General features: G+C 40.4%; 57 protein-coding genes, 1 pseudogene and 2 riboswitches. Of the genes and pseudogenes, 16 read left to right on the forward strand and 42 right to left on the reverse strand.

Annotation, left to right across the window (positions count from 1 at the left end):
- Nucleotides 1-34: 34 nt before the first annotated feature.
- From L3V42_RS08800 to L3V42_RS08810, 3 genes are all read right to left on the reverse strand, one after another.
- Entirely contained in the window at nt 35-694 is a 660-nt protein-coding gene (locus L3V42_RS08800; RefSeq protein ID WP_235762883.1) for a GntR family transcriptional regulator, read from the reverse strand.
- Between the two features lie 132 nt (nt 695-826).
- Nucleotides 827-1,279 (reverse strand): DUF3887 domain-containing protein, encoded by a 453-nt coding sequence (locus tag L3V42_RS08805; protein WP_235762969.1) that lies wholly within the window; start codon nt 1,277-1,279, stop codon nt 827-829.
- 22 nt (nt 1,280-1,301) lie between these two features.
- Nucleotides 1,302-2,648: an alpha/beta hydrolase gene (locus L3V42_RS08810; RefSeq protein ID WP_238471794.1), complete on the reverse strand. Its 1,347-nt coding sequence runs from the start codon at nt 2,646-2,648 to the stop codon at nt 1,302-1,304.
- A 291-nt stretch (nt 2,649-2,939) separates the two neighbouring features.
- On the opposite strand from L3V42_RS08810, the gene L3V42_RS08815 reads away from it, so the two are divergent.
- Both L3V42_RS08815 and L3V42_RS08820 read left to right on the forward strand, forming a co-directional pair.
- Nucleotides 2,940-3,998, forward strand: coding sequence for an AEC family transporter (locus L3V42_RS08815; protein WP_238471795.1), 1,059 nt, complete (start codon nt 2,940-2,942; stop codon nt 3,996-3,998).
- 52 nt (nt 3,999-4,050) lie between these two features.
- On the forward strand, nt 4,051-5,079 hold the full coding sequence (locus tag L3V42_RS08820) for a 2-hydroxyacid dehydrogenase (protein WP_238471796.1): 1,029 nt from the start codon (nt 4,051-4,053) through the stop codon (nt 5,077-5,079).
- Nucleotides 5,080-5,129: 50 nt separating this feature from the next.
- On the opposite strand, the gene L3V42_RS08825 is transcribed toward L3V42_RS08820, so the two are convergent.
- The 6 genes from L3V42_RS08825 to L3V42_RS08850 form a co-directional block, all read right to left on the reverse strand.
- Entirely contained in the window at nt 5,130-5,858 is a 729-nt protein-coding gene (locus L3V42_RS08825; protein ID WP_238471797.1) for a response regulator, read from the reverse strand.
- Nucleotides 5,836-7,476, reverse strand: a complete 1,641-nt coding sequence (locus tag L3V42_RS08830) for an ATP-binding protein (protein WP_235762888.1) — start codon at nt 7,474-7,476, stop codon at nt 5,836-5,838. The genes L3V42_RS08825 and L3V42_RS08830 overlap by 23 nt, the downstream gene beginning before the upstream one ends.
- Before the next feature lie 169 nt (nt 7,477-7,645).
- Nucleotides 7,646-7,750: a YjcZ family sporulation protein gene (locus L3V42_RS08835; protein WP_235762889.1), complete on the reverse strand. Its 105-nt coding sequence runs from the start codon at nt 7,748-7,750 to the stop codon at nt 7,646-7,648.
- A 233-nt stretch (nt 7,751-7,983) separates the two neighbouring features.
- Complete coding sequence (locus L3V42_RS08840; RefSeq protein ID WP_235762890.1) at nt 7,984-9,876, reverse strand: PTS fructose transporter subunit IIABC; 1,893 nt, start codon at nt 9,874-9,876, stop codon at nt 7,984-7,986.
- Nucleotides 9,877-9,890: 14 nt separating this feature from the next.
- Nucleotides 9,891-10,793: a 1-phosphofructokinase gene (gene pfkB / locus L3V42_RS08845; protein ID WP_238471798.1), complete on the reverse strand. Its 903-nt coding sequence runs from the start codon at nt 10,791-10,793 to the stop codon at nt 9,891-9,893.
- Nucleotides 10,790-11,539 (reverse strand): DeoR/GlpR family DNA-binding transcription regulator, encoded by a 750-nt coding sequence (locus L3V42_RS08850; RefSeq protein WP_235762892.1) that lies wholly within the window; start codon nt 11,537-11,539, stop codon nt 10,790-10,792. Before L3V42_RS08850 ends, pfkB begins: the two co-directional genes overlap by 4 nt.
- Nucleotides 11,540-12,141: 602 nt before the next feature.
- On the opposite strand from L3V42_RS08850, the gene L3V42_RS08860 reads away from it, so the two are divergent.
- On the forward strand, nt 12,142-12,459 hold the full coding sequence (locus L3V42_RS08860; protein WP_238471799.1) for a hypothetical protein: 318 nt from the start codon (nt 12,142-12,144) through the stop codon (nt 12,457-12,459).
- Nucleotides 12,460-12,940: 481 nt separating this feature from the next.
- Here the strand turns inward: L3V42_RS08860 and nadX are convergent, their stop codons facing one another.
- The 4 genes from nadX to L3V42_RS08880 form a co-directional block, all read right to left on the reverse strand.
- Entirely contained in the window at nt 12,941-13,717 is a 777-nt protein-coding gene (gene nadX, locus L3V42_RS08865) for an aspartate dehydrogenase (RefSeq protein WP_235762894.1), read from the reverse strand.
- A 161-nt stretch (nt 13,718-13,878) separates the two neighbouring features.
- The gene (locus tag L3V42_RS08870) at nt 13,879-14,634 is read right to left on the reverse strand and encodes a DUF1129 family protein (RefSeq protein WP_238471800.1); all 756 of its coding nucleotides are present in this window, start codon (nt 14,632-14,634) and stop codon (nt 13,879-13,881) included.
- Nucleotides 14,618-14,947, reverse strand: coding sequence for a PadR family transcriptional regulator (locus L3V42_RS08875; RefSeq protein WP_235762970.1), 330 nt, complete (start codon nt 14,945-14,947; stop codon nt 14,618-14,620). The genes L3V42_RS08870 and L3V42_RS08875 overlap by 17 nt, the downstream gene beginning before the upstream one ends.
- Before the next feature lie 151 nt (nt 14,948-15,098).
- The gene (locus L3V42_RS08880) at nt 15,099-15,644 is read right to left on the reverse strand and encodes a DUF4256 domain-containing protein (protein ID WP_235762896.1); all 546 of its coding nucleotides are present in this window, start codon (nt 15,642-15,644) and stop codon (nt 15,099-15,101) included.
- Between the two features lie 131 nt (nt 15,645-15,775).
- Here L3V42_RS08880 and L3V42_RS08885 point away from each other — a divergent pair, with 131 nt between their 5' ends.
- The 3 genes from L3V42_RS08885 (at nt 15,776) to L3V42_RS08895 (ending at nt 16,772) form a co-directional block, all read left to right on the forward strand.
- Nucleotides 15,776-16,132, forward strand: a complete 357-nt coding sequence (locus tag L3V42_RS08885; RefSeq protein WP_235762897.1) for a DMT family transporter — start codon at nt 15,776-15,778, stop codon at nt 16,130-16,132.
- Nucleotide 16,133: 1 nt separating this feature from the next.
- A complete protein-coding gene (locus tag L3V42_RS08890; protein ID WP_238471801.1) occupies nt 16,134-16,448 on the forward strand; it encodes a DMT family transporter in 315 nt (104 codons plus the stop codon).
- Between the two features lie 75 nt (nt 16,449-16,523).
- Complete coding sequence (locus L3V42_RS08895) at nt 16,524-16,772, forward strand: hexameric tyrosine-coordinated heme protein (RefSeq protein WP_235762899.1); 249 nt, start codon at nt 16,524-16,526, stop codon at nt 16,770-16,772.
- A gap of 135 nt (nt 16,773-16,907) precedes the next feature.
- On the opposite strand, the gene L3V42_RS08900 is transcribed toward L3V42_RS08895, so the two are convergent.
- From L3V42_RS08900 to L3V42_RS08940, 9 genes are all read right to left on the reverse strand, one after another.
- Complete coding sequence (locus L3V42_RS08900) at nt 16,908-17,612, reverse strand: hypothetical protein (RefSeq protein WP_238471802.1); 705 nt, start codon at nt 17,610-17,612, stop codon at nt 16,908-16,910.
- A 35-nt stretch (nt 17,613-17,647) separates the two neighbouring features.
- Nucleotides 17,648-18,532, reverse strand: coding sequence for an ABC transporter ATP-binding protein (locus tag L3V42_RS08905; RefSeq protein ID WP_238471803.1), 885 nt, complete (start codon nt 18,530-18,532; stop codon nt 17,648-17,650).
- Nucleotides 18,516-19,070 (reverse strand): histidine phosphatase family protein, encoded by a 555-nt coding sequence (locus tag L3V42_RS08910; protein ID WP_235762902.1) that lies wholly within the window; start codon nt 19,068-19,070, stop codon nt 18,516-18,518. Before L3V42_RS08910 ends, L3V42_RS08905 begins: the two co-directional genes overlap by 17 nt.
- A 503-nt stretch (nt 19,071-19,573) precedes the next feature.
- A complete protein-coding gene (locus tag L3V42_RS08915) occupies nt 19,574-20,584 on the reverse strand; it encodes an ABC transporter ATP-binding protein (RefSeq protein ID WP_238471804.1) in 1,011 nt (336 codons plus the stop codon).
- Nucleotides 20,585-20,599: 15 nt separating this feature from the next.
- Complete coding sequence (locus tag L3V42_RS08920; RefSeq protein WP_238471805.1) at nt 20,600-21,523, reverse strand: S66 peptidase family protein; 924 nt, start codon at nt 21,521-21,523, stop codon at nt 20,600-20,602.
- A 362-nt stretch (nt 21,524-21,885) separates the two neighbouring features.
- A complete protein-coding gene (locus L3V42_RS08925) occupies nt 21,886-23,562 on the reverse strand; it encodes a peptide ABC transporter substrate-binding protein (protein ID WP_238471806.1) in 1,677 nt (558 codons plus the stop codon).
- A 19-nt stretch (nt 23,563-23,581) separates the two neighbouring features.
- A complete protein-coding gene (locus L3V42_RS08930; protein ID WP_238471807.1) occupies nt 23,582-24,586 on the reverse strand; it encodes an ABC transporter ATP-binding protein in 1,005 nt (334 codons plus the stop codon).
- Nucleotides 24,587-24,594: 8 nt separating this feature from the next.
- Nucleotides 24,595-25,545 (reverse strand): ABC transporter permease, encoded by a 951-nt coding sequence (locus tag L3V42_RS08935; protein WP_238471808.1) that lies wholly within the window; start codon nt 25,543-25,545, stop codon nt 24,595-24,597.
- Between the two features lies 1 nt (nt 25,546).
- On the reverse strand, nt 25,547-26,482 hold the full coding sequence (locus tag L3V42_RS08940; RefSeq protein WP_238471809.1) for an ABC transporter permease: 936 nt from the start codon (nt 26,480-26,482) through the stop codon (nt 25,547-25,549).
- A gap of 165 nt (nt 26,483-26,647) precedes the next feature.
- Here L3V42_RS08940 and L3V42_RS08945 point away from each other — a divergent pair, with 165 nt between their 5' ends.
- Both L3V42_RS08945 and L3V42_RS08950 read left to right on the forward strand, forming a co-directional pair.
- Entirely contained in the window at nt 26,648-26,974 is a 327-nt protein-coding gene (locus tag L3V42_RS08945; RefSeq protein ID WP_235762909.1) for a four-helix bundle copper-binding protein, read from the forward strand.
- 273 nt (nt 26,975-27,247) lie between these two features.
- Nucleotides 27,248-27,880, forward strand: a complete 633-nt coding sequence (locus L3V42_RS08950) for a GNAT family N-acetyltransferase (RefSeq protein WP_238471810.1) — start codon at nt 27,248-27,250, stop codon at nt 27,878-27,880.
- A 63-nt stretch (nt 27,881-27,943) separates the two neighbouring features.
- Here the strand turns inward: L3V42_RS08950 and L3V42_RS08955 are convergent, their stop codons facing one another.
- The 7 genes from L3V42_RS08955 to L3V42_RS08985 all read right to left on the reverse strand — a co-directional run bounded on the left by L3V42_RS08955 (nt 27,944) and on the right by L3V42_RS08985 (nt 34,834).
- Nucleotides 27,944-28,186: a hypothetical protein gene (locus tag L3V42_RS08955; protein WP_235762911.1), complete on the reverse strand. Its 243-nt coding sequence runs from the start codon at nt 28,184-28,186 to the stop codon at nt 27,944-27,946.
- Complete coding sequence (locus L3V42_RS08960) at nt 28,183-28,704, reverse strand: RNA polymerase sigma factor (protein WP_238471811.1); 522 nt, start codon at nt 28,702-28,704, stop codon at nt 28,183-28,185. Before L3V42_RS08960 ends, L3V42_RS08955 begins: the two co-directional genes overlap by 4 nt.
- The gene (locus L3V42_RS08965; RefSeq protein WP_235762913.1) at nt 28,691-29,062 is read right to left on the reverse strand and encodes a hypothetical protein; all 372 of its coding nucleotides are present in this window, start codon (nt 29,060-29,062) and stop codon (nt 28,691-28,693) included. The genes L3V42_RS08960 and L3V42_RS08965 overlap by 14 nt, the downstream gene beginning before the upstream one ends.
- 377 nt (nt 29,063-29,439) lie before the next feature.
- Nucleotides 29,440-30,903 (reverse strand): Msr family ABC-F type ribosomal protection protein, encoded by a 1,464-nt coding sequence (locus L3V42_RS08970; protein ID WP_238471812.1) that lies wholly within the window; start codon nt 30,901-30,903, stop codon nt 29,440-29,442.
- 386 nt (nt 30,904-31,289) lie between these two features.
- Nucleotides 31,290-32,396, reverse strand: coding sequence for a 5-methyltetrahydropteroyltriglutamate--homocysteine S-methyltransferase (locus L3V42_RS08975; RefSeq protein ID WP_238471813.1), 1,107 nt, complete (start codon nt 32,394-32,396; stop codon nt 31,290-31,292).
- A gap of 86 nt (nt 32,397-32,482) precedes the next feature.
- Nucleotides 32,483-32,586: riboswitch (SAM riboswitch) on the reverse strand.
- A 58-nt stretch (nt 32,587-32,644) separates the two neighbouring features.
- Nucleotides 32,645-34,114, reverse strand: coding sequence for an MDR family MFS transporter (locus tag L3V42_RS08980; RefSeq protein ID WP_238471814.1), 1,470 nt, complete (start codon nt 34,112-34,114; stop codon nt 32,645-32,647).
- Nucleotides 34,115-34,561: 447 nt separating this feature from the next.
- Nucleotides 34,562-34,834: a hypothetical protein gene (locus L3V42_RS08985; protein WP_238471815.1), complete on the reverse strand. Its 273-nt coding sequence runs from the start codon at nt 34,832-34,834 to the stop codon at nt 34,562-34,564.
- 466 nt (nt 34,835-35,300) lie between these two features.
- On the opposite strand from L3V42_RS08985, the gene L3V42_RS08990 reads away from it, so the two are divergent.
- Entirely contained in the window at nt 35,301-35,585 is a 285-nt protein-coding gene (locus tag L3V42_RS08990) for a DUF3784 domain-containing protein (protein ID WP_235762918.1), read from the forward strand.
- 86 nt (nt 35,586-35,671) lie between these two features.
- On the opposite strand, the gene panC is transcribed toward L3V42_RS08990, so the two are convergent.
- From panC to L3V42_RS09020, 6 genes are all read right to left on the reverse strand, one after another.
- Nucleotides 35,672-36,514, reverse strand: coding sequence for a pantoate--beta-alanine ligase (gene panC / locus L3V42_RS08995; protein ID WP_238471816.1), 843 nt, complete (start codon nt 36,512-36,514; stop codon nt 35,672-35,674).
- A 27-nt stretch (nt 36,515-36,541) separates the two neighbouring features.
- The gene (panB, locus tag L3V42_RS09000) at nt 36,542-37,369 is read right to left on the reverse strand and encodes a 3-methyl-2-oxobutanoate hydroxymethyltransferase (RefSeq protein WP_238471817.1); all 828 of its coding nucleotides are present in this window, start codon (nt 37,367-37,369) and stop codon (nt 36,542-36,544) included.
- Entirely contained in the window at nt 37,366-38,208 is an 843-nt protein-coding gene (locus L3V42_RS09005; RefSeq protein ID WP_238471818.1) for a Rossmann-like and DUF2520 domain-containing protein, read from the reverse strand. Before L3V42_RS09005 ends, panB begins: the two co-directional genes overlap by 4 nt.
- 306 nt (nt 38,209-38,514) lie before the next feature.
- Nucleotides 38,515-39,027 (reverse strand): DUF6141 family protein, encoded by a 513-nt coding sequence (locus L3V42_RS09010; protein ID WP_238471819.1) that lies wholly within the window; start codon nt 39,025-39,027, stop codon nt 38,515-38,517.
- A gap of 372 nt (nt 39,028-39,399) precedes the next feature.
- On the reverse strand, nt 39,400-39,555 hold the full coding sequence (locus tag L3V42_RS09015) for a hypothetical protein (RefSeq protein WP_238471820.1): 156 nt from the start codon (nt 39,553-39,555) through the stop codon (nt 39,400-39,402).
- Between the two features lie 216 nt (nt 39,556-39,771).
- Nucleotides 39,772-40,509, reverse strand: a complete 738-nt coding sequence (locus L3V42_RS09020; RefSeq protein WP_235762924.1) for a MurR/RpiR family transcriptional regulator — start codon at nt 40,507-40,509, stop codon at nt 39,772-39,774.
- 182 nt (nt 40,510-40,691) lie between these two features.
- Here L3V42_RS09020 and L3V42_RS09025 point away from each other — a divergent pair, with 182 nt between their 5' ends.
- Entirely contained in the window at nt 40,692-42,035 is a 1,344-nt protein-coding gene (locus L3V42_RS09025; protein ID WP_238471821.1) for a 6-phospho-beta-glucosidase, read from the forward strand.
- Between the two features lie 71 nt (nt 42,036-42,106).
- On the opposite strand, the gene L3V42_RS09030 is transcribed toward L3V42_RS09025, so the two are convergent.
- Both L3V42_RS09030 and L3V42_RS09035 read right to left on the reverse strand, forming a co-directional pair.
- Nucleotides 42,107-42,649 (reverse strand): NADPH-dependent FMN reductase, encoded by a 543-nt coding sequence (locus tag L3V42_RS09030; protein WP_238471822.1) that lies wholly within the window; start codon nt 42,647-42,649, stop codon nt 42,107-42,109.
- A 168-nt stretch (nt 42,650-42,817) separates the two neighbouring features.
- Nucleotides 42,818-43,561: a GTP pyrophosphokinase gene (locus tag L3V42_RS09035; protein WP_235762927.1), complete on the reverse strand. Its 744-nt coding sequence runs from the start codon at nt 43,559-43,561 to the stop codon at nt 42,818-42,820.
- 540 nt (nt 43,562-44,101) lie between these two features.
- On the opposite strand from L3V42_RS09035, the gene L3V42_RS09040 reads away from it, so the two are divergent.
- The gene (locus L3V42_RS09040) at nt 44,102-45,037 is read left to right on the forward strand and encodes an AEC family transporter (RefSeq protein WP_235762928.1); all 936 of its coding nucleotides are present in this window, start codon (nt 44,102-44,104) and stop codon (nt 45,035-45,037) included.
- Here the strand turns inward: L3V42_RS09040 and L3V42_RS09045 are convergent.
- The 3 genes and pseudogenes from L3V42_RS09045 to L3V42_RS09055 form a co-directional block, all read right to left on the reverse strand.
- Nucleotides 45,032-45,469 (reverse strand): annotated as a pseudogene (locus L3V42_RS09045) (YitT family protein); the annotation flags it as partial. The gene L3V42_RS09040 and the pseudogene L3V42_RS09045 overlap by 6 nt on opposite strands.
- Before the next feature lie 107 nt (nt 45,470-45,576).
- A complete protein-coding gene (locus L3V42_RS09050) occupies nt 45,577-46,002 on the reverse strand; it encodes a MaoC family dehydratase (RefSeq protein WP_235762929.1) in 426 nt (141 codons plus the stop codon).
- Nucleotides 46,003-46,030: 28 nt separating this feature from the next.
- Nucleotides 46,031-48,292 (reverse strand): ATP-binding cassette domain-containing protein, encoded by a 2,262-nt coding sequence (locus L3V42_RS09055; protein ID WP_238471823.1) that lies wholly within the window; start codon nt 48,290-48,292, stop codon nt 46,031-46,033.
- Between the two features lie 1,068 nt (nt 48,293-49,360).
- A riboswitch (cobalamin riboswitch) is annotated at nt 49,361-49,545 on the forward strand.
- A 147-nt stretch (nt 49,546-49,692) separates the two neighbouring features.
- On the opposite strand from L3V42_RS09055, the gene L3V42_RS09065 reads away from it, so the two are divergent.
- The 5 genes from L3V42_RS09065 to L3V42_RS09085 all read left to right on the forward strand — a co-directional run bounded on the left by L3V42_RS09065 (nt 49,693) and on the right by L3V42_RS09085 (nt 56,290).
- Complete coding sequence (locus L3V42_RS09065; RefSeq protein ID WP_238471824.1) at nt 49,693-52,182, forward strand: DUF4430 domain-containing protein; 2,490 nt, start codon at nt 49,693-49,695, stop codon at nt 52,180-52,182.
- A gap of 67 nt (nt 52,183-52,249) precedes the next feature.
- A complete protein-coding gene (locus L3V42_RS09070; protein WP_238471825.1) occupies nt 52,250-53,101 on the forward strand; it encodes a DUF4430 domain-containing protein in 852 nt (283 codons plus the stop codon).
- Between the two features lie 14 nt (nt 53,102-53,115).
- Nucleotides 53,116-54,003, forward strand: coding sequence for an energy-coupling factor transporter transmembrane component T (locus tag L3V42_RS09075; protein ID WP_238471826.1), 888 nt, complete (start codon nt 53,116-53,118; stop codon nt 54,001-54,003).
- The gene (locus L3V42_RS09080; RefSeq protein WP_238471827.1) at nt 53,976-55,628 is read left to right on the forward strand and encodes an ABC transporter ATP-binding protein; all 1,653 of its coding nucleotides are present in this window, start codon (nt 53,976-53,978) and stop codon (nt 55,626-55,628) included. Before L3V42_RS09075 ends, L3V42_RS09080 begins: the two co-directional genes overlap by 28 nt.
- On the forward strand, nt 55,592-56,290 hold the full coding sequence (locus tag L3V42_RS09085; protein WP_255783445.1) for an ECF transporter S component: 699 nt from the start codon (nt 55,592-55,594) through the stop codon (nt 56,288-56,290). Before L3V42_RS09080 ends, L3V42_RS09085 begins: the two co-directional genes overlap by 37 nt.
- Before the next feature lie 55 nt (nt 56,291-56,345).
- Here the strand turns inward: L3V42_RS09085 and L3V42_RS09090 are convergent, their stop codons facing one another.
- Together L3V42_RS09090 and L3V42_RS09095 are read right to left on the reverse strand one after the other, a co-directional pair.
- Nucleotides 56,346-56,879 (reverse strand): hypothetical protein, encoded by a 534-nt coding sequence (locus tag L3V42_RS09090; protein WP_238471828.1) that lies wholly within the window; start codon nt 56,877-56,879, stop codon nt 56,346-56,348.
- Nucleotides 56,880-57,080: 201 nt separating this feature from the next.
- Nucleotides 57,081-57,341, reverse strand: coding sequence for an RNA-guided endonuclease TnpB family protein (locus L3V42_RS09095; protein ID WP_369412873.1), 261 nt, complete (start codon nt 57,339-57,341; stop codon nt 57,081-57,083).
- Between the last annotated feature and the right edge of the window lie 330 nt (nt 57,342-57,671).

Genomic DNA, 57,671 nt, shown 5'->3' on the forward strand with positions numbered 1-57,671 from the left:
TAACTATCAGTTCACTTGCAAGTGGACTGATAGTCTACGCCTGTTTCTCATCCAAATATTTAACGAGTTCCATTCCTGTTCGGTGGATATGTTCTACAAGATATTCCGCAGCACCTTCAGTATCATTTTCTAAAATAGCCTGTACAATTTTTTCATGCTCTTTATTGGATTTCTCCATTTGGCCAGGGATAACTAATGGTGTATCTTGAGCAAGCCCTCGTGAGATGGTATTAATGAAGCCTAGCAATCGTGGACTCTCGCAGCTACTCGTTAACAAATTATGGAATTCCTTATTCAGCTCGATATATTCTTCGGTCGTCGCTCCTATCATGGAATCATGATACTGCTTAATGAGTTTCCGATCTTCTTCTGTAAAATACTGCATGCTCTTTTTTAATGCCATAGATTCCAGCACGGAGCGAAGTTCATAGATTTCTTCTACATCTTCTTTTTCCAATACCCGTACGACTGCTCCTTTATGTGGTTCCATCGTGACTAGTCCTTCTATTTCCAATGTGCGGAGCGCTTCTCTAATCGGCATCCTGCTTACACCAATCATTTCTGCGAGCTCTGTTTGCACAAGCCGCTCTCCTGGTTCAAAGTCACCTCTTAATATAGCACTCCTTAAAATACTACAAACCTGGTTATGTAACATTTCTCTATTACCAATTTGCAGATTCTTATGTTTAGACATTCTAACGTCCCCTTTACGCGAGCATCATTTATCTAAATTGTATCGCAGGACGGAAGGAAAATGAAGTAAAAAGTTGAAAGCAGGCGTTTTTACTGCGCCCGCTTCCGACTCTTGTCAACCTTACCTCTTTTTCTACACAATATAAAAACCGGCAATTTCCATATTCTCATTTATGGTCACTTGGAATGTCGCATCTGCATCATTAAAGACTCCTTTAATTAATATTACTTCGTAGCCATCGCCAGATTCGGTCTGGTCATACTCAGAAGCAATGAATTCTCCGAGTTGCTCTTCCAGGCTCCCCCATAATTCTTGGAGCTCTTCCGCTCCTATTTGTTCAGCCATTGTGTCATCAAAGTTTTCCGTTGCTTCTGCGTACTGCCCTTCACTCAACTGGACAATGAATTCCTCTGCTACGGCAACTGTCTCATCAGTTGTAGCATTTGCACTCTCATCCGTCACCTGTTCCTCTGGTTGCACCGTGTCTTCGTCTACCGGTCCCTCTGCTTCTTCCCCTCTGCTGCAACCTGCTAAGAACAAAATTGCTACGATAGATAAAAACATTACTGTCCGAAATCTTTTCATCAATTCTAGTCCACTCCTTAAATTAATGTGATTGCTTAAATATCCATTCGCCGATATCTTGGATCACTTCTTCATCCACTTGATTTGGGATCTCATATTCAGCAAGGGTTCCCTTTCCAGCTCCTTCGTATGCTATGAAAAAATGATTCAACCCTGGATAACTGATGAACGTCACACCCTCGTGTTTTTCCAAAATTTCTTGCCAACGTTTATAGTCCTTATCATAGAAAACTTGGAAATCGTCTTCACCTTGTAAAATGAGTAGCGGCTTCTCCTGATCTTCAACAAGTTCGGGAATATTATATTCAGCCATTTCTTTTAAATAATAGCCATCGATACCAAACAATGTTAGCTCTTTCGCTTCCTCATCCGTCATCGTTTGCAGACTTTTTGCCTTCTCATACTCTTCTTCCACGAAGATTCGTTGTTCTTCCTGTTCCTTTTCATCTGCTATAATGTCTTCTATCAAGTTGCGATTCTGATCATAAATAATCTCCCATAAAGGCCGAGGTGACCCAGCAAGAATGATGAAGCCAGAAAAATCCCCACCTTCTGCATCGATGCGAGGGGCAAGCATCCCACCTAGACTGTGGCCAGCCAAGAAAACATGCTGTTCATCAATACGTGAATCGGTTTTAATTAATTCAGCAGCTCGAATCGCATCCTCCACCGTCTCTTCATACACCGTTAGATTGTCTAACCCCTCTGCCATCTCGTTGCCATAAGTAAAGGTGCGCTTATCATACCGAATAACAGCGATTCCCTGCTCAGCAAGTCCCCAAGCAATGTCACGGAACGGTTTATAGGCAAAAGCTGATTCATCCCTGTCTGACGGTCCTGATCCATGAACAAGTACGACAGCCGGAAGTTCCTCTTTTCCATCTTTAGGTAAGGTGAGCAAGCCGCCAAGTTCATATTCCGTACCTTCACCAATAATAATTTCTTCTTCCATAATCGAACCCGGTAATTTTTCCGTTATAAATCCATCTGATAAACTCAATCCTACTAAACGCATCCCTTCATTAAAAATCAGGCGGATATCAAATGTGGCCGCTGTATACTCAAGACTCGCTTCCACAACATCCAGATTTTCCGTGCGCCGCTCAGCTTGTAGAGCGCTCACTTCAACAAAATCTCCATCTGTTACCTTTTCTTCCCAATCACTAGAAAGTTCAGCGACCGACAGGGATTCTTGTAATTCACTAGAAAACCATGCTTCATATAGTTTGTCATACTCCCTTCCTTGTAATAAACCTATCACTTCTTCCCCAGCTTCTTCAACTGTGAGGGTGGTCTGATTATCCTTTGTACAACCTGTTAATAAAACTAGGAAAACCAAGCAGCCCAACATCAGCCAATTTATACGCATGGACGTTACCTCCATTATGTATGTTTTTTCACTTGTATTACGGAGCAATTAGTAAAAAGTTTCACTTCTCATTCACTAACAACAACCTATTTGTTCAATAATTCACTTACTTAAGTTACATAAGTTCCGTTAGTTATATAATATTTTCATTCATCGACTTCTGTAATACACTTTAATTGCAAGGAGAACAAGTAATTTATTCGTGTAATCATATGTGAAATTAATCACAATTAATTTTATTTTTTACACTATATTGTGAATCATTGAGCATAAAATAAGGAGGAATTTTTTATGGAAGTACTAGAAATTATGAAAACAACATTAACGGATATGAACATCGTCAGTGCGATTACATCTACAATCTTCATTATATTACTCGGCTTCTTCTGCCGGAAGAAAGGTATATTCAATGATCAGGTCGGTAAGCTGCTTTCCAAAGTAGTATTAACCGTTGCGCTCCCTGCACTTGCATTCAATTCATTCATGCAGGATATAAACAGGGAATCCCTTGCAGAAGGAATGAACATCCTCATCTGGGGACTCGTCATTTACATCATTCTCATTTTTGCAACGAAGCCAATGTATATGAAGTTTAAGGAAGACAAAGAAACAACTTTACGTGTTCTCACCATTTTCGGCTCAACAACATTTTTCGGAATCCCGATTGTTGGGGCAATCTACGGAGCAGAGGGTGTATTGTACGCATCCATTTTCAATATCGGTTACCGGATCTTCCTTTACTTTTACGCCTACATCAAGATGAGCGGATTGAAAATGGAAATGAAAAATATTAACGAAATGTTCCTTAATCCCATTGTCATTGCAACATTTGCTGGTTTATTCATCTGGATTACGCAAGGCTCCCTCCCTCAAGTCGCTCATGCAGCAACAGAAGGAGCAGCGTCACAAGCAGCATTTTTACGACTGGATCAGACAGCAATCTGGCTCCATAAGCCAATTTCATTCCTGGCCGGCTTAGCTTCACCGCTTGCCTGGCTATCGATTGGCGCAACACTAGGTTCGGTTAAATTCAACACAGCTCTAACAGACCGGACATCTTGGATATACAGTATCAATAAAGTTATTCTCGTACCATTAATCAATATCGTGTTACTCGCGATTCTACAGATGACAGGCATTCTGTCTATGAGTGCAGTCTGTGTCGGAGTTGTTGTCATCATGATGGCAACACCAACAGCAACTGTCGCAACGGCTTATGCAATCAGCTTTGATAAAGACGCAGTGCTGGCATCCAATGCTTCCCTGCTGTCGACCATCACCGCCGTTGTTATGATTCCCGTATGGATCATCGTTCTTAACTTAATTAGTTCATTCAATTTGTTTGGTTGATGTAAGGAAAGCAGATTTATCTAAAAAAATCATGATAAAGGAGAAATGCAATATGGTTATTAAAGTGGTTTGCTACGGAGTTAGAGAAAACGAGGTTGCTTATTTCCATAAATTAAATAAATATAACTTTGAACTAACATTAATTGAAGATTTACTTACCCATGACAATATTGAAACGACGCGAGGAATGGATGCAGTTCTCCTGCGCGGAAATTGTATCGCCGATAGAAAAAATATTGCCATGATGAATGAATATGGTGTGAAATACTTGTTCACCCGAACAGTAGGCTTTAACCATATCGATCTACAAGCAGCAGCAGATTATGAACTTGATGTTGCAAGAGTCCCTTCGTATTCTCCAAATGCAATTGCCGAACTTGCACTGACCCTTGCGATGTCCCTGTTAAGACATACAGCATACACGACAAACCGGACAGCAGACGGTAACTTCATGGTAAACAGTGTCATGTTCAGTAAAGAAATCAGAAATTGTAAAGTTGGAATCATCGGTACAGGTAAAATCGGTCTCACAGAAGCAAAGTTATTCAAAGGGCTCGGAGCAGAAGTACTCGGCTATGACATCTATCAGAGCGAGGAAGCAAAGGAAGTCGTCACATTCAAAGAAATGGATGAATTGCTCCAAGAAAGTGATATCGTAAGTATCCATGTCCCTTATTTTCCTGGTAAAAATGATAAGATGATCAATGACGCATTTATTTCAAAAATGAAAGACGGTGCAATTCTCATTAATACAGCCCGCGGGGAACTCCAGGATAACGAGGCCATCCTCCGTGCAATTCAAAGCAATAAGCTCGAAGGATTCGGCACAGACGTCCTTCCAGGCGAGGAAAGGATTTTCTTCAAAAACTTTAACGGAGAAAAAGAAGCGCTTGATGCGACGGTTCAAGAACTGATAAATTTATATCCGCGAGTTCTCATTACACCACATATCGGTTCCAATACAGATGAAGCACTATCTAACATGATTGAAACAAGCTTTGAAAACTTCAACGACATGCTTACAACCGGAAGAACAGAAAATGCGATTCCTTTGCCAGAGAAAAACAGGCTTAGTTCTTAATAAGGTAAAAGGACTCAAAAATCCTATTATTCTAGAGACTTTGAGTCCTTTTATTGAAAATCCGCAATTAAATGCTCCTGATTTCCATGCACCTTATACACCGTAATCGGCCTGCCAATCGTCAAATACTTCAGTTCATCTTTCAAATATCCGATTTCATTTAAATGCTGCAAATACTTTCGAGTGGAAATCCTTGATAAACCAACTTCACTTGCGATATCTTCTGTTGAGAAGAAGTCATCGTGCTTGGCGATCTCCCGGAGGACTTTCCTTAGCGTAAGCTTCGATAAGCCTTTAGGCAAATCCGGTTCAACTGCTTTACCTTTTTTTTGTGCTCCTTCATTGGAATTTTCACTCATCAAGAGTTTATCAAGTGTCTCCTGATCCGTCGTTTCCGAACTTGTTGTAAACCCATGATAAGCTTTAAACTTTTCAATCGCCTGTTCAAACCGTTCGAAGGTAAATGGTTTGATTAAAAAGTCAATGACACCGTATTCTAACGCTTTTTTAATTGTCGGCATATCATTTGCCGCCGTAATCATAATAATCGGGATAGAGACTTCCTCCTTGCGCACCTCAAGCAGAAAATCAATCCCTGTCTCCCCCGGCAAATAGACATCCAGCAAGATTAGGTCAGGGATTTCCTCTTTAAGCTCCTCCCATAATTTATCAATGCTGTCAACGGATGCAATGATTTCGAATTCAGGAAACCGCTCGATATACTGCTGATTGATCATTGCAACCATTGGATCATCCTCAACGATAACCACGTTTACCATCTGTCTCCTCCGCTCTATAAGGCAATTCTACCCGGAAAATACTCCCGGATTCTGTGCTTGACTGTACATCCACTATTCCGTCATAGTGATTTGCTATCGTCTGCACCGCATCAAGTCCATAACCGCGTGTTTCTCCCTTCGTAGAGAAACCCCGTTCAAAGATTTTCTCCAGATATTCATTCTCTATCCCGCTTCCAGTATCTTCGACTTCAATCATGATGACAGCCTCATCTGTATCAAATTTCAAGAATAGAGTTACATGCTTCTGTTCCGATTTACTTACCGCTTCCTTGGCATTATCGAGTAAAATGCCAATAGAAAGCAACAAATCATGAAGAATTTCGTCCATTTTTATATTTGGAAAATGAGAATATTCATCAATCGTAAGCTCAACGCCTTGCTCCCTAAGTTCACTTCGCTTCCCAAGCAAGAAACCTGCAATAGCCGGACTTTTTATCTTATCTGTCACAAATCCGATTTCCTCATGGTAATCCATATTCAAGACACGGATGAATTTCTCCACATCATCATATTTTTCAAGTTCAATTAGTCCAAGAATCGTGTGGAGCTGATTCATGAATTTATGATTCTGCGCCCTTAAAGAATCGATATATTGTGTTGTACCACTAAGTTCGCGAGCCAATTGTCTAAACTCGGATTGGTCCCTTAATGTCGCCACCGCTCCGTACGTTTCGCCATCTAAGTGGACCAATTTGACATTCGCAATAAGTTCTAGCTGATTCAGAACAAGCTGCTCGTTCACAAGCGGTTTCTCTTTCTCAAATACTTCTTCAAAAAGAATAGAAAATATCTCCTCGCCAAGAAAACCACTTTCCGTACTACTTATTTGAAGTCCAGCCTTATTCATTAAATCAATGAAGTTATTATTTTGCAAAAGGACTTCCCGATTGGGAGATACTGCTATAATTCCTTCACTTACGGAATCAGTGATCTGATCTCTTTCTTTCATTTTTAAAACTATTTCTTTCGGTTCCATTCCCCATAACAGCTTCTTTAATTGCCGAGCGAGATAAAATGCACCGATGAGACCGACAGCAAGCCCGAACAGCAACCCGGCATAAAGACTTTTATAAGCATTCGAAAGAGCTTGATTCACATTTTCCTGCACGAAACCAACACAGACAACACCTATTTGCTCTCCTGCCGCGTTCCAGATAGGCGTGAAGAATCTTGTCCCTTCTCCGAGTACACCCTCTTCTTGGGAATAATGCTCCGTCCCGTTCAAGGATCTTGCCGCATCTTCCAAATTGGAAAAAGGTTCACCAATCACCTCAGGTTGTGGATGGGATTTCCGAATAAGATCATCATCCAGTACAACGACAAAACTAATATCTGTTGCTTCCTCAACTTCTTTTGCATACAGTTGAATGGCGTCATTTAAAGCTTCATCGGTTACCCCTTCGATTACCCGGGGATCCTTAGCCACCATTCTGCCGATGTTTTTCAGTTTGGTATTTACCGATTCATGCTCCCGATTTTCAATCGCCTGGTGTAGGAATATAGCCGCAGCAACAAGAGATGCTAAGACAGAGAGTAATACGAGCAACGTCGTCATCTTCTTTAAGCTTAATTTGAAAAGCCATTTGTTTTCAAACACGGCGATTCTCCTTTTTCGTAGTCAGTCTCTGGATTTCTCGATTTTTTCTATATTTATCATACCATAATGCAAAAAGGATTAACCAGATAACCTGATTAATCCAAATGCACATGAGTAATAAAGTATACACTTTTCCGATAGGGAGAGAATCAATGGATGTAGGCGAATCCTAATAGCCCCAGCCAACATAGGATGTACCTACAATAATTAAAAGGATGAATAACACAACAATCAGGGCGAAACCTCCGCCATATCCACCTTTCACTTCACTCATGCCTAACACCTCCCATTTCTTGATACTATAACTATATGAATGAAAGTGAAATCGGTTATAGGTAAAAACCCAGGATTTAAAATATGGCGGATGAATGATGCTATTTATCTGCTGTGCTCCTTTACTAAGGTATTAGACATTAAAAAAATACTCCCCATATCGTAGCAGAGATTTTCATTATTTCTCCGTCTACCATATGGGGAGCATATCAACATTTCAGAGCTCTTGTCTATTTATTTTTCTTCAACAGGCTTTTTCCATAAACCTAGTACGATTCCTGCAACAACCATCCCAATAATAAGGGACAGTAAAAAGAACCAAGGATTTTCTGCAAGTGGAGCAACGAATAATCCTCCATGCGGAGCAGGTATCGCACTATTCCAAACTTGAGTCAGTCCACCTGCAATTGCCGCACCTAAAACGGATGAACCAATTACACGCAATGGATCAGCAGCTGCGAAAGGAATTGCACCTTCTGTAATAAAGGAAATCCCCATTACATAGTTGGTCATTCCTGACTTCCGTTCCTGATCGGTAAATTTATTTTTAAAGAACGTTGAAGCGAGTGCAATCGCGAATGGTGGAACCATTCCGCCTGCCATAACAGCAGCCATCAAACTTCCGTCACCCGTATCGGTGAAGATCCCAATTGAAAAAGCATAGGCCGCTTTATTGAAAGGTCCACCCATATCAATGGCCATCATTCCACCGAGTAAAGCACCAAGCAGAACTGCATTTCCAGTACCAAGGTTTTGCAGAAAATCAAGCATTGCATTATTAACAATAGAGAAGATTGGCCCAATGATGAAATACATTAAAAGTCCTGTAATAAATAATCCGACAACAGGATAAAACAGAATTGTTTTTAACCCGTCGAGAGACTTAGGCAATCCTCGGAATGCCCTTTTCAGAAAGACAATTACGTAACCTGCGAGGAAACCGGCAACGAGTCCGCCAATAAATCCGGCATCACTTTGAACCGCCATTAATCCGCCGACAACCCCTGGCATTAAACCAGGCCGGTCTGCAATACTCATTGCGATAAATCCAGCAAAAATAGGGATGAGGAAGTCAAAGGCACTTCCACCAACTCCATTTAAGAATAGGAATATCTGACTCTCATCCCCAACAAAACGTTCAACTAAGAACGAGAGTGCCAATAAAATTCCACCACCAACAACAAATGGGAGCATGTGGGAAATGCCATTCATTAAATCCTTGTAGATTTTATTCCAGATAGATCCCGTTGCCGTTTTAGTAGTGTCATTTTCACTTTTTTCTCTTTCATTGGATGAGTGATAAATCGGGGCGTCCTTCTTAATTGCTTTTGTAATCAGTTCTTCTGCTTTACTAATTCCGTCACTGACAGGTCGGTCGAGAAGAGGTTTTCCGTGGAATCGATCCATTTCCACTTTTTTACTGGCAACGACGATAACCGCATCCGCTCGTTCGATTTCTTCATCCGTCAATTTATGCTTTGCACCGTCCGAACCGTTCGTCTCCACACGAATATTGACATTCATTTCAGCCGCTTTTTGTTTCAAAGCATCCTCTGCCATATACGTATGCGCGATTCCTGTCGGACAAGCCGTGACCGCTACCACGAAAGGTTTTTCTTCAGTTGCTTCTGTTTTTTCAGATTCCGTTGGTTCTTCTGGTGCTTTAGGTTCCTCCGCATCGGCTTCGGCAAAAAGGGCGTGAACTTCCTCTGGTGCAGTAACCTGCTTTAACTTTTCTACAAATTCCGGATCAATCAACTTCCGGGAAAGGGCCGCTAATGTTTGCAAATGTGTATCGTCCTCACCATCCGGTACTGCTATCATGAAAAATAGATAGGTTGGCTGACCATCCAACGCTTCAAATTCAACACCTGACTTGCTCTTCGCAAATAATACGGTCGGCTCTTTCACTGCCCCGTGCCGAGCATGAGGCATTGCAATCCCATCACCGAGACCAGTAGATGTTTGAGCTTCTCTTGCTAAAATAGCCTCTTTAAACGAAACAAAATCATTTACGACTCCATGCGCTTCTAGGCTTTTTATCATTTCGTCAATGACGGATTCTTTTTCCTGTGCCTGCAAATCCATAATCATAATATCTTTTCGCAGTAAATCGATAACTTGCATCTCTCTCACTCCTTTTAAAGTTTTGTTACTGTCGTTTGATTGATTAAAGCATTTATTTCATCCGCTTTCGCCAAATCATAAGAAAATGCTGTTGCACTTCCTGCAGCAAGTCCCATTTTAAAGGCTTGAACTATATCTTTCGTCTTTACGCATTCTCCAATGAAGCCTGCAACCATGGAATCCCCTGCTCCGACAGAATTTTTCAATTCACCCTTAGGACTGATTCCTTTGTAGACCGCATTTTCCGTAAACAAAAGTGCGCCATCCGCGCCCATCGAAACAATGGCATGACGAGCACCTGCCTCGATTAATCTTTTCCCTGTTTCAATTATGTCCTGTTCTTCCGTCAACTTAACGGAATATAATTGCTCCAACTCTTGCAAATTCGGTTTAACGAGCAGCGGCCTGTAGGATAAAGATTTTTCTAAATCATCGCCAGTTGTATCGATTACAAATTGGGCTTCGATTTCTTGAATGATCCTTTCATAAAAATCAGCCGGCAAAGAGGGTGACTTGCTTCCCGATAAAATAACGATGTCATCAGAAGAAATCGCTTTAAGCTTTGCCATTAATTTTTCAGCTTCTTCAGACTGGATGACAGGCCCTTTTCCATTAATCTCCGTTTCCGGATTCGTTTTTAATTTGATATTAATCCGTGTATCGCTGGCAATTTTTGTAAAATCAGTGGCAATCCCGTCACGCTTAAGCCATTCCGCAATAAAATCACCTGTAAAACCACCTAAAAATCCAAGCGCCTTTGTGTCCGTCTTTAATTCATGTAAAATACGCGACACATTAATTCCTTTCCCGCCAGGTAGCTTGAAGTCCCCATCCATATAATTCAATTCGCCAATATTCACTTGCTCCAATTGCACGATATAATCGATGGATGGATTCAACGTCACGGTATAGATCATTGTTCCGCCTCCAATATAGTTGTTTTTTCTTGATAAGTTTTTAATGAACGTTCTGTTTCGTTTGTAATAATCATTGCTTCTTCGATATCTCCGACCTTGGAAAATGTCACCTTCTCCCATTTTGAATCATCCGCTAACACATAAGCCATTGCAGATTGAGTGATAGCGTTTTTTTTGAGTGCAGCCTCATCCGGGTCTGGTGTCGTGTAGCCATATTCTGAATGTATTCCATTCGTGCCTAGAAAGGCTTTGTTGAATTGATAGCTTTTCAAGTCCCGTAAGCTGTCCGTTCCGATAATCGCCTTTGTAGAATATTTTACTCTGCCGCCAAGCAAGAATGTCTGTATTGCTTTATCCGCAAGCAGGGATGCATGAGCAACCCCATTCGTCACAACAGTAATATTTTTCGCTGTTAAAAAATCAATCATTGCTAGTGTAGTGGTACCCGCATCGATATAAATTACATCATTTTCCCTCACGAGGGAAGCAGCCAATTTGGCGATGTTTTGCTTTTCTTGAATGTTTTTGGATGATTTTTCGGAAACTGATAATTCTTCTTCCAACTGATATGTACTTCTTGCTCCTCCATGAATCCGTTTAAGAAGCCCTTTATTTTCCAACTCGCTTAAGTCTCTTCTAATCGTTGATTCTGAACATTGGAGTTTGTTCATTAACGTCTGAGACTTTACAATTTTGTTTTCTTTTAATTGATTCAGTATGAAAGCATGTCTCTCTTCCGTTAACATAACAACACCTCCATTAACCTTATAATACCACCAAAATCAGTCATAATCAATCACAAAAAGTCGTTCAACGTGTATGACAGAATGACTTTTTTACCGTTTATTATTCCAATTCTTTCATCTTAAGATGCACCATCTGCCAAAAATAATTCCGTATCCAAAACCATGCGGAGTGTTTTAAGATATGCCCATTGAAATTATCATCAAATTCAACAACTACATTAAATCCATTTGCTTTGTAAAACGTTTTTCCGATTCCATTATCTCTTTCTACATTAAGATAGATTAGATAGATTTCTTTTACTCCTTCAAATCGATTTATTTTCCGATGGAATAATTCCTTTATAGGTTGCGTTCCATGTCTTTCTTGCGATTGCTTGAACGCTTAGAATATCAGCTGTCGTCATTTTGCGGATGGTGAATGACAATGGACTTTCCCCCTTTTTATAATTAAATACTTCTCCTAAGTATATCCAACTGCATATGCATTTCACAAACAATAGATTATTCTGCGTTGTATGGGACGGTTTTGCAACATTCGAATTTGAACGCTTTCAAAATAACGAGATATCGCCTATAATAATCGTACAAGGGAGGTGAAAAGAATGGAACAAGAAACTGTTTTAAAAGAAATACTGCATGCATTTAAACTTCATGCACAACATATTGATGAAAAAATGGATGGTTTGAAAACAGAGCTGGAATCTAAAATGAATGACATGAAAACAAGCTTAGAAAGCTTAGAAACTAAGATGGACAAGGGCTTCTCCCGTGTTGACTATCAAATTACCGAGCTTGGAAAAAAAGTCGATGGAATCCGTACTGAATTGAATGAAACAAATGAAAATGTGGATTATCTATTAAGCAAAAATGCTCAACACGAAAAGAAACTACGCCAAATCTCCGAACAACAACAAATGTAACCACTCATGCTGCATAATCCCTATATAAATGAACCCCTTTCTATTTCCTCATGTTTACAACTAAAAAAGTGGAGATAGGAAGGGTTTGTAGTTTCCCAATAACAGTAACCTTTTGAATGAATTTTATTTATGGTGCTATAATCCTCATTTTCAATCCGCGCTCGTGCTTATTCTATATTTTTTGTTTCCTCATTTATTTCATTTTCTTGTTTAAATGTTTGCTAAAACAACCTTTTAATAGTAGTATTTTTTAATTCTTTTTTTTCATATGAATTGAAAATTTGTATTGGCTCAAAATAAAGAATAAAAGGAGTGATTCAAATGAGTAAAGGCAAAAAGAAAAAGAACAAGAGTAAAGAAGAGTTAAACGCAATGAAAGATGATAAAAAATATCCGCAGAACCGTCCGCCAAGATAAAGGAAACTTCATTCATTGAGGGTGCTTTTATCCCCTCAATGAATGGTTGATTAATCCGCTACACTTAGCCAATCCTTATATTCTTACCGAGCCTGTCCAAGGTCCCTAATATGCTCATCGCTGCCAAATAACTCGTTTTCGGATTGGATGGAAGCGGGTTATTTTTGATTGTAAAAGTTGTCTCTCCAAAATCCCCGGCCATTTCAATCTGATGGATATTTTTCTCAATATGCGGGTCAGCAATAATGCGCACCTTTGTCCGCTCTATTCCCAAGCCAGCAAGGGAGAGGACAATCGAGACATTGATATTTTTCGGAAATTGTTTAATCGCCTCTGCTGCGTTTCCTTCAAATAGAATCGTTTCCTCTGTTACCGCCTCGTCCATCAAAGTATGAGCTGGTTTTCTTGTTGTTAGCGAAACCTTCTTCACTACTTTCAATGCATGAGCATTTTGCAATAAATCAAGACCGCCGATTGCTCCGGATGGTAGGTGGATGACATGATGATGTCTACTCGCAAGCTCGGTAATCTCGGTCAATAGTGTTTCATCAACTAGTGCACCAATACTAATTAACACAGCGCTCTTCTTTTTGATTGTAGCTGGGAGCAAGTTTCGTACAGCGTCCACATTCGCCGCTTCCACAACTAGATCAATGTCCGATTCCAAGAATGTATCAAAGTCGGTATAAAGCTTTACGCCAAATTCAGCTTCCAATCCCTGATATTTTTCTCTGTTACGCACGTAAACACTCGTAATCCTGAGTTGCTCATGTCCAGCATCGTTAATTTCTTTTAATAAAAAGTTCGCAATAGCTCCAGCGCCAATTAAACCGATATTCATGGTAACCCTCCTATGATTTAGTGAGTTGAGATAAGTTCCGAGGCGGAAGATAGAGCATTGGAAGGGGCTATCCGTGGCCGTGGCTTTCAATAATTTTGAGATCCATTTTTGATCACTGAGCCACGCCGTATCTGGGACAGTTGCTCTGACCCCCTACCCGCTTATATCTCTTTTCTCTTGCTGCTGCGGTAAATGAAGTATATTACAGCTACGGTGATAGTGACGAATAAGAAAATAGTCAGCGTAATAAAAACGGGATCTTCGTTAATATGTGCCGGAATGAATCTGTCTGCGATCGGCCCCCACGACATAAAGAATGGCACAATAATGGTGATCCATGATTTGGCATAAATTGCCCAAATGATGAAGATGGTGATACAGCTGATTACGATTAAATTATTTTGCATTGGTGTTGCGATAAAAAATGGATTTTTATCAAGAATTTCTACGATGATAAAAATACCGAATACAAGCAGATAAGCGAGTCCGGCAATAAGGTAAAATCCTTTCGAATGAAAAAATCTCGGTAAAACCTTTACAAATAAAAAGCCATAAAGAGTAAATGAAAGAACTGTAGCAATACCCATTCCCCATAGTCCGACTTTAGACAATGTAAAGTCTCCCCATAAGGCTGGTGTTAACAAAAGAAAAGCGAGAATCAGTAAAGCTGACATTGGTGCTAATATGATAAATTGCCTGGCATCGAAACCTAATTCCTCACCAATACTTTTCATATATTCCCTTGGTGAATCCCCGGTAACGTCCTTGACACTTTTCCCTTCTGCCTCGGCTTGTATAAGATGATCTTCCAGTTCAACAATGATTTCATCCATTTCCTTTTCGTTTTTCCCTTTTGAGAGTAAATACATTCGCAGTTCGATAATAAATCGTTCGGCCTCTTTAGATAACCTCGTCATTCCCCTCATCCCTTTCTTCAAGTAATGAAAAGACCCCACTGGACAGTCTCTCCCAATGTTCTTTAAATCGTTCCAGTTCTTCCAACCCTTCGTCCGTTATCGAATAATACTTTCGCTTCGGGCCGTTCGGCGATTTTCTTAAAACAGAGGTTACAAAGTTATTTTTCTGCAGTCTCATAAGAACCGGATAAATACTGCCTTCACTTACTACGGCAAAGTTATGCTCCTGCAATTTTTCCGTCATTTCGTAGCCATAAGTCTCCCCTTTTGCGATTAAAGCAAGCAGACTCCCCTCCAGTAGTCCTTTCAGCATCTGTGTTGTTGTTGACAAGGTGGTCACCTCAATTGATTTGTTACCACTATCTTACAATACAATATAGTGTAATGCAAGGTAGCTTTTAAAGAAAAAACGGAAGACCCAAACAGCCCGCCACTCTTTTTCAATCTTACACTGATTTCTTCAATTAAACGCGGAGCAACCCTCTGAACCCGCGAGAACCATAATAAGAATCCGCCCCATTATGGTAAACAAAGACTTGACCATACCGGTAATCACAAAAGATCGCCCCGCCGCGCTCACGAATCGACGCTGGGGTCTTCACCCAACTTGATGTTTTCTGATCAACTACCTCAAGTTCCTGTAATTTACGATATTCCTCTTCAGATAATAACTCAATGCCCATCTCTTCTACCATGTCCATGACACTCGTTTTTGGTGGGTACTTTTTCCGGGATTCCAAAGCCGCACGGTCGTAGCAGACACTTCTACGCCCTTTAGGACTTTCTTTCGAGAAATCATAGAAAATATACTCTTTTGTACCTTCATCATATCCGGCGACATCTGGCTCTCCCTCTGTAGCTTCCATTTGTTCTAGGGACTTTAGCTTTTCAGGTAACTTCTGCAACTTGGCAGCTATTTCTTCCCAATTCAAATTCTCGTGACGGTGCATATTCGCTTTAAAGCGTTCTTCCAACGCATGGAGAAGCTGTTCATTATGATTGTTTGTCATGCTAATACTCCTTTTCGTTCATTCTTCTTTATGAATCATTATATCCGACCTGAAACTGATTTAATAGACTTTTTCCCAATTCTGTCGTTAAGATAGTAGTAATTAGTTTAGCTACAAGGAGGTTCCCTATCATGGGATGGACATATGTTTTATTCGCTGCAATTATTGAAGTAGTATGGGTGCTCGGTTTAAAGTACTCGGATAATTTCTGGATGTGGACTGGGACAGTGATCGCAATCATATTTAGCTTTTACTTTGTGATCAAAGCATGTGAAGTGCTTCCTTCAGGTTCAGTCTATGCCACATTTACAGGTTCCGGGGCTGCCGCAATTGCCATCATAGACTTCTCCTTTCTTGGTGAGGCTTTTACAATAGGTAAAGGTTTCTTTATTTTTCTCATCATCATTGGTGTGGTCGGCATTCAATTAACGACAGGGGAAAAGGATCAGTCCGATGATTCGCTTTCGACAAAAGAGGGGGATGTGTAAAATGGCTTGGTTTTATTTATTTCTTGCAAGCTTCGGTGAAATCTTCGGGGTTGCAAGTATTAATATGTATTTAAAAAGGAGATCATGGAGTTGGCTTTTCGTATTGGTTGTGTGTTTTTCCCTCGGCTTTTATTTCCTCGGACTTGCCATGCGTGACATACCACTCGGAACGGCCTATGCGATTTGGACAGGGCTTGGGGCTACAGGTGCAGTAATCATGGGAGTTACATTCTTTAAAGAAGCGATGAATTTAAAGCGGGTTCTTTTTCTCCTATGTATTATTAGTGGTGCGGTTGGTTTAAAGCTGGTTTCTTAAAAGCCAGGAACAAAGAGTCTCTCAACTTAATAAGCTATATTGGGTCATTATCACGAGAATAGGAGTTGGGAGCTCATGAAGAAGAAGTGGCTGAGAAGCTTAAAAACAAACACGCCCCAGGAAGGTTTCGAATTGGCCATCCTCCTGGCGCAAAAAGGGATTGAGTATACACAGCCATCAGAAACCATCCGGAAAAAGATACGTCCCAAGTATTCAAGAAATCCAGATAATCTTATCGCTGCCTCCGAGGTAATTGCAATTCATTATCAAACGGTTGCCGCTGCGAATGACTACTGGAAATCAAATACGAAGGTGCATTTTTAAAGCATTTTCAAGAAGGAAGTATCCCTTTTGTTTTGGGGAGCTTCCTTTTTTGTATCGGTTAGTTTTATTTTCCTTATTAAGGGTGGAATGTTTCTTATAGGAAAATAACGGATGTTTGTTTTCCCGACAGTAAGTCTAGCGCAACCGTTTTGCTAGCTGTAAAAATAAAAAAGTGATTATAAATGAATAAATAATAACCCAAATAAAAGGGAATAATGCAAGATTATCGATATACCGACCATTCCAATCTAATAATGGTATTTGTGTAATCGTTGCAGGTGGAAGAATCCATAGAATATTTTTTAAAAATGGAGGTAAGACACGTTCAATTCCAACGGCTGCCAGCGATAATACGATAGTTAGCGTAAGGCCACCAAAAGAATTAATTGTGCTATTCATAATTACTTTACTAAATAAGCTTGCAAGACTAATCCCTAAGATAGACAAAATAATGTGGTTTGCGAAAGTAACGAGTCCTGTTGTAAAGGTAACCGGCTCACTAAACATCTTAAAGACAATTGGATATAAAAAAGCAAAAGCAGAAAGGATGATGGAGATGACTAAAACAGAGACTAACTTTGATAAATAGTAACGATTCCAGCTTCCTACATGGATGGCCATTAATTGTCTTTGAACCGGTGGATCAAGTTGTAGCATGCTCAAACAAACCCATGCAGATATAATATATAGAACTACTGCAGTTACGGCATAACTGTCAATAATCGGATTAGGTGTGTATGTATAAAACACAAAAATTATAATGATGAATGTTGAAATAGGCGGGAAGTATTTATGAGAACGGATATAATCATGTAACGTATATTTTATTAAATTTTTCAATTGAACCGCTCCTTATATTGATGGAAGCCATGATATCATGTATTATCTTCTCCTGGTGTTTCTACTGTTACAACACGTTTAATACTTCCTTCTGATTGAAGTATTCGATACAATACTTTGTCACTGTCTTTCGCATGGACATACAGTAACAATTTATCTGTCTTCTTCTCTATGTTGATTATTTCATCCCACTTTTCCACATTCGATTCATCCAGGCGTTCCACTTCTAGTAGCTTAATAGGCTCTTTTACAATATCGATCGTCTTTGTAAGAACCCCATTTTTTACATAGTAAGCAGCATCAACCATCTTCTCAAATAGATTGGATTCATGATAAGTAAGTAGAATGGTAGTACCTTCCTTTTTAAGCTCTTTCATAATTCGCAGTAATTCTTGCTGAGCGAGGGAATCAAGACCTGACAACGGTTCATCCAGAATCAACAAATCCGGACGCTTTATAATGGCTTGGATAATTCCAACTTTTTGGATGTTCCCTTTCGATAAATTCATCACCCATTGATCATTGAATTGTTCCAGTTTAAAACGTTTAAGCAAATCTGGGATAGATTTATGCATAATAGACCTAGGCATTCCACTGATCTTCCCCGTATAATTTAAGTATTCTTCAGGGGTAAAACGAATATTTTTTGGAAATCTTTCTGGAGCATATCCAATTTTTATTTTTTTGTTTTGAAAAATCATCTTGCCTGAAGAAGGTCTTTCCATTCCTGCTACTATTCGCAATAATGTACTTTTCCCAACCCCATTTCCACCTAATATAGCAATGATTTGTTGTTTACCGATAGTTAGTGAAATATTTTTTAAAACACTTTTTCTATCATAGGCTTTACCGATGTTTTTAAGTTCAACAAGCATTGTTACCGCACTTCCCCCTCCATTTTCATCACGATCTCCAATCATCCCATATCCGTTTGTATTGGCTATTATCTTTCATTACATTTAATAAAAACACATCAGGGTTCGTGAGCTTTCTCCACTGTTCAAAACCGAATGTCTTATCATAATGACGCAGTAATAAAGAGATAATCCCACCATGCGCAACAAGTACGATATTTTCAAGATCACTGCTAATCATCTCTTCTACAATCTCTACAATCCGGTTCATCGCTTCAATTCCAGATTCTCCCCCTTCATATTTCAAATTCATGTCTTCGTACGAGGCTTCAAGTTTAACCTGCCAGTCAGGAAAGAACTGCGAGCTTAATATACGCTCCTTTAACCGGGGATCTGTCTCAATTTTTAATTGATGTTTTTCCGCCAGTGGCTCAATTGTCTGAACGGCACGCAAATAAGGACTTGATATTATCTTATCCACTTTCATGTCTGTAAACAAATCACACAGCTCTTCCGCTTGCCCGAAACCTTTTTCCGTTAAACTTGCATCAGGTTCCTGCCCGGTTGCTTCTGCATGCCTCACAATATAAATATTTTTATTCATGTTGATCATTCATCCTTCCGTTTACCATCCCATAGTATCCATCTTCAGCAAAGCCAATGATGTCCAAATATGCCAGCCAGAGAATGAAATCTTCTCAGAAAATATCCAGTACGTGAACAACGAAATTACCAGCTCTCCTCCGAAAACTATTATATATTTCTATTTTCCCACAACTCTACATGAATTTAAAAAGTGGGTCAAACTGGAAATATAAATTTTTATATGGAACACTTGTTCTTATTTACTGGATATGATATTCTAAAGCTAGACAGACATCCAGAAAAGCTCCAAAACAATAAAAGGATGTGTTAAAATTGCTATTAACAAGATGCAAAAAAGTCTACTCCCCGACGCATGATTCCCCAGTTACTGTTATGGAAAAACCGAGCGATTATAAGAACAAGCCAGAAAGAAAGCCAGACTCCTTATTAGAAAAAACTTGAAAGAGATTAAATAAAGCAAAACTTCACTCATTGGGGGGGCATCCCCCACTGAGTGAAGTTTCACTTTATATTCACAGTCGGCATCTTCGCCTTTTCATTTTTCACCTCATCATGAAACAAGTGACAAGCAACAAAATGGTTATCGCCCGCCTCCTTCCACTCCGGTTTTTCCTTTCCGCAAATTTCCATAGCAAAGGGACAACGCGTACGGAAAACACAGCCGCTTGGAGGGTTAACCGGACTCGGAAGTTCTCCTTGCAAAATAATTCGTTCTCTGGAAGCTTCTACATCTGGGTCAGGTATAGGTATTGCGGATAGCAAAGCTTGCGTATAAGGATGAAGTGGTTGTTCATAAAGTGTTTCACTACTTGTCAGTTCTACTAAACGTCCTAAGTACATGACTCCAATCCGGTCTGAAATTTGTTTCACCATGGAAAGATCGTGGGCGATAAATAGGAATGTAAGACCTTTCTCTTCCTGCAGCTCTTTTAATAGATTTACAACTTGCGCTTGTACGGAAACATCAAGTGCTGAAATTGGTTCATCAGCAATGATGAAATCCGGATCTAACGCAAGAGCTCGGGCAATACCAATCCGCTGGCGCTGTCCACCACTAAATTCATGGGGGTAGCGATTGGCATGCTCACGGTTTAAACCAACCTCCTCGAGTAATTGATACACCTTTTCATTTTGTTCCTTTTTTCTCTTATACAATTGATGGACTTCCATCGGCTCTGAAATTATCTCTCGGACTGTAGAACGCGGATTCAGTGATGCATATGGATCTTGAAAAATCATTTGCATCTGTCTCTGGAGTATAAATAATTCTTTATCCGTTAATTCATGTACATTGTTATTACTAAATAATACATTGCCCGCCGTCTCCTGATAAAGTCCCATGATTGTCCGGCCGATTGTTGATTTCCCACAGCCCGATTCGCCTACTAGTCCAAATGTTTCTCCTTTATTTATATGAAACGTTACATCATCAACTGCTTTTAACATACGGTTTTTACCGAGGCTGAAATACTTCTTTAAGTTGTTTATCTTTAATATTTTCTCCTCTGCCATCGTCACTCCTCCGTCTTAGTTTTCTTTGACTCCAGGCATCATCGATAATGTTTTTGTTTGAGTATTCATCGTCGCTGGAACACCGAGTGGAATACCAATATTAGGGGAACAATGTCCAATTTCAAATCCACTCATTACAGGTAGGGGCAAATCGCTTAAATAATGGTGAAAAATTTCATCTAAGGTGTAGGATGATGTGCTATTTGCCTTAATTTGGGTAAAGGAGCCAATAGCCACCCCAGCTGCTTGTGCGAGCTTACCGGAAAGTTTCAATTGATTCAGCATGGAGTCAATCCGGTAAGGCGATTCATTCACATCTTCTATAAATAAAATTTTTCCAGCTGTGTCGACTTCAAAAGGTGTTCCTAAAGTGCTTGTGAGTAATGTCAGATTTCCCCCGACCAATTTCCCGCTTGCTTCTCCTACTCTAAGCACTTCTAGTGATGAAAGATTTTCACTATACTGCAAGCTGGTCGGTCTCAATAGCTGTGAGAAGGATGCAAGAGTTCGCTCCTCGATATCAGGGGATGCTAAATCTGAAGCAGGCATTGGGCCATGAAATGTGACGAGTCCTGCTTTTTGTTGGATTGCTACATGTAAGTACGTAATATCACTATAGCCCCAAATGACTTTAGGATGGCTGGCTATTAAATCATAATTAAGAGATGAAGCAAGTCTAGGTGTGCCATAGCCACCGCGGGCAATGATAATTGCTTTCACTTCCTCATCCGCTATCATTTCATGAAAATCAGCTAATCGTTCCTCGTCTGTTCCAGCTAAATAGCCAGATACTTTTGCAATATTTTTCCCAACTTTTACCCGAAGACCGAAATTCGTGAAAAAAGGAATCGCTTTCCCTAAGCGCTTCATATTTGGCGGACTTGCCGGGGCAATGATTCCAATCGTATCACCTTTTTTTAATGCCTTTGGCAGTAGCATAAGAACACCTTCTTTCTAAAGGTTATAGACGTATTTTATTAGTTTAAAATATTTTCTATGTCCCATATGCTGCTCCTTCCAATCGTTCCAACTTGCTCTCATACTGTGAAAAGTTATAAATGATGCCGGTTCAGGTAATTAGGGTATCTCTTATAGACTGAAACGAGCAGAATGTTAACGTTTGAAGGAATTAAAGCACCTCTCATCGACCGAAGCAAGCAAAGCATCGGCGATTCAAGCAATTAGAGCACCCTTCATCGACCAAAGTACACTAATGCCGGATCCCCTACGACTTTAGAATTCCAATAATTTATTAAGGGAGGCTCACCCCATAGATGAGCCATCCCTCAATCAAACAAATCTTATTTCTTCTCCGCGTATTTCAAATCAAAGTACCCAACCGGGTGACGAAGAATTCCCTCTACTCCATCTGCTTCAAGCACAACAGTATTATAGTAGCGTAAAGGTGCAGCAATCATTTCATCAGCGAGCATTTTTTCTGCCTCATATAAATACTCCCAGCGCTTCTCTTCATCTACTTCAGATTTACCTTTCGCAATCAGCTCATCATACTCTGGGCTGGAAAACCCGGTACGGTTCATATACGAATCAGTTATGAAACTCTCAAGGAAGTTGACCGGATCATTGTAGTCGTTAATGAAAGAACTACGGGAAAGCTGCAGTTCGAGTGCCTGCTGTGCTTCTGCAAATACGTTCCATTCCTGATTTTCCAACGTAACTTCAACACCTAAGTGTTCGTTAAACATTCCGTGCAGTGCTTCTGCCACCGCTTTATTCGTATCACTCGTGTTATAGCTTAATGTGATCTCCGGCAATTCTTCATACCCTTCCTCAGCCATACCTTCTTCGAGCAACTGCCTCGCTTGATCCGGATCAAAAGTGACAAGTTCGCCATTTACATCACGGAAATCTTCGCCTGTCGGACTTGTGTAACCCGGATTAATGAATCCATAGGCAGGTTCTACCCCTGTTTTCACGACAAATTCAGCAATGTCAGCCCGATTGATTGCATGTGAGAATGCTTGGCGGATTTTCTTGTTTTGGAATGGTTCCATTTCTACATTAAATCGGAAAAACTCTAATCCACCATACGGTCCTATAAATACATTGTCCCCATCAATCAGCTGATCAGATAACTCTGGTGGAATGCTTGCGGTATCAAGCTCACCCGCTTCAAACATCTGATATTGTGTATTCGTATCATTTACCATCGCAAAGTGGATATTATTCAATTTCACGGCATCCGCGTCCCAATAATGCTCATTTTTTGCAAACAACATTTCTTCATCATGCTTCCACTCTTCCAATGTAAATGGACCATTTCCTACAAAGGTTTCGGCCTCAGCATGCCAATTCGGATCTGCCTCTGCTATCTTGTGATTAATTGGGAAAAATGCCGGGTTCGTCAGTAAGTCGAGGAAAAACCCTGTCGGTTGTTCAAGCACGACCTCGAGTGTCTTCTCATCAACTGCCGTTACATTCACATCATCCTCTGAACCCTCACCACTGTTATAGCTTTCAGCTCCTTCAATAAAATAGCCTAAGAACGCTGCCGGTGAGGCAGTCTCTGGATTCAGCATATATTTCCACGCATACTCAAAATCTGCAGCTACAACAGGATCACCATTCGACCAATTCGCATTTTCCCGTAAATGAAATGTGTATGTTAATCCATCATCCGAAACATCCCAACTCTCTGCTGCCCCAGGTCCTGCCAAATGTTCCTGATCTAAGCGAGTCAGCCCTTCCATTAAATTATTGAGCGGATCCCAAGATACTGCGTCAAAACCAATCGACGGATCTAATGAAGCCGGTTCTGTTCCATTGTTCAATCGCAACACATTCTCACCCAACGCAGTTTCCTCTTCCGTAGTCTCATTCTCTTCCTCTTCGGCAAACGTTTTTTCTGTTTCCTGTTCCTCTGGCTCAGCTTCCCCTTCTGGGTCATCTGTCGCTGTACATGCAGCCAGGAATAAAAACATAAATACCGCCGATAGATAGATAAGTAGCTTTTTCATTCGTATCCCCCTCGTATTTTTACTTGTCTTTGTCCGCTGTTGTCAGCAATTTCTTCGCCCGATCATCCTGCAGCCAGCAATCCACTTCATGGGAATCACTCTGGTTAACGGTTTTCGGGTATACTTTATCACACACTTCCATAGCAAACGGACACCTTGCTGTAAATGGACATCCTAATGGAGGTGAGAAAAGATCTGGCGGGGTCCCTTCGATTGGCTGTAATTTCTCTTTTCTATCTAAGCGAGGAACCGAATGAAGCAGACCTTTTGTGTAGGGATGCTGTGGATTATAAAAAATTTCCCGCTTCGTCCCAGTTTCAATGATTTTACCGGCATACATAACGGCAACTCGATCAGCAATTTTCGCAACAACACCAAGATCATGAGTAATAAGGATAATAGAAATGCCGGTTACTTTCTGGATTTTTTCAAATAGTTCTAATATCTGCGCTTGAATTGTAACATCAAGAGCGGTCGTCGGCTCGTCCGCAATGAGAAGCTCTGGTTCACAAATCAAGGCAATCGCGATGACAATTCGCTGCCGCATGCCGCCACTGAATTGATGCGGGTATTGTTTCAGCCTTTCTTCTGGATTCGGAATCCCCACAAGTTTCATCATTTCAAGCGCCCGCTTCTCTGCTTCCTTATCCGAAATGCTATGATGCTGTTTCACCCCCTCTTTCAGTTGAGTGCCAATCGTTAACGTCGGATTGAGTGCAGTCATTGGATCCTGAAAAATCATCGATATATCTACACCTCTGATTGCACGCATCCTTTTTTCTTTCAATTCCGTTAAATCTTGATCTTTAAATAAAATTTTTCCCTTCGTAATTTTTCCAGGAGGATTTGGGATAAGACGCATTACGGCATTTACAGTAACACTTTTACCACAGCCCGACTCTCCAACAATTGCAAGTGTTTCCCCTTTATTTAAATGAAAGTCCACGCCCCTTACTGCTTGAACGGTACCGCCATAAGTTGTGAAGGTGACGTGCAGATTATTGACTTCAAGTATTTTTTGCATCCCTCCACCTACTTTCTTAATTTCGGATCGAGTGCATCTTGTAATCCATCACCTAAAACATTAAAAGCAAACATCGTAACCGAGATGAAAAAGGCGGGAAAGAATAATGTCCACCAGTTTCCTGAAAGGATAGCACCAAGGGAATCACTCGCCATCACTCCCCAACTTGCATTCGGTGAGGATATCCCAAGGCCGATAAAACTTAAAAATGCTTCTGCAAAGATGGCAGATGGAACCGTCAACGTCATTTGCACGATGATTGGACCCATTGTATTCGGCAGAAGTCCCCGCCGGATAATCCGAGATTGCTTTGTACCGAATGATCGTGAAGCAAGAATGTACTCATAGTTCTTAATCTGCATGACCTGTCCCCGCACAATCCGTGCCATCCCGACCCAGCCAGTGACGGTGAGAGCTATAATAATCGTCATTAAGCTGGGTCCCATGACGACGAGTAATAAAATGACGACTAATAAATAAGGAATTCCGTAAAGAATCTCAATAATCCGCATCATAAAGTTATCAGTACGCCCACCTTTGTACCCTGAGATACCTCCCCAAATAATGCCAATGGTGACGTCAATTAATGCCGCCATAAACCCAACGAAAAGAGAAATTCTTGCCCCCTGCCACGTCCGTGTGAACACATCTCTGCCTGCATTGTCCGTCCCAAACCAATGTTTAGCAGATGGTGGCTGGTATTGCTCGGATAACACTCCCATATTTGCTTCGTAAGGGGAAAGGATCGGACCAAAGATTGCCATGGACACTAGTATAATAATGAATGCCATACCAGACATGGCTAAATAATTTTTCTTTAACCTCCGCCAGGCATCTTTCCAGTAGGAGAGGGATGGTCTTGCTAATTGTTCCTGTTCTTTTTTATTCTGCTTGCGCCAGGTAAACCACTCATCTGGCACATTGTTTCTTGTAACTTCCCGGGGATACTGGTCATGCATGTTATTCCTCCCCTTCCTTCTTGTTTACTTTGATTCTTGGATCGATTATTCCGTAAGCGATATCCACGAGAAAGAGCATGATGATGAGGAATGAGCTGTAAAATACGGTTGTTCCCATAATGACCGGGAAATCCCGATGATTGATGCTTTCCACGAAGTATTTCCCCATACCCGGGATGGCAAAAATTTGCTCAATGACGAAGGAGCCAGTCATAATCCCGACAAGTAATGTTCCCATAATGGTGACGACTGGCATGAGCGCATTCCTGAGAGCATGTTTCACAATGATTTTCCAAGGGGCTAGTCCTTTTGCTTTGGCCATCTTTATATAATCCTGCGTCAATACTTCAAGCATCGTTGATCTCGTAAGTCTGGCGATAATTGCCATCGGACCGGTCGCAAGCGCCAACACCGGAAGTACCATATAGAGCGGGCCTTGCCATGTCGCTACCGGGAAAATGCTCCAGTTAACGGCTAGTTGTTGAATTAATAATGTCGCAAGTATGAAGTTTGGAATCGAGATTCCGAGAACAGCAATCCCCATCGCAATATAATCGATTATCCGGTTATGCCGGAGTGCGGCGAGTATCCCAATCGCAATTCCAGAAATAAGCGCAACGATGATTGTTACAAGTCCGAGTTCTGCAGAGATAGGAAAACCTCTTCCTAATAAATCATTTACCGTCTGGTTCGGCTGTTTGATGGACGGACCGAATTCTAAGGTGATGATTGATTTTAAATAAAGGACATACTGGACGGCTATAGGTTGATCGAGATTATAATGCTTCTTCAGATTCTGCTGTACAATTTCATTCGAGCTGCTTTCACTGTTGAACGGTGAACCTGGAACCGACAACATTAATACAAAGGTCAACGTGATGATGATCCACAATGTGAACAGCATCATAAGCAATTTTTTTAAAATGTATTTGAACATGGGCTCCAACTCCCGCGCAAGAGCTAGGCTCTAGTTTTGTCTAATACACTATATGCTTGTACTTCTATATAAATGAATGCTTGTTTCGGGCCAGCGAGTAATTTCCGTTTACTTAAAACGTTTTTGGGAAAAATATAACTATAGACTATTTAGGAGGGTTAAGAAATGTCACATGTACAACATCAAGAATTGATCGAGACACTGCATGAATGCGTGATGGCATGTAACCATTGTTTTGATGCATGCTTGAAGGAAGATGACGTGAAAATGATGGCGGAGTGCATCCGCTTGGACAGGGAATGCGCGGAAATCTGCGCCTACTTTGAACAAGCTTTAGCTAGGGACACACCATTTATATCTGAAATTGCTGCTCTTTGTGCGAAAGTATGTGAGGCATGCGGAAATGAGTGTAAGAAACATGATCATGAACACTGCCAGAAATGTGCTGAAGCTTGTTTCAAATGTGCGGATGCTTGTAAAAAGATTGCATAATCAAAAAAGCTGGAGACATTAGGTTATCAAGCTATGAAAAAAGAATGGGAAGGGGTCGGAAAATGATTATCCAATGGAAGTAATATTTTTTCACAATGAATGATATATATGGTTCGTTTAAAGATGAGGAAAATATGCCGCAAGCGGATGTACATTGCTATTTTCAGCAATCGGATTATCTTGTTGAGGCAAACAAGCCATTAACGCTCCATAAAAAAAGTAAAAACCCTTTGCATCGACCTGCATAAATCAGAGAACCAATTGCGGAAGGAGATGAACAGAACAACTCGATATCAAATCAACAAGGCTGGAAGAGACGATTTACGTGTCCGTTATCTTACGGCTCCTTCAGAAAAAGACGTCGAAGAGTTTGCTTCTTTCTTTAACCCATTTGCGGCCGCCAAAGGAATTGAGCTCTGCCGCAATGATAAGGTTGCAGCACTTAAAAAGAATGGAAATCTTGTCATCAGCTATGTTCACCATCAAGATAATCGGATACTGGCCAGCCATCTTTATATCATCGACGGCAATCGTTCGACCATGCTGTACTCTTGTTCAGGGCGTTTCGTCGAAGAAGATATCCCGCCGCTGCATATCGGACGCGCAAACCGTTACTTACACTGGAATGATATATTATTTTTTAAACAAGCCGGTTATCAAGTGTATGACTTCCTGGGCCTGTCAATCAATGAAAAAAATGAAGAAGAGCAAAATATAAATAAGTTCAAAAAAGGATTCGGCGGAAGAGAGGAAACCAATTATCAGAGCTTCGTACCCCAGACAAGGAAAGGAATGCTCATTTTATTTCTCTTACGTTTCAAATGGCGTAATCAATTGGAGCTGGTGAGAAGAAGCGGGGCTTTAGTCGGGAAACAAGAGCATATCTTGCATAAAAAACACACGTAAAATAAAATGGGCACCCTCTAACTAGGTGCCCTATTCCATTATTCACCTTAATGCTTCCTACCTTCAAATCAATAGACTCGGTGCTAAACAAATAAGAAAGATGAGAACCGATGGATACAAGACGACTTTTATGATGGAATCTCCTTTGACACGAAGCACATCCAGCGGGTTCTTTGCCGGCGCATGAATCCAATTGGCAAGACGTTCCCACCTACTCCTTTTTAATGGAATATCTGGTGCTCTCACCTGAAACTCATCCAATTTATTTTTAAGCTCATCCGGAAATTCACTTTTACTCTTACTCATTCGCCCACCTCCAACATTTTCCTTAACTTCTTTAACGAAGCATGCAGACGCGATTTCACTGTACCTAAAGGGATGCCAAGAATCTCGGATATTTCCTTTTGAGTTAAATCATGATAGTAGGTTAATAAAATAACAGCCCGTTGTTCAGCTGGTAATTGTTGTATTGCTGCTTGAACGGTCAGTTTCTCTTCTGTCGAGACGTTATCCCTTTGATTTTGAATATATAAGAAGGGCAATAATTTCTTCATCCGATTCCGTTTATTCAACCGGTTGATCATAAGCTGGTAGGCCATCCGAAATAAATAAGTTTTCATACTCGACTTTTTCTCATCAAAGTGTTCTTGGTATTTAGAATAGCGGATAAATGTATCTTGCACAAGATCAAAGCTCATTTGCTCATCTTGACAATATCTATAGACGAATTGGTAGATGGCAGTTTTATAAGTTACAAAAAGTGTTTCTACCGGGTACGGATCTTGCTTCTCCATATGGGAATTGATTTCCTTATTCGAATTCATCGGACCACCGCTCTTTGATTCCTTTAAAGACATATGCAATTCTCGTGACGAACCAAATAAACGTGATTAGAGAAAACACAAAGGTTTGATGAATAAAAAATTGTATCCAAGGGCTATCGATATTATCACCCCGCAACAAAAATACGAACAGGCCTGTTATACATAAAAATGTATAACTAGCAGCGATAATGATGACATAATCCCATCTCGTCCACTGGAAATAAATATCGGATTTCTTAAAGTCAATATTCCCCAATCTGTTTCGGACGACCTTTTTATTCATTGTAGCTATGATTATAACGAAAATCGCCCCTAAAATTGCAGCCACAACACTGCTTATTAACCAGCCTAACGCCATCGATTATCAAACTCCTTTTTCATCCTTTACTTTCTTATACAATAATTAGGATGAAAAGGTTCGATTATTCTTTAATTTTATTAAATGTTTTCCTTGTAATTATGACTTGGACTTGGTGGGCGGCGAAACTATGAGACACATCCGGCTATAAAACCATGAAAGTGGCTCACAGATGAGTTTTATGAGACACGTCCGGCTATAAATCCATGAAAGTGGCTCACAGATGAGTTCTATGAGACACAAGCGGCTATAAATCCATGAAAATGCCTCATAAATGAGCTCTACGAGACACAAACGGTTATAACACCATGGAAAGTGGCTCATAGAAGAGATCTATCGGACAAAAGCGGGATTTGAGTAACATAACTTTAAAGCTCTTATATTGTTAAATTTAACTTCTTACCTTCCAAACGATACTCACAATCCGCCACATGTTGAACAAAGGTCCGGTCATGCGACACAAGAAGAACGGTTCCCTCGTAACCTTTTAAAAACCGCTCCAACGCTTCAATACAAAACACATCCAGAAAGTTCGTCGGCTCATCCAAAATCAATAGATTATACCTGCCTAAAAACAACTGACAGAGCACTAAACGAGTTGCTTCTCCCCCACTCAAATCTCTGATGTTTTTCTTCAAGTCATTACCTGTAAAATTCATAGCATGCAGAACGGAACGGATTTTACTATCTGCGTGATCGCTATGATCTTTCATATAATCGATGACGGTTGCATCTTTCGTAAATTTATAGTCCAGCTGCTCATAAACTCCGAATACAGCTTTCGGAGAGATGGTCAGCCCCTCGCCTTGGTTCATTATATGGCGGAGTAAGGTTGTTTTTCCAGAACCGTTCTTTCCCGTGATTGCAATCGTCTTACCAAGCGGGAATTGAAAGCTCGCTTCTTCAAGTAATGTCTTTCCCCCTGCCTGCAGCTTCAAGCGATCTGCCATGATTGGGAATTTATTATGAAGCTCAAGTGCTTTCGTTTGGTGGAAACGGATGATTTGTTCTTCTTTTGGCGCTTCGATTTCATCCAGTTGTTCGACCCTTTTTTCCAGTGCTTTTGCTGCTCGCTCGACGGATTTTTGGCTTGTGCCTTTTGATTTCGTCTCAAACATTCGATTCGCCTTTGCTTTTGTTTCCTTTTTAGACGTTCGGCTGCTGGCTTCGGTTATCTTCTCTGCCTTCTTCATCTTTTCCTCGGCCGCTTTCAAGAGGCGTGATTTCTCTTTTAGATACTTTTCACGTTCTTCCGCTTGCTGACTTCTTTCCTGTTCTTTTTGCGCGGTATAGTTCGAGTAATTTCCTGTATACTCTTTTACACGACCGTCCTCCACTTCCCAAATCTTGTTCACTAGCTTGTCAAGCACATAACGGTCATGACTTACAAGCACAAGGGCACCATAGTAGTACGTTAATTCATCAATAAAAAACTGAGTTCCGTCTGCATCAAGATGTGTCGTCGGCTCATCCAGCAGTAAGCCTTCGTGATAATCGGAAAAAATTTGTGCCAGCTTCAATCTTGTCTGCTCCCCGCCGCTGAAGTGATCAATTGAAGTCTCCGGAATCGCTAATTTCCCGATCAATTCATAATCAACTTCACTTTGCTCCGGTTCCGACAATTGGTCAAAATAGGCAAAGTCTGCATGACGATGCACCTTGCCACGTGCTGGCTGAATCATTCCAGCAAGCAACTTCAATAACGTACTCTTTCCTGCACCATTTTTCCCGACGATTCCAATCCGATCAAACTGGTGGATTGCTAAACGTTCAATTTCTACTATCGTTTGGTCAAAATAAGTTAACGCTATATTTTCTAATTCAAAACATATTTTTTCCATCTTTGCTACCTCCCGAAATTGTTCTATTTCGTATCGATAGCTAGGATCGATACGAGCTCAAGTTTAGTGCGAGCTCGTATTAAAAGAATAATAACATTTGCATATAATTTTCCTCCTGTACTCCATCTTTCAGTAAAAAACGCACAAAAAAAGAAGGCAGAATAAGCCGCCTTCCTCTTGATAACAAATAACATATAAAAATGAAGATTAATGAAAAGGACAGACTAATCCCATTTACTCTGCTTAAATAAGCAAAGTCTTTGAACGTATTTAGTTACCGGTTCAAAGTTTGGAATCGTAGTCTCATTTTCATTCATTCTCCTTGACATTTAAGATTTATAGTTCCTATAATACATATTTCTATTAGAAAAATCAAATTCCCTTTATTAATCTTCCCAGATTTCCTTGGATAACTCAACGATAAAACGTAATTTCTCCCACTGCTGCTCTTCCGTTAATTTATTCCCGTGGTGGGTTGATGAGAACCCGCATTGGGGACTTAAACAAATCTGCTCCTTTGGAATATATTGTGTTGCTTCCTTAATCCGTGCTTTCAGCTCTTCCTTATCTTCAAGTTCACCTGATTTCGAAGTAACCAAGCCAAGCACCACTTGCGGCCCACCTTTAGGGATATGAGCGAGTGCTTTGAAATCCCCGGAACGCTCGTCATCATATTCCAGGAAGAATCCGTCCACTTTTTCTTTTGCAAGCAAGGTTGGTGCGATTAAATCATAACTACCACCGAACATGTATGTAGACTGGTAATTCCCACGGCATAAGTGCGTTGTAACGGTTAAATCCGCCGGTTTTTCATCTAACACTCCATTAATTACGCGGAGAGCTAAGTCAATGTATTGTTCTCTCGAGTAGCCTTCTTCTGGGAATTCCTTTTCCGGAGAAGAAAGCCCCGCAATATATACGTCATCCAATTGCAAGTAGCGGACTCCCGCATCGTAAAACGCTTGAATCGCATCCCGGTACGCTTGAATAACATCTTTTGCATAATCTTCAATATCAGAGTAAACCGTCTCATCGATCATACCAGGGTGGAACAACTGATTCGGGCTCGGAATTGTTTGTTTTGCGACTGCACGCCCATCGACGATTTGATTAAACACTTTAAAGTCCTCGATAAACGGATGGTTCGGGTTGAATGACACTTTTCCATTATTCCGAATCGTGTACTTTTCCGTTTCTACCCCTTTAAATTTATAACCATGCTCAGGAACATAACCTTCCACGCCATTTAAATGCTCAAGGAAATCAGTGTGCCAGAATCTGCGACGGAATTCTCCATCCGTTACAACCTCTAAACCAACTTCAATCTGCTTATCAACAATTCCGGTAATTTCCTCCGTTTCAATCGCATATAATTCCTCTGCTGAAATCTTGTTATTTTGAAAATCTGCCCTTGCTTGTTTAATCCGTTCTGGTCTTAATAAACTTCCAACATGATCTGCTCTGAATGGCGCTTTCGTAAGTGTTGTCATCATACTGCCCCTTTTCGTTATATTTTTTAACTAAATAAGAAAATCCCCTTCTTTAAAATAAGAAGAGGATTCTAGTATCGTGTCTACTCTTCTTATCTTCAAGCTTATAATGCTACTGGAATTAGCACAGTACATATAAATGTCTGTTGCTGAAGCTTCACAGGGCCAGTCCCTCCACTTCTCTCGATAAGAAAATTTGCTTATTAAGTTATTAGCTATACTCTACATAGCTTTTAGATAATTGTCAACCTTTATTTAATATTCGTTTCCTCAATCGGACGTGCCCGGTAAACAATAAAGGACAAGACGACAGCAACAAGCGTAATGATAAAGATAATAAAGTAGACATGTTCTACCGCAACAACCATCGCTTGACTTAGCGATTGGGCTGACGTTGGGTCCGCAACTCCTGCCAGATAACTTGCCTGTCTGGAGTTCAGAATACTAATAAATACGGAGACTCCAATTGCACCGCTTAATGGCTGCAGCGTAGACATAACAGCCGTACCGTGTGGATATAACCGCTTCGGCAGCTGGTTTAATCCATTCGTTTCAGCTGGCATCATCGTTGCAGATACGCTAAGCATAATGAGCATAAATCCAACGATTATTACCCAAGGCGGCGTATCAGCTGTCATTCGGCTGAACATAAACATCGTCCCGGCAAGCACAATTGTCGCAGGTATCATCATCACCCGAGGACCAACTTTATCGAATAAAGCGCCCATAAATGGGCTCATAATCCCGTTTAAAATACTTCCCGGGAGCAGCAGCATTCCAGCCATTGCTGGTGCAAGAGCCATTGGTCCCTGCATGAACACCGGTAAGATAAGTTCTGAGGCAAACATCGTCATCACAATAATAATGAACATGATTACTGCATGCGTGAACATCGGCAATTTGAACACGCGCAAGTCCATCAACGGTTCTTCCAGCTTAAATTGTCTGATGGCAAAGAGAATGATTCCAATCACCCCAATGATAATTGCAGTTAAAACATCACGTGTTAAAAACCCTGCCTCACTCTCTCCAACCGAGCTGAATCCGTATATTGTTGCACCAAAACCTACCGTTGAAAAGACAATGGAGAGCCAATCGATCTTCGGTTTCGTCACTTCCGATACATTCACCAAATATTTCAAGGCAAAAAGAATCGAAAATACAGCAAATGGGAGGACAGAGATAAATAAAAATCTCCAACCCAAGTAATCAACGATAACTCCCGAAAGTGTTGGTCCGATTGCAGGTGCAAACATAATAACTAACCCAACAATTCCCATGATTTTCCCTCTTTTATGTGGAGGATACACAAGTAAAAAGACGTTGAATATAATCGGCATCAACATTCCAGTACCGACCGCCTGAATCAACCGGCCAGTAAGCAAGACGGAAAATGTCGGCGCGATTGCCGCTATCGTTGTACCAATTGTAAAGACCGTCATCGTCCCAATGAAAAGCTGCCTTGTCGTAAACCATTGCATAAATAATGGAGATACTGGTATAACAATCCCCATCATTAACATAAATCCTGTTGCGACCCACTGTACAGTCGGTAGCGTAATACCGAACTCTGCCATTAACGTCGTGAGCGCAATATTCAACAGTGTCTCATTCAATATCGCGAAAAATGCTCCGATGATCAACGCTGCCATAAGCGGCAATGTTTTGACATTCGGATCTTCTGATAGAAATTCATAATTTTTTTCTTTTGATTTGCTCATTATTTTTACCTCTAATTTTATTTTAATGTATCGTATATCTATGTTTTTCAGTTACTTTTTCACATCAAAAGAATAATAAAATCTGCAAAAAAATTCCTCCTTCAATCGTTTGTTCAAAATAAAAAATCACAAGCAGCTGCCTGTGGTTGAAAGTAAGGGATACATCTTAAATACATGGGGGCCACTAAAACTAAAAAGGAAAGACAGAACAAAGCCGCCTTTCCACCAATGCATCGAATTATCCGTAGGGTTCATTATAAAGTATATAACTATTCCATAACTTGATATAAAATTATGAATAAAGGACAGACGTATCCCAATTACTCCGCAGCACAAACAGAGTCTTTGACCATATTCAATTATTGGTTCAAAGTTAGGAATTGTTGTCTCATTTTTTCAGTAATGCTCCTTCTTCTTGTAAAAATCATTCTTATTATAATCGGTCATTCAGAATGTGTCAAGGTACATTTCCTGCACTTTCTCAAGGTCATCGACAAGTAGGTTCATTTCTTCCTGGCTCAATCGGATAGGCAGTTGATCATACAACGTAATGACGTGGTCTTCTGTATCTTTTTGGTGGTTTTTCAGATAATGATAAAGCCTTTCTAACTGTTTTTCATTTATCGTTGTTTGTGTCGTTAGATGTTTTATTTTTTGTATAGAAAACTCATTCGCATTGCCGTCAAATTCTCCTGATATAATCTTTCCTGACAGGAACATATCATCACCTCAGAGTCATTTGATCAAGCTAGTATTAATAATAGCTTAACCAAAGGTTTCGATTGTTATTAACTCAACCCCCAACACCTGATAATAAAAAAGAGAATTAGTAATTGCTTTCATTCAGCGTGAGTGTTTTGTTTTAGGATCCGCAGTCCAGACACCCCTCGCTTTCTAGAGCAGCTGATGAGTTTCCTCGGAAGAAGTTCGTCATTCAGGGATGGTGCGCAATTTTTAGTTAGCGTGCAAGGCTGTCCGGGGGCGGTGCGCAATTTTCGGTTAGCGTGCGAGGCTGTCCGGGGACGGTGCGCAATTTTCGGTTAGCGTGCGAAGCTGTCCAGGGGCGGTGCGCAATTTTCGGTTAGCGTGCGAGGCTGTCCAGGGGCGGTGCGCAATTTTCGGTTGGCGTGCGAAGAGGGATACTATTTGGTATTCTAACTAGTGCACTGTTCAAGCAGGCTGAAGGATGAACTACGGATTATTCATGATTCGTATAGCCCTTTTACTTATTTCTTACCTGGTGGCTGTAAAAAAACAAACATGGCTATTAGCTGGATTTAATGAAAAAAACATTAAGAATAAATTTTTATTAGGGAAAATCACAGGCGGACTATTCTTTCTGCTTTTAGGTTTTTCAGTAATGATTCATAGCTTTATTGATTATCCACACGAAGCAACTGTTCTTGTAGTTGCGATGCTGGTTCTATTATCCATTACCTATCTAGTTATTAATAGAAAGTTGCTCGACTAATTAACGACTAGGTTAGTTGAAAGGGAACATAACGATTAATCATCTATAATACGCTATGCCCCTTCTTTTCAATTTAGGTCTTTTACTTACCGAACACTGAAATTATCAATTAGTCTTGTCTTTCCAATATGTACCGCTACAGCAACTAAAGTTTGGGTTTGAATCGTTGAAGTTGGTTGCAAGGTTTCACCATCCACTACTTTCACATATTCAATCTCTGCTTTCGGTTCAGTTTTGAGATGCGCTTTCATTGCAGCAATCAATTTCTCTGCATCTGTTTCTCCCTCTTTTACCAAGTTTGCGCCAAAAGAAATAGTATTACTTACAATCAAAGCCGCCTCCCTATCTTCAGGAGAAAGATATGTATTACGGGAACTCTTTGCCAAGCCATCTTCCTCCCGGACCGTCGGACAACCGATGACCTCCACATTCATGCATAAGTCTTTAACCATTTGCTTGATAATCGCCAGTTGCTGCGCATCTTTCTCACCGAAATACGCACGGTCCGGCTGTGTAATATTAAACAATTTGTTCACGACTGTACAGACCCCACGGAAGTGACCCTCGCGGTTTAATCCGCAGAGTTCTTCCGTCAATACAGACATATCAACATACGTAAAAAAAGCTTCCGGATACATCTCTTCTGGTGTCGGATGGAAAATAAGATCCGCTCCTAGGTTCTCGCAAATCTTACTATCCCTGTCTAAGTCATGGGGATAACTATCAAAATCCTCATTTGGCCCAAACTGCATGGGATTGACAAAAATACTAACAATCACCTTTTCATTCGCTTCCCTTGCAGCAGTAATCAGACTTCCATGTCCCTCGTGCAAAAATCCCATTGTCGGTACGAAGCCAATGGTATAGCCTTCTTCTTTCCACTTTTTCACCACATCTTTAACATCCTTGATGGTTGATGCAATTTGCATGATACATAGCTCCTTTAATTTTCTTCCTTAATATAATTTATCAATGACCTCATCGGAAACAGTATAAATATGCTCTTCACCGGGAAAAGCTCCTTCTTTGACTTCGGTTATATAATCCTGGAATGCTTGTTGCATGATTTCCCCTACATTTGCAAACTGTTTGACAAACTTTGGGGTGAAGTCTGAAAATATTGCCAGCATATCTTGATATACGAGCACTTGTCCATCACAATCCGGGCCTGCGCCAATCCCGATTGTCGGAATATTTATTTCCTTGGAGACGATTTCCGCCAGTTTTGCAGGCACACCTTCCAACACGATCATAAATGCTCCCGCCATCTCGACCGCTTTCGCATCCTCCATCAACTGTCTAGCTGCAGCTTCGGTTTTCCCTTGTACCTTAAATCCGCCGAATTCATTAACAGATTGCGGAGTTAAACCGATATGGCCACACACTGGAATAGATGCTTCTACAATGGCTTTAATCTGTGGGCAAACCTTTGTGCCGCCTTCTAATTTCACCCCATGCGCTCTGCCCTCTTTTATTAATCTGCCAGCATTCTGTACGGCATCATGAACGGAAATCTGATACGACATAAATGGTAAATCCGCTAAAACAAAAGCTTTGCTTGCTCCTCTAGCGACAGCTTTTGTATGGTGGATCATATCATCCATCGTAACTGGCAGTGTATCTTCATATCCAAGCATGACTTGTCCAAGGGAATCTCCGACGAGTAACATATTAATTTCAGCTTGATCCATTAACTTTGCCATCGAGTAGTCGTAGCACGTCAGCATCGTAATTTTATCACCTGCATTTTTTTGTTGCTGGAGTGATGTCACCGTATTTTTCATTCTTTGATAACCCCTTTGATTTTTTTATAGTTCCTGTCTTTATGCTTCTCCTCGGCTACTTCTAGCACCAGCCTTGATAGAGCTTTATAAACTTCCTTTTCCTCTGGATGTAAAACTTCTAAGTGATTTAAAATAGTACCAAGATCATTTCTCTCAATTGGTCCGGTCAGTGCATCCGTTGTCCCGCAGGAAAGGATATTTTCCGTATTTCCTTGAATGAGCGGCGCCAGTGCCCGGTGCGCTTTGTCTGGTGTAAAACCACAGTCAACAAGCATTTTCTCACCCAAAGCAACGAGTCCGACATAAAGGTTACTGACCATTGCTGCAGCTGCATGGTAACGCGTTTTGTCTGCAGCTTGAATCACGGTTACCTCATTCCTGAAACGTTCAAATAAACCGGTCAGATCGTTCAGGTATTTCGCATGCCCTTCAATTGTAAAAACAGCTTTCGACAGCTCTTTGTAAGAATGATACTTATCATGAATCGCAAAAAGCGGATGAATCGAATAGCCGAACGCTTCATACCGGCTACTATCCGAAAAAACCTCCGAACTTAAAGAACCACTAAAATGACTAATGATCTTACCTTTGATTGGAAGCACTTTCAAGTTATCCCATACCTTGGTTATAGCTCCATCTGGTACAGTTATAAAAATGGCATCACTATCCTCAACGAGAAATCCAATTTCTTCATACGCTCTTGTATTGGTAAAGTTGGCTGCTTCTATTGATGATTCGAGCGTTCTGCTGTAATATCCTGTCACATTTACTTTGTGCTCGGTTAAATATTTTCCGAGGGACACTCCAACCTTCCCCGCTCCTATAAAGCCAATCTTCATAAGCACCCCCCCAGCAAAATTTAGTCTTACGTGGTATTTCTTTTATGATAGCGAATAGTAACCTAAATAAGCAACTATCAAGCGGCAGAAATATTGAAATACTTAGATTTTATAACAACCAATAATTAAAGAAGAGAAATTTTCAACGGACATCCTTTCTTTCTAATAGCCTTGAAAAAAAAAACGAGGCTCTGTCAAATCCCAATATTTTATTAGTCAGAAATATGGTACTTCCAATTTAACAGAACTCTATTTTTATTTTACTCAAGCCAGAGCCCCTTATAGGGATAGTTGTAGACCCTTGTTTTAACCTTTCCTTGTTAACAAATCAATCGCTTTAATAATTTCATTAGGCTTCTGTGTGCCTATCACTACAGTTTCATTCTTTAAAAATAACTTTATCCCTTGTTTTCCGTACATAGTATATGCTTTTTCTCCCTTTAAGTTTATACGAACTCCCCAGCCTCCAAAATTGGATAAATCATAATCAATCGACTCGTAATCTTCTATATCCTTGTATAAAAAATTTCTATAATGAAAATGGAATGGCATAAATAGGACATAAATTCCATCTTTGCGAACTTCAGTTATTAACTTTATAAATCCTATCATTACCGCCGGAAAAATCACCCCGAATAAGAACCAAGCAATAATTAGAATGACATCGGGAGCTGGTTTGCTCCCAATTGGAATTCCAAATAAAATTTGCTGTATAAAGATATACCAGAATAGCAAAGCAATAAGCATGACCAATACCCATGCCCAAATTTGACGAGGTTTTTGAATTTCACGATAGATAACATGGTTTTGTTTCCTCATTCTATCCCCTTCCTTCTACGTTTTTTTGAAAACAATATTATTAAGCAATTCCGTTAAATGAATAGAAAATATTGTCTATATTTTGAATTTAGATAACATTAATGTATCACAGTCTTCGGTGTTTTGTTTTGTATTAGGCTTGTTCCAAGAATGGTGATTTTTTTTGAATTTTGATTGCTAACGATTTCTTATATTGCACCGTCTCTTCAAATGTAAAATGTTCACTACGAATATTGCTAAATCCCCCTTAAGCCTGTTTTGTCCATTTTACTTTCACTATAATTCACCTTGCTCAATCATTTCTAAAACTTCGTCTGCAGAGTATACTTCGTTATATAATATATCTTTTCTTGTTTTTCGCAGTTTCAGTTCTCACCCAGAATCTATTTCAATATCTTCTTTAACCGTGGTAGTCGATTCCTCCAAAGAAATAACCTGATATCTTTTACCGTCTAATTCAAAAGCAGAACTTTCTTCTCGGATAATATCTTTTATGACTTCTGCTGCATAACCTTCCAGTCTTTTCAAGTAATGCCACCTCCAATTTTGATTATTGCTTCTATTTAATTATATAGTATTTATCACGCCAAACCAAAGCAATTTCAGCCTTTAAGCAACAGAAGCCATTTTTTTATACAACCTACAAGTCTTAAAAGAATATTCACTTTCTTGAATCTTTGTATTCCTTTTTTTAAACTATTTCAATACGCACCGTTTTGTTATTTTGATGAGTTGATAAAATCATCATATATGTTCATCTTTATTTCTCATCTCATAAACCTTCCTCGCGATTTCCTCCAAAATATAAATCGCCGGGATTTGTGTCGTGATATTCATATCGCCAACGGTTTCTTCTGTTATATAGTAAGAAATATTCCGATCGGATAATTTCGCAATGGTAGACTGTTCATTGTTCGTTATACTGAATATCTTACTTTTTTTCTCCTTTAATTTTTGAATATGGGAAATGGTGATTGCATTCTCTCCTGAAACAGAAAGAGCAATCGTAATACTCTTATTCAAATCAGCATTTATCGGCATAAACCAGTCTTTTAAATACATCGTGAATGTGCCTAAACTGGAAAAATACCTAGAGCCGTACTCTGCAAGCGTTCCCGAGCTTCCCATTCCAATAAAAATGACAATCTCTTTTTCCGCAATGATTCGTGCTGCGTCTTCCAGTTTAGCAAGGAATTTCTTATTTTGCGTACGCTCGAAGAACTCGGTAAGCACATACTGGCTACTTTTAATCGACTGATTCGGCTCTTCGTCGACCAACAGCTTCAACCTTACTTTAAACTCCGCAAAACCGGAGCAGCCTACTTTTCTACAGAATCGCATAATCGTTGAAGTGGACACATGCGTCTCATCCGCAAGATCCCGTATCCGCATATAAACGACCTTTTCTTTATTCTTCATGACATAGTTGTAGATGGACATTTCCAATTCATTGAACGATGAAATGATTTCATTTGTAAACAACCGGCTTTCTCCCTTCACAATTTGGTCCTCACGTTCATTATACCTTCTTATGAAACACAGCGTTACTTTTATGAAACAATTATCTTTCAGCGGTAAACAAGTCTAAAGCCTTTAACCCTCTATCTTTTTCGCTATTTCCCACCTAAACTAGAGTTGTACGTATTTTACGAGGAGGATAAATAATGAGTAAAGGACTAAAAATCGCTACAATTGGCGGAGGTTCAAGTTATACTCCAGAATTGATTGAAGGTTTTATTAAACGATATGATGAACTTCCTATTGAGGAATTATGGTTAGTAGATATTGAAGCAGGTAAAGAAAAGTTGGAGATTGTAGGAAATTTTGCAAAGCGAATGATTGAAAAAGCCGGTGTTCCGATCAAAGTTCATTTAACCTTTGATAGAAAAGCAGCATTAAAAGATGCTGACTTCGTTACAACCCAATTTCGCGTTGGATTGCTTGATGCACGTGCAAAGGACGAACGAATTCCTTTAAGTCACGGCGTACTTGGACAAGAAACGAATGGTCCTGGTGGGCTTTTCAAAGGACTACGCACCATTCCTGTTATTTTAGAAATTGTGGAAGAGATGAAAGAACTCTGCCCAGACGCTTGGTTGATCAACTTTACAAACCCGGCTGGGATGGTGACAGAAGCGGTTCTGCGTTATACTGATCACAAAAAAGTTGTTGGACTATGTAACGTTCCAATCGGAATTGAAATGGGAGTTGCCGAATTACTGGATGTTGACAAGTCCCGAATCCGCATCGACTTTGCGGGATTAAACCATATGGTATATGGGATGGAAGTTTATCTCGATGGTGTCAGTGTGAAGGAGAAAGTATTGGAGTTATTAGCAGATCCAGAAAACAGTGCCTTCGTTAAAAACGTGCAAAATCATGGCTGGGAGCCGGAGTTTTTACGTGCGCTGGGTGCAATCCCATGTCCGTACCACAACTATTATTATAAGACAGATGACATGCTGCAAGCGGAACTTGAAAACTTTAAACAAGGTACAACAAGAGCTGAAGTCGTCATGAAGCTTGAGGAAGAATTGTTTGAACTATACAAAGATCCTGAGCTGGACATTAAGCCGCCACAGCTGGAAGAACGTGGTGGGGCATACTATAGTGATGCCGCCGTTCGTCTTATTTCATCGATTTATAATGATAAACATGACATTCAGCCAGTCAACACGGTGAATCATGGTGCAATTGCCGACATTCCATATGACTCTGCAATTGAAGCAAGCTGTGTTATTACAAAAGAAGGACCGAAGCCGATTGTAAACGGGGAATTACCTGTTGCAGTGAAAGGACTTGTTCAACAAATCAAATCCTTTGAACGGGTAGCAGCTGAGGCGGCAGTAACAGGAAACTATGATACTGCTTTACTTGCGATGACGATTAATCCACTCGTTCCTTCTGATTCCGTTGGTAAAGAGATTTTAGATGAGATGCTTGAAGCGCATAAGGAGCATTTGCCGCAGTTTTTTAGTGAGGAGAAGACGGAAACTGTAAAAGCATAGAAAAAATAATAATTAAAAGCTGGTATGAAGATGGTGGTGAACCATTCATATCAGCTTTTTTCATGTGCTTTTTATCTATTCATAATCCCCCGCTGCAAATAAATCATCCCTTCCGCAAGCTGCCCAATTCGTTCGTAAATCCGATCATCAGTTAGTTCATCACTCTCGATATCATAAGCTTCATTATGAATAAACACATTCCCAGTCGGGACGAGTCCTTTGAAATAAGAAAGAATCGAACCTAAATGATATTCCAAAACAAGAAAATGCCGATTCGTCCAACCGGTCGCAACCATGCCGGTCACTTTATTGCGGAATGCATATTCAGGCAAGTGATCGAGCAAATTCTTTAAAGCACCCGAAAGAGATGCTTGATAAATTGGTGTGCCGAATACGAGAAAATCTGCAGCTTGAATCTTTTTCACCACATTCCACGTATCTTCATTGTATGCAGATAACGGAAGGCCAGCGGCGAATTCAATATCATACTCCCGTAAATCAATTAATTCCGTTTTGATCGTCGAATCATGCACCTTGGCAGCAGCTAATACAGCTTCAACCGCAACAGCTGTCTTCCCACCTGCGAGTGCACCGGAAACTCCTACTAGTTTCATTCTGTACACCTCTTTTCTCTATGATTTAGGAATCGTACTTGTGAGACTGTCTATAAATATGTCTCTAATAATTCAAAAAGATGGGGCTGTGTTGAGATTCTCATCCTCCGAACGAACTAAAAACATTCGCACTCAAGCAATTATCTGCCTCACGCAATCCAAGATCACTTATTTCTCCTCTTCATCATTCTTAATAAAATCCTTCAAAAAATTTATCGGTAAATACAAACGATCTTCATTTAAATTTAAAAAATTAAGATCCTGTTCTTCGCTGTGCTGATCTTTAATATGACTGACTTCGTTATGCAGTTGCTCCATCTTTTCATCTAAATCATTAGCTACCACCGCTGCCTCCGTCAATTCTTTCGTTAATCGCTCGGGTATGACACGATCATATTTATAGTATATCTTATGCTCCAGGCTTGCCCAGAAATCCATGGCGACGGTTCGGATTTGAATTTCTACATAAACATCTTCAATTCGATCCGACATGAATACAGGTACAGAGACGATTAAATGCAAACTTTTATAACCGTTTGGTTTCGCATTTTTAATATAATCCTTCTTCTCAATGACTGTAACGTCTTTTTGGTTTTCGATCATTTCACTGATCCGATAAATATCGGAAATAAAAGAGCAGACAACACGGATGCCGGCAATATCCATAATATTATTCTTAATCGATTCCGTTGATATAGGAATATTCTTCCGATACATCTTCTTCATGATGCTCTCTGGAGATTTAATACGTGTTTTAATATGTTCAATCGGATTGTAGTCATGGATATGTTGGAACTCCTCTTGAAGAATAGTCAGTTTTGTATTCATTTCGGACAGACCGAACTGGTACGTCATCATAAAGCGGGTTAATTCATTTCTCACCTTTTTTAAGGATTCCAGATTATTAATCATATAAAAGTTCCTTTCTTTCCTAGGATGCACTCGAAAATAGAGATGAATATATCTATATTATAGCAGGATTATATGATTTGACCCGATTTAAAGATATTAATAGCAGGAGCGCTAACATCACTCCTGCTTCTACACTTCGACTTTCTGTTTGAACCTCTCATGACTGAAATCACGAGTGTTCTTGGTTTATTTATAAAATGACACGGACAGCATAACAAATACTTAGGATAAATGAATTGGTATCCCCTTTAACTTTAGAACTGAATTGATTAGCTCTTGATCAATTTGTTACGTTTACTTGAAATTTTCTTTATCAACCGAATGAATTTCATAATTACCAAAGTCGGCTTTTCCATCACCATATGTAGTTGGGAACGAACCAACTCAACTACACATGGTGATGGTGAAGCACTAAATACGTATTATGAAATTCATTAAACCTAATAATAATTTTCGTTTTTTATTGACCTTGCAACGATATATCCCCTTCATGCACCTACTCAAGACTTTTTTCATATTTTACTTCCAGGGGTGATAGTGTTGGCGTTAACAGTGTTCTTTCAAGAAATGATTATCTTATATATAATCGGACTAATTGGATTTTTAATTAAGAGAAAAAGGATTATTAATGAACACTCAATTGATGTCGTAACGCAGCTTATTTTATCCCTGACGTTGCCTTGTTTGATTCTTTATTCTATGGACCAGCCTTATCAGATGGGAGAGGCGAGGCAATTATTTTGGTTAATTCCAATCTCTGCTTTTATATTAATCCTTTCCGCTGGGCTCGCTTCAGTCTTAAGGAGAGTCTTAGATTTGCCCAAAGATAAGCAAAGTGTGTTTGAAGGTCTTATTATATTCGGTAATCAAGGTTTTATCGGTTTCGCGTTAATATCCAATCTTTTTCCAGACAAAGGTGCATTGTATGTCACCCTCTTTAATTTGCCATATCTGATCTTAATTTGGACATACGGAATTTATCTCTTTGTAGGGAAAGAACAATCGATTCAATGGAAAAAGATTTTTCTCAATCCTGGGATCTTTTCCACGCTCATTGGGCTTTTGATCTTTATGCTCCCTGTACATTGGCCGGTTGTACTATCGAATGTTTTCAAAAGTGTTGGGAGTACGACCATTCCGCTTTCCATGCTTCTGATAGGAGCGTTGATTGCAAATATGAACCTCGATCATTTTTCTTTTTTAAAAGATAAAACGTTGTGGCTCGTTACTGGTGTGAAATTGCTGTTCATCCCATTATTGTTATTTCCCATTACCATCTTTACCCTACCCTTTCCAATGCTGGCAACCGCTGTCCTTGTTTCAGGTATGCCTGCAGCTCCAACGATTGCCTTGTATGCACAAAAATTCGGAGGCGATAGGAATTACGCGGCTATGGGCACGTTGCTGACGACTTTACTGTCCGTTGTGACCATACCAATTTTATACATCCTATTGTATTTTCTATATACCTACTAATGCTAACATATCAATTCCATCTAACGCTCCGCCATTTCGTAATGCCAATCCGATACCGAACCCGATGATAATACCACCGACAACGGTTATTAGTAATGTATCCCCTTGAACAATGATTGGAATATGATGCATAATACTTGTCCCGTAGGCGAGAGAGGCAATACCGATTACCGAATAGATAGCAAAGCTTTTTCCTATCTGCTTATATCCTAAATAAATGAATGGAATATTTAATACGGCGAGCAAAACGCCTAGAGGCAAACCAAATAATTGAGAACCAACGATACTCAAACCTGTCACCCCTCCATCAGACACGTTGTTAGGGATGAGAACCGACTCCAGTCCATATGCCGTGATAAAAGCTCCAATAACAACTGCCACTGCCCGAGATATCTTTTTCACAAGTATTTTGTGTTTTGCTATCGTACTCATTTCTTTTCCCCATTCCGCAGATAGATGTTTAATTCTATTTTGTTCGTTTGTCTATCCTTTATCCAAGGTAAGAAAGAGTAACTGAAATCATAAATAAGAACTGGTATTCATCTCTTTATTAATGCGGTTATGTCACCCTCAAAAACTTTTTCTTCTTTATCATTGAAAGTAGACAGCGATACCGTAAGGAGCCCTGTTTCCTTCTTTATTACTTTTTTATCAAGAACCTCAACAAGAAGATGTAATTCATCATCAGGATACACCGGCTTTAAAAATTTAATATGATTCATTCCTGTTCCGGCAATAACATCTGCACCATACTTCTCTTCTTCCACCCATAATTTAAATGAAATGGCCAATGTATGAATTCCAGAAGCAATGATGCCTTTAAATCTGCTCTGATTTGCCTTTTCCTCATCTAAGTGCATATATTGGGGGTCAAATTCACCTGCAAACCTCAAAATATCCTCTTTTGTTATTTTGTATGATTTCGTTTCGAACACATCTCCAATTGTAAATTCATCTAACTTCACAATAACACCTCTATATTAGTAGTTAACACTAGTTATCCCGCAGCCATTTCGCTGTCACCGTCTCGGCCGTCAACATTTCTTCCGGTGTTCCTTCGAAGATAACGTGGCCGCCTTCTTTTCCTCCGCCTGGCCCCAGTTCAATTACCCAATCACTTGCCGCGATAAAGTCTAGATTGTGTTCAATGATAATAACCGAATTTCCACGGTTTACAAGCCTCTGAAATACATCAAGAAGTTTATGGTTATCTCTCGTGTGCAGTCCTAAAGAGGGTTCATCCATTAAATAAATTTGTCCCTCTTTTTGTAAATGACTTGCCAGTTTCAATCGCTGGACTTCCCCTCCACTAAGTGAACTCGTCGTTTGTCCTAAGGTTAGATACCCTAACCCGACATCCTTTAATGTATTCACTCGCTTAATGATCTTTGCCATGCGAAAGTAGTCAAGTGCCTCCTCAATCGTTAACGCTAATATTTCCACAATAGTGGCACCTTGATAGCGGTAAGATAAAGCTTCATCTGAATATCTCGTCCCACCACATGCTTCACAAGTAATAGTTACTGGATCCGCGAATGCCACGTCAGGCATAACAACCCCTTTTCCCTTACAGACTGGGCAGGCACCTAACGAGTTAAAACTAAACAATCCTGCCGGCTGCCCCGTTTTCTTTGCAAATATGGCACGGATATCATCCATGATTCCCATATAAGTTGCTAAGGTTGAACGGCTGGAAATACCAATACTCCCTTGTCCAACCGTAATCGTTTCAGGGTACTGTTCTGTAAATGCTTCCGTCATCAAAGAACTTTTACCAGAGCCAGATACGCCACAGATGGACACTAGCGTATGCTTCGGAAGGCTTACACTTACGTTTTGCAAATTATTGTTCGTCGCTTTGTTTATGACGAAAAAATCATTTCGTTCTCTGGGATTTTGATTGATTTTTATTTTTTCATGGAGACTTGTTGCCGCTTCTGAACTTTCCAGCCCTTCCAGCTTACCTTGATAAACGATTTCTCCACCATGAACTCCAGCTCCCGGGCCCATCTCAATAATTTCATCTGCTGCCTTGATTACCGATAAATCATGTTCGATAACGATAACGGTATTATGCTGGGCTTTAATATGGTGTAGCATGTTAATCAACAGGTCCACTTCTTCCGGGTGAAGTCCTGCACTTGGTTCATCAAAAATATAGGTGATATTGTTGAGACTGCTTCCTAAATGCCTGGCAATTTTTACCCTTTGCGCTTCTCCGCCAGACAAGGTACCCATTTTCCTTGATAGACTCAAATAGCCTAGCCCCATTTCAACGAGCTGGGTTACATGAGGGATGGCCTGCTCGGCGATTGATTCTCCGAGCGGATCATTTATTTTCTGTAATTCTTTTAGAACGTCCGTCAGCTCCAATTGGTCATACTCTGCGATATTCAAACCATTAACCCGGCTTTCCAACACTTTTGGATTCAGTCCTGATCCTTGACAGGTTGGACAGAGGGAACGTGTCGACATCGCGAGAACATCATCTTGGGTGATTCCCTTCAATTTGGAAATATCCCTGTTGATGTAAAGCCGTGTAAACCGGGGCAGGATTCCGTCCCAGTCATGGGGTTGCGGTCCGTGTTTCGTATGGAAAGGAGCATTCACTTTCTCACCTGCTGGAGGGCCATATAATAACAGACAACGCTTGTCTTCCGGATAATCTTTGATTGGTTTATCCGGATCAAATAAGCCGCAAGTCATCATCCACCTGCCTTGCCAGCCAGAAGGAGATAACGGCTTAAATTTTACTGCATATTCCCTTAATGACTTTTCTTCATCCACAATTTTTCCCAAGTCTGGTGCAATAACCTCGCCAAAGCCGCTGCATTCCGGACAACTGCCGAACGCACTTTGACTAGAAAAATCTGTCGCGGAGCCAATTGCCGGCTTACCAATCCTAGAGAACAATAAGCGAATCAAGGGATGGATATCCATATACGTGCCGACCGTAGAACGGGAATTCCCCCCTGCCTGCCGCTGTTCTACGACAACAACCGGGCTTAAGTTTTGCATGAGGTCAGCCTGGGGACGCTCAAACTTCGGCATTTGATTTCGGATATAATGAGGATAGTTCAATGTCATCTGTCTTCTGCTTTCTGTTGCTAAAGTGTCAAAAACGACTGAGCTTTTCCCTGAACCGGAAAGGCCGGTAAAAACGATGATTTTTTCTTTTGGCAGATTCAAATCGATATGTTTCAAGTTATTTTCTTTTAATCCTTTTAGAATGATTTCATCTTTATTTGCTGACATGTTATCACCCTGCTCCTTTACCGTTAACCAATGCTACTATCCTTAGCTTATCACACTCTTCCCCGTATAAATAAAAAATAAATGTACAAAAAATCATAACTGATTTTAAAATAAGTAAGTAATGGTATATTCTCAATTTTTCAATAAAATTTAGGATTTTTATATACTTAATGCTCATATTAGATGAATGAATTTCATAATTACCAAAGTCGGCTTTTCCATCACCATATGTAGTTGGGAACGAACCAACTCAACTACATATGGTGATGGTGAAGCATTAAATACGTATTATGAAATTCATTAAGATGATAATAAATAGAGATGTTTATTAATAAATTGGGGATAATAAGAATGAAGTCTGCCATCAGCTTCAGGAAAGCAATCATAGATGACTTGAAGAGTATCGTCGATTTGCTAGCAGATGATGTACTTGGTGCTGCGCAAGAAAGGTAGAAAGCCCGCTCCCGAATAGTTATCGGGAAACATTTTATGCCATGGATTCAGATTCCAATAATGAATTAATTGTAGCTTGTATAGGAGATAAGATCATCGGCGTTTCTATGAACAGTTAGGATTCAGAGCAACACATGAGGGCATGAAATTGAAACTATCGTTCAAATCAAACATTTGATTGAAATAAAGTCTAGAACGGGTATGCGTGCGAATTTTCTTTGATGTCGTGCGTAAGTCCCCGTGGATCGTGCACATTTGATTTGGGATGGTGCGCAATACACGAGAATGGGTACGAAGGTGAAGGGCTCTAGTAGGCACTCTATAGAAGATAGACGGATTCGCACAGAACTAGCTTTAATTCACACCACACCTGAGATTTGCGCACCAACCTTGGGCGAAAACGCACCACAATCGAAAATTACGCACCAGCTTTGAACAAAGTTGCACCATAACCGGAAATCACGCACCATCTTACATATCACTAATTCTATTTAATTTATCTAGTAATTCAATATGAAGTGATACCCCTCCCATAGACAAACTCATTATATTTGCTATACTTAAGTCATAGTCAATACATAGTACCTGGGGAAGCTTTTTCTCCCCTACTACAACTAAATATGCGAAAAAATAGGTTGATTTTTATTTAAAAATCATGAAAAGGGAAGTCGGTGTAAATCCGGCGCGGTCCCGCCACTGTAAATGGGAGTTTTCCATTCGTAAGCCACTGTTTTCATACGGGAAGGTGATGGAAAGCGATGAACATGAGCCAGGAGACCTGCCTATTTTAGCGCCAATTTATAAACCTACGAGGATAGGAGGTGTGGCTGTTAGTAGTTATGTATCATAAGGGAAGACCCATGGTCGATAACGCTTGCTTTGTTATACATCTCTTAAGGTAGAGATGTTTTTTTATTGTAAAAAATATGTAAGCTGGGGGTATACAAATGGTTCGAAATAGTAGATTACAGCAACTGTTTATGATTGTGATAGCCGCTATTCTATTTTTCTCACAATCTGGATTGTTCGGCCTGCAAACCGTAAACGCAGCAAGCTTGGACAATGCTGTCACCGTCTCTGCTGTTGATGAAGACGGTTCTGCAGTATTAGACACGATAGCAGTGGAAATATCCGATGGGGATACGGCCTTTGATGCGATTAAAGAGGCGGATGAACAACTGGAATGGGACACGTATGACTTTGGTGAAATGATTACAGGTATAGGCGGAGTAGCTGCTGACCCTGACTCGAACTTCTGGTCCTTTTATGTGAATGGTTTATTCCAGGACATGGGTGCAAGCTCAACTGAAGTAACAAATGGGGATAATATCCAATTTATCCTTACCGACTTCACAGCAGAACCGCAAATGATTGATGTCACTGTTTCTGCAGTGGATGCAAATGGAGAAGCTGTTCTTACAGATACTGCGGTAGCCATGCCGCAATATACGACCGCCTATGACGCCCTGCTTAAGGTTGCGGCGAGTCAAGGTGTAAAAGTGGATGTGAGTGTCGACTCCGAATACTTAACATTTCTGAATTACTTAGGTGAACCTTTAGAAAGAGAATGTGAATACTGGTCGACCTATATGAATGGCGATATGATGCAGGTTGGATTACTCGGGCACACGGTTAAAGATGGCGATGTGCTAGAACTTGTCGTCGATGACTGGTGTGAACCAGAAGACCCAATTGACGAAGAAGACGAGAAATCAGAAGAGCCACCTGTAAATGAAGAAGATGAGGAAGAAGACGAAGAACAAGAAGTTGTGGATAAAGATTATGCAGAAGCCCTGCAAGCCGTAATCGCTTATCTCGAGTCCAATCCAGCTGAAATGGACTGGTACGGCTTCTCTGCCCTTCACTCTGCCGGTGCGAATGTTTCCAATGATATGGCGGAAGATGTAGCCTCATCGATCAATGATGAATACGCAGGAAATGCTACAGATATTGCAAAAAATATTATTATCTTAACTTCTGCGGGCTATGATGCAACAGATATAAACGGCATCAACTTGATTGAAATGTTACTGAATGAAGACATGCAGCTAAGTAACCAGCTCGTCTATAGTTTGCTTGCGATTGACAGTTTGAATTATCCAATCCCGGAAGATACCGCTTGGACACGGGACAGTATAATTGAAGCGTTTCTTGATATGGAGCTGGAAGTTGGCGGCTGGTCCTTCTTTGGTGAAAGGCCAAGTCCAGATATTACAGGTATGGGAATTCTTGCCTTAAGCGCTTATGCGGATGATGCAGACGTGAAGGCTTCACTTAACCGAGCGATCAACGTTATGAGTGAACAGCAAGGAGATAGAGGCGGATACGATGAAGAATTTAATGGCGGATATTCCGCGGAATCCGCTGCAATGGTCATTACCGGCCTGTCTGCTGCCGGAGTTGACGCAACAAGCGATGCCTTTACAAAATCTGGCGGAAACTTACTGGAACATCTCATCAGCTTCCAAATGGAAGATGGCAGCTTTAAACATTTGCCGGAAGATGATGTTTCAAGTGTATTCGCAATCAACCAAGGGGCATTAGCATTAGTTGCCTATGATCAACTCCAGAATGGTACCGGTCCAGTGTTTAAGTTTGATAAAAAAGAAGACCCAAAAAACCCGGAAGAGCCTGGTGAAAAGCCGGATGATGGAGACGAGGATAACGGGGATAAAGATAAGGACAAAGACAAGAATGATCCAACTGATGACCCAAATAAAGTTATTGTGACAAAAGAAAACCTGCACCAGTATGAAACGGACCATGCGGCCGTAGTAACACCAAATCATGCAGACAAATTAGCCAACTTTTCAGTTGCTGTAGAGCCTGAAGCTGCCGACTATCTCGTTCAGGAAAACAAGCCGCTCGTCATTGATAACGGTAATACGATCATTACGATTCCGGTTCCTGTCGTGAAGCAGTTACGCGAACTTGGAGAAATAATGGAAGTCAATCTCGCCGAACAAGATGTTGCTGAAGCAATCGGGGCTGTCTATGACTTTACTTTAACAGTTGACGGAACACTTGTTTCCGAGTTTGTTAGTGATATTATTATTGATTTGGCAGCCGACGCAGACGAAGTGCAAGAGCCGGATGCCAACCAAGTAAAAGCCTTCCATTTCAATGAAGAAACGGAAAAATGGGACGTTTTAGCAGACAGCACTTATGATCCGGCAGTAGGATTTGTCACCCTAACAACCAATCACTTCAGCACATTTGGTGTATTTAAACACTATCCTGAACAGAAAGATCCTGCTGACGATGATAAAGACGGAGCAACCCCGCCATCAGTGGATAAAGATAAAGACAAAGATAAAAAAGGTAAAAAGCTACCTAAAACAGCAACAAATATGTTTAATCTCTTAGCATTAGGATTCGTCTTAATCGCAGCCGGTGCACTCTTGTATATCAAGCGCAAAAATAAAGTTACAGCGTAATGCTAAATGGATAATCTGCTGACTCCAAGCGGATTATCCTACCCTTTTTTACGAAAGGATGTTTATTATGAAGCAGCTATTTCATTTAGCCGTTATCACCTTTTCCTTGATTCTACTTGTTGCATGTGGCGGCCAGCACGCCATCCAAGTGGAAAAGATATCGGTTATTCCGACATCGGCAAACTCAACGGAAACAAAAGAATTAATCAAAGTTAGTTCGAACGCCGAGATAGATGATGAAGATGCAGCGGAAAGTGAAGCATCAGAGGAAAATAACAAGGAAGAAGAGAAAGAAATTACAGTTGCCGATGCATCGGAGGATATAGACGACGAAACAACTAAACCTGAGCCGGACGCGAACCAATCAACAAATGAATCGACAAATTCAGATCAGTCAACGTCTAATACCAATCAGCAAAAGAATAATATCAACGATTCAGAAGGAAACTCCAATAATCAGACTGCAAATACGGATACATCTAAATCGAAAGACAGCAAAAACACAAATACACCTAGTCAGCCTAGGAATGAACAACCTAGTTCCAAACCGAAGCAGAAAGAAACAGCAAAGCCTGCTCCCGCTCCAAAAACAACAGCATTCGTATCAGTTGAAAGTCCGAGTGATCTAAACGGGCCAAATCTGGCACCGACCGAAGTTGAAATAACAGAAGGAGAAACAGCGCTTGCCGCTACATTACGAGCATTGAACAGCAAAGGGATCAGTATCGATTATACCGGTTCTGGGGCTACCGGCTACGTAAAGAGCATCGGCGGTCTCGGTGAATTTGATGCAGGTCCGCTTAGTGGTTGGAATGTTTTCGTTGAAGGAGTCATGATCCCGCGTAGTGCTGATGCCTATGAGATTTTTAACGGGTATAAAGTGCACTGGAGATACACAAAGAATTATTTGGAAGACTAAGGAATTGATGATATATGCTTAGAGGATTCCGCTCCTTTCACCCATTTGTCTTATTGCTCTACTACATCGCAGTTATTGCCGGTTTGATGCTGAATCAGCATCCGATTTTTTTGACCGCAGCTTTCCTTTCCATTATTTTTGTAAATCTTATTCTCGATAAAGGGATTGAGCTGAATAAATGGAAATATATGATTATCTTTTTAGGTCTGTTTGTATTTGTGTTCACACCTGTTTTTAACCAGCAAGGAAATATTGTTCTCTTTGAACTCTTTTCGCGGGCCTTTTACTTGGAAGCGGTCATTCAAGGTGCCATGATCGCTCTTACTTTGTCAGGGATCTTAGCTTTATTCACAACCTTTAATATTGTCATGACGCCCGATAAGTTTCTCTATCTATTTTCCAAATTCTTTCCGAAATGGGCGTTGATACTCATGCTTGCTCTCCGCTTTATGCCGCTATTTCGTAAACGATTGGCGGATATTCAAGACGTGCAGGAAATGAAGGGCGTTTCCATGAATGATGGGAAACTGCGAGATAAGGCCCAAAATGGCATGCTATTTCTCCAAATTCTCTTAACCTACTCACTGGAAGAGGCTATGCAAACCGCCGACTCCATGTCTGCGCGCGGTTATGGGTTACAGAAAAGAAGTCAATATAAAGCTTACCGCTGGAAGTCCCGGGATTGGTCAATGCTCATTCTTCTTTTTTTCCTCAGCCTGTCGACATTGATCGGCTGGCAGAGCAATAAAACGATACTCACGCTGACACCAGAATTAGAATCGATCCTATTACAAGGATACAGCTGGTTCTATCTTCTTGGTTGGGTTTTACTGATCAGTTTACCGATTTGGACGGAAGGCAAGGAGGTCATCAAATGGAACTTCTATCAACGAGAAATTTAAACTTTACATACCCTAATTCCTCCGAGCAAGCTTTAACAGATATTAATTTCACCGTTCATGAAGGTGATTTTGTTGTAATATGCGGGCCTTCCGGGAGCGGAAAATCCACACTCATCCGCCTTATGAAACAGGAGCTGAATCTTCATGGCACACGGAGCGGAGAGATTTATTATCAAGAGACTCCGCTCGAGGGACATAATCCAATCACACTTGCAAAAGATATCGGGATGGTCTTTCAGGACCCGGAGAATCAGATTGTCATGAGCAACGTAATGGACGAATTGCTGTTTGGCATGGAGAATCTAGGTTTTTCAACCAATGAAATGCGCAAGAAAACAGCAGAAATCGTCCATTACTTTGGCTTTAATCATTTACTGCAGCAAGACACGAGCGAGCTGTCCGGCGGAGAAAAACAACAAATCAACCTTGCTTCCGTTCTTTTGCTTGATCCGAAAATATTAATCCTGGATGAACCGACTGCACAACTCGACCCGATTGCAGCGAAAGACTTTATGTACTTATTAAAGCAGTTAAATGATGAATTGGGCATTACAATTATTATTGTCGAACATCGATTAAATGAATTATTTTCCCTTGCTAATCAAATTTTCATGCTGGAGCAAGGCCGAATTAAATTTTCCCAAAACCCGCGGAAAGCTCTTTCGTTATTAGCGGAAAATATGACCACCTATTTACCTGAAGCTTCTCAGTTGTATTTAACATTTACAAGCAGTCCGGAAATCTCAGACATCCCCTCTAATGTAAAGGAAGCAAAACATTGGTTGAACGGATTGGATATTACATCGAATCAAACGCAGCAGGAAGAACAGGTAAAGCCGCAGAAGCCTTTACTCGAGCTAAAAGAAATCGACTTCAGCTATTCAAAGCATACGAAGCCGGTATTAAATAATTTATCTCTAACCGTTCAAGACAGTGAATGGTTAGCCATCTTAGGCGGAAACGGTACCGGAAAGTCGACCCTGCTTAAAATTATCGCCGGCCTTCTTACGGCCCAACATGGAAAAATCCGGTATAAAGGTAAGAAAGTAAAACAAATGAACCGGAAATTCATTGGTTATTTACCACAGAATCCAAAACTTTATTTTTTACATGAGACATTGAAAGATGAATATGATGCTCTAGCAGAGAAACATGGAAAATCGGAAACAGAAGTCCAAACCCTAGTAAAGGAATTTCAGTTGGAGGCTTTAATCGACAGGCATCCATATGACCTAAGTGGTGGTGAATTGCAGCGGGCTGCACTTGTAGGCATATTAATTGGAAATCCTCAGGTTTTATTACTGGATGAGCCAACGAAAGGGATGGATCCTGCTTTCAAAGAGGAGTTTGCTTCGATAATTCAAACGGTCAAGCATACAGGTGTCACGATTATTATGGTCACCCATGATGTTGAATTCGCGGCGAAACATGTAACGAGGTGCAGTATGCTGTTTCAAGGTGAGGTAATCGTGACAGAGGATACGAACGCCTTTTTTAAAGATAATGATTATTACACGACTATGATCAATCGGATTACAAAAGATAGCCATGTTCCAGCGGTTGTTACAGTGGAGGAGGCAAAGATGAGTTGGCAAAAGAAAAAGGTATTACCGTCATCGGTGTAGCAATTTTCTTTTTACTATTAATCTTTTTCCCGAAATTTATTATTCAGCATTATTTACTAATTAGTATTCTCTTTATCATCGCAATCCTGCTTCCATCCATCATTCGATTCTCAAGGAAAAACATGACGAGCAGAGAAATGGTCATGCTCGCAGTCTTAGCGGCGATTGCGGGTGTATCGCGGATTCCTTTCGCCCCGCTGCCGAGTGTCCAGCCGACGACCTTTGTCATCATAGCCTCTGCGATTGCGCTTGGACCTCAAAGCGGCTTAGTCATCGGAGCTTCAGCAGCACTTATTTCCAATATGGTACTCGGCCAAGGTCCCTGGACCCCGTGGCAGATGGTCTGTTGGGGAATGGCCGGATTTATTGCCGGCTTACTGGCGAAAACATTCTTTATGAAACGCATGACTTGGCGCTTAATCTACGGCTTCATCATTGGATTCATATTTGGCTGGGTCATGAATATGTGGATTCTCTTTAGTGGATTAGGGGATTTGACACTAGAGACATTTATTTTATTGAACATCCAGAGCTTCTATTTCGATCTAGCCCACGCTTTATCGAATGTCTTTTTCCTTCTGTTGTTCAGTACGATTTGGATCAAGATTTTGAACCGGTTTAAAGAGAAGTATGGTGTGTTTCAGGAAGATCGGGAAGAATGAAGTAAAAAGTGAGAGGTTGTTACCAAAGCCAACGGTGACAACCTCGCTTCGTATTCTACTCTATTAATATCTCAACCTCATCTAGATTATCCTCATACAAATCATCCAGCAGCTGATTTCCTTGCTCCGTATATGCTTCCGGGTTATCCTCAAGTTCTCCAATCATTTCACTGATATATGCGATAACATAATGACTCATTTCCTGCGTCCGCTTTACGTATTCTTCAAAATATTCCTCTGGCTCCATGTTGAATTTCTTTGTCTGTGCTTCCGCAAAATCACGCGTTCCATTGGCAATTTCCGTATTACTATCTTCCGCCGGATATACATCCTGCACATGTACAGTAGACTCTTCTGCTATATCAAGCTGCATGGCTTTTGCTTCTTGCATCGCCAGCTTTCCTTTAATTGTTCCTTCCAAATTCTCATGGATTTGCTCATCCGGGTATAAAAAGCGCAACTCACCCACCGTTAGCTCCTCTCTCCTTATAATTGCCGCAACATCTTCATCATCATATTTAGCAATTCCCTGACATCCTGCTAAAAAAATAAAACAGCAAACTAGCATGATGCTGATAGTTCTCCTCATGGTTTAACTCCCTTTGGTTCATATTTCCTTCATTTTGACTGTTGCAAAGTTATACTGTGTATGTCAATATTGAACCTCTCATGACTGAAGTCACGAGATTCTTGGGAAGAGAGCATACTTGATTCAAAGTGGCATACACGATCATCAGCGGTTTCTCTTATTGACCAAGCTAGCCCCGAAGTACCTGCGGTTGTTTTTGCTTTAATTTAACTTTTGAGCGTGTAATCTTAACCCTTCGTTTAGGATGTTTTTACTCACGTTGATATCACGGTCATGCGTGGCAAGACAATTGGGGCAAGTCCATTCACGAATCTGGAGTGGCTTCTTGCCGTTCTGATGCCCACAGGCAGAAAAGAGTTGACTGGATGGATACCATCTATCTATTTTGATTAATTCACGATCATACCATTCCGCCTTATACTCTAATTTCGCTACAAACTTAGACCATGATACGTCCGATATACTTTTTGCAAACTGACTTAGGGATTACTGACTTTACCATTCTTTCGAAAGGTCGTAAAATAGACAACAATCGCTTCACTTCCAACATGGAAAAGAAACTGAAACGGGAAATTTTATATTAATTAATTCTGCATACCTACCTATTATGTAAAGAGGAAAATAAATCAAAAAGTATACCACTTGAAAGTAGCAAATAAGTATAGCATGATAATTGGTAGAAGTTATCAAAATAGTATGGACAAGCGTTTAATTTATTTATATAATTGGTAAAGTTCAAAGGAGGAAGCTATCATTAACAAACATAATTCTGCAATTCCATATATACTTATT

The organism is Oceanobacillus alkalisoli, assembly GCF_022213125.1.
GTDB lineage: Bacteria > Bacillota > Bacilli > Bacillales > Amphibacillaceae > Oceanobacillus > Oceanobacillus alkalisoli.

Excerpts from the sequence above, each read along its gene's own strand:
- L3V42_RS08920 (WP_238471805.1), bottom strand. The coding sequence starts at position 21,523 with ATGCTACTGCCAAAGGCATTAAAAAAAGGTGATACGATTGGAATCATT.
- L3V42_RS09005 (WP_238471818.1), bottom strand. The coding sequence starts at position 38,208 with ATGAAGATTGGCTTTATAGGAGCGGGGAAGGTTGGAGTGTCCCTCGGA.
- L3V42_RS08970 (WP_238471812.1), bottom strand. The coding sequence starts at position 30,903 with ATGGAAAAAATATGTTTTGAATTAGAAAATATAGCGTTAACTTATTTT.
- L3V42_RS08950 (WP_238471810.1), top strand. The coding sequence starts at position 27,248 with ATGAACAGAACAACTCGATATCAAATCAACAAGGCTGGAAGAGACGAT.
- L3V42_RS08965 (WP_235762913.1), bottom strand. The coding sequence starts at position 29,062 with ATGGCGTTAGGCTGGTTAATAAGCAGTGTTGTGGCTGCAATTTTAGGG.
- L3V42_RS08850 (WP_235762892.1), bottom strand. The coding sequence starts at position 11,539 with ATGTTAACGGAAGAGAGACATGCTTTCATACTGAATCAATTAAAAGAA.
- L3V42_RS08975 (WP_238471813.1), bottom strand. The coding sequence starts at position 32,396 with ATGATGACAACACTTACGAAAGCGCCATTCAGAGCAGATCATGTTGGA.
- L3V42_RS08935 (WP_238471808.1), bottom strand. The coding sequence starts at position 25,545 with ATGCATGACCAGTATCCCCGGGAAGTTACAAGAAACAATGTGCCAGAT.
- pfkB (WP_238471798.1), bottom strand. The coding sequence starts at position 10,793 with ATGATCTATACCGTGACGTTGAATCCATCCATCGATTATATCGTGCAA.
- L3V42_RS08835 (WP_235762889.1), bottom strand. The coding sequence starts at position 7,750 with ATGAGTGAAGTGAAAGGTGGATATGGCGGAGGTTTCGCCCTGATTGTT.
- L3V42_RS09025 (WP_238471821.1), top strand. The coding sequence starts at position 40,692 with ATGAGTAAAGGACTAAAAATCGCTACAATTGGCGGAGGTTCAAGTTAT.
- panB (WP_238471817.1), bottom strand. The coding sequence starts at position 37,369 with ATGAAAAATACGGTGACATCACTCCAGCAACAAAAAAATGCAGGTGAT.
- L3V42_RS08955 (WP_235762911.1), bottom strand. The coding sequence starts at position 28,186 with ATGAGTAAGAGTAAAAGTGAATTTCCGGATGAGCTTAAAAATAAATTG.
- L3V42_RS08840 (WP_235762890.1), bottom strand. The coding sequence starts at position 9,876 with ATGCAAGTTATCGATTTACTGCGAAAAGATATTATGATTATGGATTTG.
- L3V42_RS08980 (WP_238471814.1), bottom strand. The coding sequence starts at position 34,114 with ATGAGCAAATCAAAAGAAAAAAATTATGAATTTCTATCAGAAGATCCG.
- L3V42_RS09010 (WP_238471819.1), bottom strand. The coding sequence starts at position 39,027 with ATGAGGAAACAAAACCATGTTATCTATCGTGAAATTCAAAAACCTCGT.
- L3V42_RS08945 (WP_235762909.1), top strand. The coding sequence starts at position 26,648 with ATGTCACATGTACAACATCAAGAATTGATCGAGACACTGCATGAATGC.
- L3V42_RS08820 (WP_238471796.1), top strand. The coding sequence starts at position 4,051 with ATGGTTATTAAAGTGGTTTGCTACGGAGTTAGAGAAAACGAGGTTGCT.
- L3V42_RS08815 (WP_238471795.1), top strand. The coding sequence starts at position 2,940 with ATGGAAGTACTAGAAATTATGAAAACAACATTAACGGATATGAACATC.
- L3V42_RS08880 (WP_235762896.1), bottom strand. The coding sequence starts at position 15,644 with ATGACAAACAATCATAATGAACAGCTTCTCCATGCGTTGGAAGAACGC.
- L3V42_RS08930 (WP_238471807.1), bottom strand. The coding sequence starts at position 24,586 with ATGCAAAAAATACTTGAAGTCAATAATCTGCACGTCACCTTCACAACT.
- L3V42_RS08925 (WP_238471806.1), bottom strand. The coding sequence starts at position 23,562 with ATGAAAAAGCTACTTATCTATCTATCGGCGGTATTTATGTTTTTATTC.
- L3V42_RS08825 (WP_238471797.1), bottom strand. The coding sequence starts at position 5,858 with ATGGTAAACGTGGTTATCGTTGAGGATGATCCAATGGTTGCAATGATC.
- L3V42_RS08895 (WP_235762899.1), top strand. The coding sequence starts at position 16,524 with ATGAAGAAGAAGTGGCTGAGAAGCTTAAAAACAAACACGCCCCAGGAA.
- L3V42_RS08905 (WP_238471803.1), bottom strand. The coding sequence starts at position 18,532 with ATGATTGGAGATCGTGATGAAAATGGAGGGGGAAGTGCGGTAACAATG.
- L3V42_RS08960 (WP_238471811.1), bottom strand. The coding sequence starts at position 28,704 with ATGAATTCGAATAAGGAAATCAATTCCCATATGGAGAAGCAAGATCCG.
- L3V42_RS08805 (WP_235762969.1), bottom strand. The coding sequence starts at position 1,279 with ATGAAAAGATTTCGGACAGTAATGTTTTTATCTATCGTAGCAATTTTG.
- L3V42_RS08990 (WP_235762918.1), top strand. The coding sequence starts at position 35,301 with ATGAACTACGGATTATTCATGATTCGTATAGCCCTTTTACTTATTTCT.
- L3V42_RS08885 (WP_235762897.1), top strand. The coding sequence starts at position 15,776 with ATGGGATGGACATATGTTTTATTCGCTGCAATTATTGAAGTAGTATGG.
- L3V42_RS08915 (WP_238471804.1), bottom strand. The coding sequence starts at position 20,584 with ATGGCAGAGGAGAAAATATTAAAGATAAACAACTTAAAGAAGTATTTC.
- L3V42_RS09055 (WP_238471823.1), bottom strand. The coding sequence starts at position 48,292 with ATGTCAGCAAATAAAGATGAAATCATTCTAAAAGGATTAAAAGAAAAT.
- L3V42_RS08940 (WP_238471809.1), bottom strand. The coding sequence starts at position 26,482 with ATGTTCAAATACATTTTAAAAAAATTGCTTATGATGCTGTTCACATTG.
- L3V42_RS09075 (WP_238471826.1), top strand. The coding sequence starts at position 53,116 with ATGCTTAGAGGATTCCGCTCCTTTCACCCATTTGTCTTATTGCTCTAC.
- L3V42_RS09065 (WP_238471824.1), top strand. The coding sequence starts at position 49,693 with ATGGTTCGAAATAGTAGATTACAGCAACTGTTTATGATTGTGATAGCC.
- L3V42_RS09070 (WP_238471825.1), top strand. The coding sequence starts at position 52,250 with ATGAAGCAGCTATTTCATTTAGCCGTTATCACCTTTTCCTTGATTCTA.
- L3V42_RS09090 (WP_238471828.1), bottom strand. The coding sequence starts at position 56,879 with ATGAGGAGAACTATCAGCATCATGCTAGTTTGCTGTTTTATTTTTTTA.
- L3V42_RS09035 (WP_235762927.1), bottom strand. The coding sequence starts at position 43,561 with ATGATTAATAATCTGGAATCCTTAAAAAAGGTGAGAAATGAATTAACC.
- L3V42_RS08910 (WP_235762902.1), bottom strand. The coding sequence starts at position 19,070 with ATGAATAAAAATATTTATATTGTGAGGCATGCAGAAGCAACCGGGCAG.
- L3V42_RS08985 (WP_238471815.1), bottom strand. The coding sequence starts at position 34,834 with ATGTTCCTGTCAGGAAAGATTATATCAGGAGAATTTGACGGCAATGCG.
- L3V42_RS08875 (WP_235762970.1), bottom strand. The coding sequence starts at position 14,947 with ATGCTGAAAGGACTACTGGAGGGGAGTCTGCTTGCTTTAATCGCAAAA.
- L3V42_RS08870 (WP_238471800.1), bottom strand. The coding sequence starts at position 14,634 with ATGACGAGGTTATCTAAAGAGGCCGAACGATTTATTATCGAACTGCGA.
- L3V42_RS09080 (WP_238471827.1), top strand. The coding sequence starts at position 53,976 with ATGGAACTTCTATCAACGAGAAATTTAAACTTTACATACCCTAATTCC.
- L3V42_RS09030 (WP_238471822.1), bottom strand. The coding sequence starts at position 42,649 with ATGAAACTAGTAGGAGTTTCCGGTGCACTCGCAGGTGGGAAGACAGCT.
- L3V42_RS08800 (WP_235762883.1), bottom strand. The coding sequence starts at position 694 with ATGTCTAAACATAAGAATCTGCAAATTGGTAATAGAGAAATGTTACAT.
- L3V42_RS08860 (WP_238471799.1), top strand. The coding sequence starts at position 12,142 with ATGGAACAAGAAACTGTTTTAAAAGAAATACTGCATGCATTTAAACTT.
- L3V42_RS08890 (WP_238471801.1), top strand. The coding sequence starts at position 16,134 with ATGGCTTGGTTTTATTTATTTCTTGCAAGCTTCGGTGAAATCTTCGGG.
- L3V42_RS08810 (WP_238471794.1), bottom strand. The coding sequence starts at position 2,648 with ATGCGTATAAATTGGCTGATGTTGGGCTGCTTGGTTTTCCTAGTTTTA.
- nadX (WP_235762894.1), bottom strand. The coding sequence starts at position 13,717 with ATGAATATCGGTTTAATTGGCGCTGGAGCTATTGCGAACTTTTTATTA.
- panC (WP_238471816.1), bottom strand. The coding sequence starts at position 36,514 with ATGCAAATTGCATCAACCATCAAGGATGTTAAAGATGTGGTGAAAAAG.